Raw genomic sequence first — 56002 nt, 5'->3', positions numbered from 1 at the left:
TCGCGGGCTGGTGGGTGCGCTGCGTGAGGCGTTCTCCGAGCCGGGTCCGCACCTGATCGAGGCGGTGGTCTGATGGCTCTGCGGGTGATCGTGACGGGCGGTGCGTCGGGGATCGGCGCGGCAGTGGTCGCGAAGCTGCGGGAGCAGGGCGCGCGGGTGATCGTGTTCGACCGCGACGTGGTGGCGGGCTCCGATGCCATCCAGGTCGACGTGACGGACGCTTCTGGCGTGGCGGCGGCGGTCGCCGAGGCGGTGTCGCGGTTGGGCGGGCTCGACGTGCTCGTCAACAACGCGGGCATCGGCGCCGCGGGGACGGTCGAGGACAACTCCGACGAGGAGTGGCACCGGGTCTACGACGTCAACGTCGTGGGCATGGTGCGGATGGCGCGGGCCGCGCTTCCTGCTTTGCGCGCGTCGTCATGCGCCTCGATCGTCAACACCTGCTCGGTCGCCGCGACCGCCGGCCTCCCGCAACGCGCCTTGTACAGCGCTTCGAAGGGCGCCGTCCTGTCCCTGACCATGGCGATGGCCGCCGACCACGTGGGCGAGGGCATCCGCGTCAACTGCGTCTGCCCGGGCACCGCCGACACCCCCTGGATCGGCCGGCTGCTGGACGCCGCCGACGACCCGGACGCCGAACGCGCCGCCCTGAACGCCCGCCAGCCGATGGGCCGCCTGGTCTCAGCCCAGGAGGTCGCCGACGGCATCGTCTACCTCGCCACCGCAACCGCCTCCACCGGCACCGCGCTCTTCGTCGACGGAGGCATGCAGAACCTCCGCCTCCGCAAATAAAGAAGGCCTGGCCCGGTTTAACTAAACCCCACCTAAAGTGCCTGACCCCTTATCTCGGGTTTAGGTGAGCGATCGCGTCCCATCGCCGCGCAGCAGCGCTGAATCGCACCTAAAGACAACCTAAGGTGCCTGGCAATTTAGGTGTAGTTTAGAAAGCGTTGCGGGATTTGAGGTCCGCGATGACCTTGCGGCGGCGGAAGAGGCCGGCGTTGAGGAGGGTCGCGAGGGCCTCGCGGCGTTCGTGGGACTCGGCGCGGGCGCGGGTGAGCTCGAGGCGGAGCTCCTTCGCGTCCTCGCGGGCGGCTTCCAGTGAGGCGCGGAGCTCGATCGCGTCGGCGCGGGCGGAGTCGATCAGGCGGCGGCTGGCGTCCAGTTCGCTGCGCAGGCCGTCGGCCGTCGCGAGGGCCTCCTTGAGCTGCTTGAGCTCCCCGTCGTCGTGCTCGGTCACCAGTACCGGGTTGCGGCGGGTCTCCCCACGCGGGGTCAAGGCGGCGCGCAGCTCCTCCCCGGAGACGTGCGGCAGTTCGGTGCTGTTGTCCGTCTCGCTCATGAGGCGGGTTTCGCGGCGCGCGGGCCGCTTCCTTCACGCGACGGCGAGCACGAGCGCGGCGGTGACCGCAAGGAGCGAGAACGCCGCGGCGGGACGATCCTGCGTCGCCTGCACGAGCACGGCCACGACGATCCCGCCCGCGTTGCCGGCCAGCCAGATCAGCGCCGCGGCGGCGCTGGACTCGCTGCGCCGCTCGGTCAGCTCGAGGACCACCGGCAGGCTGCCGAGCAGCACCACGCCCAGCGGGATCACCACCACCGCGGCGGCGCCGGGCGCCAGCGCGAGGAACACGCAGCCGGCCGCGGCCACGACCGCCGCCACCCGCAGGAACGCCCGCTCCAAGCCGCGCCGGGCAATCGGCGCGGGCAACGTCGCGGACCCGACCACCCCCGCCAGGACCATGACGCCGAGGAGGATCCCGGCCGTCTCATCCGAGACCCCCGCGGGCTCGAGCAGGGCCTGCAGCCACGTCGTGAGCGCGACGAACACGCCGAACCCGAGGAACGCGACCGCGGAAAGCCGCCGGATGGTGCGGTCGGCCCACACGGCGCGCAGTTCGGCGCGGCCGGCGAACGCCGGCGTGGCCACGGGCGGCGAGGTGGCGCCGGGCGTGGGCGTGGCGTGGGCCGGCGAGGTGGCGCCGGGCGCGGGCGTGGCCACAGCCGGCGAGGTGGCGCCGGGCGTGGGCGTGGCCACGGGCGGCGAGGCGGCGGCCGGCGCCGGCGCGGGCGTGCGGGTCATCGCCGCGGTCAGCCACAGCGCTGCGGCGAGCGCGATGACGAGGTCGACGACGAGCAACGGGATCAGCGAGGACTCGTCGGCGAGGGCGGGGCCGAGCGGGAGCGCGAGCGCGGTGCCCGCGAAGATGCCCGCCGAGCCGAGCGAGATGCCCTGCGCCAAGGACTGCGGCGGCAACGACGTCGCCGCGACCTTGGTGACCGCGTTCAAGATCAGCGGTTGGGCGATCGCGATCAGGATCTGGCCCGCCAAAGCGAACGCGAAGGTGTCCGAGCCGAGGCGCACCGCGCCGCCGAAGGCCGTCAGCCAGGCCCCGAACAGCAGGGCGCCCCGGAAGCGGCGGTCCAAGGCCAGCCCAGCCGGGATCGCGAGCAGGACGTACACGAGCGGGAACACCTGGGAGAGCCAGCCGACCGCGCTCTCGGAGACGTCGAAGTGGCGCGCGACGTCGGTGGTGATCGGCGCGTACGTCAGCCACAGCAGCTGATTGGCGGCGGCGACCGCGGCGTACGCAGCCACCGTTCCCCAGCGCGCGGGCACGCGGCGGGACGATACAAGCGCCGACGATGAGTTTTCGATGATCGTGTAGTCATCACCCACATGCTGCTCAAAGGCAAGAACGCGGTCATCTACGGCGGAGGCGGGAACATCGGCGCGGCGGTCGCCCGCGAGTTCGCCGACCAGGGCGCGAAGGTCCACCTGGCCGGACGCACCCTCGACACCCTCAAGGCGGTCGGCGACGAGTTCGAGACGGCGGTCGTCGACGCCACCGACCCGCAGGCCGTCGAAGCGCACGCGCAACAGATCGGCCGCATCGACATCTCGTTCAACCTGATCGGCATCAACGACGTCCAGGGCACGCCGATGGCGGCGATGGACGTCGAGGACTTCCTCTCGCCGATCGTCACCGCCACCCGCTCGCACTTCCTCACCTTCAAGGCGGCGGCGAACCACGGCGCGGGCGTGATCCTGGTCTTCGGCGGCGAGGGCGACCCGATCCGCGGCTACAGCATCGGCGGCCTCCAGGTCGCCTTCCACGCCCTCGAGGCCATGCGCCGCCAGTTCGCGACGGAGAACCCCAAGGTCCGCGTGGTCACCCTCCGCACCGGCGGCATCACGGAATCGATCCCGACCGGCTTCGCCGGCCGCGACGAACTCGTCAAGAGCCTCGACGACGCCACCCTCACCGGAAAGGCGGCCACGCTCAAGGACGTCGCCCGCGTCGCCGCCTTCGTCGCCTCCGACCACGCGCGGACGATGACCGCCGCGACCGTGAACGTCAGCGCCGGCGCCCTACTCGACTAGGCCGTAGCCCCAGCTCGGACGTCTCGCCGAGATGTCCGAGCTTCTCCGGGTTGAGCATCGAGAAGATCGACTCCACGCGGCCGTCGACGATCTGCAACTGGACGACGTTGACGACCCGGCCCTGCGGATCGAACGTGCGGAAGCCCGGCTGACCGTTCACCCACACCGCCTCGAACCCGATCCCCAGCGCATCGACCTGGCCGTAGAAGGTGACCATGGCACGAGCGATCGCGGCCGCGCCATGCATCGGCGCCGGGATCGAGCGGGCGATCCCGCCGCCGTCGCCCACGAGCACGGCATCCGGGGCGAGCATCGCCACCAGCCCCGCGAGATCCCCCTCCCGCGCGGCGGCGATGAACCGGGAGGCCAGAGCGCGCCGCTCGGCCGGATCGGCGTCGAACCGCGGCCGCTCGTCGGCCACCCGTCTGCGAGCGCGGGAGAGGATCTGACGGCAGTTGTCCTCCGAGCGGTCGACGATCGCGGCGACCTGCGCAAAGTCGACATCGAAGGACTCGCGCAGCACGAACACCGCCCGCTCGACCGGGTTCAGCCGCTCCAACAACACCAGCATCGCCAACGAGATCGACTCGTCGGTCTCGACGACCGCCGGCGCCTCGGCCTCCACGAGCGGCTCCGGAAGCCACTCGCCCACGTAGCTCTCGCGCCGCACCCGCGCGGAACGCAGGACGTCGATCGCCAGTCGCGACGTGACCGTCGTCATGAACGCCCGCTCGTTCTCCACCGGCCCGGAGGACGCCCGCCGCACGTACGCCTCCTGGACCACGTCCTCGGCCTCGGCGACCGACCCGAGCATCCGGTAGGCGATCGAGAAGAGCAGCGGGCGAAGCTCGTCATCCACGTCTGTCACAGCTTTACAAACCATCTCGTCAACGGGCCATGCACATCCTCATCGCAGGCGCCACGGGCGCCGCCGGCCGTGCGCTCATCCCCCTCCTGATCGCGAACGGCCACACCGTCACGGGCACCACCCGCTCCGAGGCCAAGACCGCCGAGATCCGCAAGCTCGGCGCGAACGCGCAGATCATGGACGGCCTCGACGCAACGTCGGTCAAGGCCGCCGTCGACGCCGCCAACCCCGACGTGATCGTCCACCAGATGACGTCGCTGACGAACATCGACTTCCGCAAGTTCGACCAGTCCTTCCATGTCACCAACCGGCTGCGCACCGAGGGGACCCAGCACCTGCTCGCCGCGGCCGACGGGCGCCTGCTGGTCGCCCAGTCCTTCGCGGGCTGGCCGGCCGAGCGCACAGGCGGAAAGGTCAAGAGCGAGGCCGCCCCGTTCGACCCGAACCCGCCGAAGGGCATCCGCGAGAGCCTCGCCGCGATCCGGCGGCTCGAGCAGCTCGTCACCGAGGCCGGCGGGATCGTCCTGCGCTACGGCGGCTTCTACGGCCCCGGATCGGGGATGACGGCCGGCGGCGACCAGGTCGAGATGGTCCTCAAGCGCCAGTTCCCGCTCGTCGGCAACGGCGAGGGCATCTGGTCGTTCCTGCACACCGAGGACATCGCCACCGGGACGCTCGCCGCGATCGAGCGCGGCCGCCCTGGCGAGATCTACAACATCGTCGACGACGACCCCGCGCCGACGAAGGAATGGCTGCCCTACCTCGCGCAACAGGTCGGTGCGAAGCCGCCGCGACACGTCCCCACGTGGATGGCCAGGATGCTGGCCGGACGCGCTGCGGTGGTGATGATGACCGAGGCCCGCGGGGCCTCCAACGCCAAGGCGAAAGCCGAGTTGGGATGGGTCCCGAAGCACCCCAGCTGGCGTGAGGGGTTCCCCGCCTCCGTGTAAGGGATCCAGGGCCTTAGCGGGCACCTTACGTCCGATGTAAGGGGCCCGCCTCAGCACGAGAATTACCTGCATGGAACGGGAAAACACACGCAAGTGGTGGGCGCTGGCGCTGCTCGCCACGGCCCAGTTCGTCGTCGTGCTCGACGCGTCGGTCGTCAACGTCGCGTTGCCCTCGATCGGCAGGGATCTCGGCCTCAGCCAGGAGGGTCTGGCGTGGCTGGTGAACGCGTACGTGCTGGCGTTCGGCGGGTTCCTGCTGCTGGGTGGGCGGATGGCGGATCTGCTCGGCCGCCGCAAGGTGTTCATGGCCGGCTTCGCGATCTTCGCCCTGGCGAGCTTCGCGGGCGGGCTCGCGTCGAGCGGCGGGATGCTGATCGCCGCCCGCGCGCTGCAGGGCCTCGGCGCCGCGATCCTCTCCCCCGCGGCCCTCAGCCTGGTGACGACGACGTTCGCCGAGGGCGCGGAGCGCAACAAGGCGCTGGGCGTGTGGGGCGCGGTCGCGGCCGGCGGCGGCGCGGCGGGAAGCCTGCTCGGCGGCGTGATCACGCAGACGCTCGGGTGGGAGTGGGTGCTGTGGATCAACACGCCGATCGGGATCGCCGCGGCGGCGCTCGCCCCCGCGCTGCTGCACGAGTCCAAGAGCACGACCGCCACGCGTTCCTTCGACGCGCTCGGCGCCCTGACCGTCACCGGCGGCCTGGTCGCCCTCGTCTACGGCGTGATCGACGGTGTGCAGCCGGAGTTCGTCGCGCTGGCCGCGGGTCTGCTGGTCGCGTTCGTCATCACGGAGAGCCGCACCGCGAACCCGCTCGTCCCGCTCTCGGTCTTCCGCAGCCGCAGCCTGACCGGCGCGACGGCGACCGGCGTCCTGATGGGCGGCGCGCTGGTCGGCCTGTTCTTCTTCGCGACGCTGTACCTCCAGCAGGTCCTGCACTACGGCCCGCTGAAGGCCGGCCTCGCCTACCTGCCGCTCGCGCTGACGATCGGCGCCTCCGCGGGCATCGCGTCCAGCCTCGCGACGAAGCTCGGCCCGAAGCCGGTGCTCGTCTCCGGCCTCGTCGTCCAGGCCGCCGGCTTGTACTGGTTCAGCCACGTCTCGGCCGACGGCAGCTTCCTCGGCGACGTCCTGTTCCCCAGCCTCGTGGTCGCGCTCGGCATGGGTCTGGCGTTCGTGCCGCTGACGATCGCCGCGATGAGCGGCGTGAGCGAGAACGAGTCCGGCCTGGCGAGCGGTCTGATGTCGACCGCGCAGCAGATCGGCCAGGCCGTCGGTCTCGCGGTCCTGACCGGCGTCGCGACGACGACGTCGACCTCCGCCCAGGCGCTGACCGCCGGCTTCGAGGACGCGTTCCTGGTGGCTGCCGCGTTCGCCCTGATCGGCGCCCTCGCCGCCTTCACGATCATCACGAAGACCCGCGCGCCGAAGCCCGGCACCGCCGTCCCGGTCCCGGCCTAGTCTCCGGGCTTACCGACCGGTCAAGAAACCCGCCCGCCGTGCCGATTGCCGGACCATGAGCCTCCGTCGTGCTGTGCCCATGCTGGCTGCCTGCGCGGCGGTCGGGTTCGCCGGTTGCGGGAAGAAGGAGCACGCCGTCGACCCGCAGCTCAAGGCGGCCTCGTTCACCTTCGATCCTTCCGTCCCGCCGCAGGATCAGGAGTGGATCCTCGGAGCCGTCGCCAAGGTGCGGCCCGAGGCGCGGCAGCTGATCGACGACGTCGACGGAATGGTCAAGATCGGCGTCTACAACGAGCCGGGCGGCGACGCCGTGGGCGTCACCCGCCCGATCTCCCCTACGCGCTTCGACGTGAGCTTCAACCTCGCCTACCTCGACGGTGAGCGCAAGGCCGACCGCGACGTCACGGTCGTGCACGAGCTCGGCCACGTGATCGACTTCGCGCTGATGCCGGACGGGATGCGCGAGCAGCTCGCGGCCCAGCTGCCGAGCAGCGGAACGTGCTTCACCGCCGACACCGGCGACTGCACCGCACCGGAGGAGCGCTTCGCCGACACGTTCGCCAAGTGGGCGCTGCGCGGCGCGGTCTCAGCCGCCGGCGCGGGCTATTCGACGCTCTCGCCGACGTCGCTGGAGAGCTGGGGCACGCCGCTGGCGAACCTGGCGATTCAGGTCGACGTCGCCTCCCGGTAGACCGCCCGCTCGTCGCGCGGCGCCCCGGTGCCGCGCAGCTCGACCACCGTGAACGGGGTGCCGCGCCAGGAGCGGTCGAGCCGGACGACCTCGAAGCGCGGTGCCGCCACCGCCCGCAGCAGCGCCTGCTCCTCCGCGTTGCGCAGGCCCTCGGTGCGGTTGTGGGCGACGATCAGCACACGCTCGGCCACGACCGCCCGCACCACCTGGAACAGGCTGTAGATCAGGTCCGGGGCGAGGTTGACGACGACCGACTCCGCCGGGCGCGGCTCGTCGAGCAGCTCGCGCACGCTCCGTTTGAAGCCAGGCCCGTAGCCCACGCCCTCCAGCTCGCCGAGGAAGTCCGGCGCGGCCGAAGAGGACTCCACCGCCTGCCGCCCCCGCGTGTACAGCGCCTCCGCGTGCCGGTCACCCCTCCGCGCCGCGATCTTCCGCGACCGCTTCGTCGGCCGCAGCACGTACAGCGCCGCTCGCGAGCCCACGGCCAACGCCCCGGTGTAAGCGTTGAAGTCCGGCAGTACCGCCTCGTAGACCAGCTCCAGCGCGCTCAGCTCCTGCTGCACCTTCAAGCCCAATGCGGGCGACCCCTCCGGGTAGCCGTACGCGACGAGCAACCGCGACTCGCGCTTCATCGCTTCCAGCGCCCGCGCCGCGAACAGCCCGATCCCGGCGGGCGAGTACGGCGGGTCCGTCAGCACGATGTCGAAGCGCTCGCGCAGCGGCGCCGGCAGCCCCACGCGCAGGTCCGCGAACCACGTGTCGACGCCGTGCGAGGCCAGGTAGCGCAGCTGACGCTGGTCGACGTCGACGACCGCGAGCTCGCGCACGGACGCTCCGAGCGCTCCGAACGCGAGCGACGTCGCGTCGTGATCGCCGAGCAGCAGGACGCGGCAACGCTCGAGCTCGTAGTGCTCATGCAGGTACCGGACCCGGGCGAGCACGGTGTCGGCGGTCGCCGGGACGTGGTCGAGGTCCGTCAGCGGCTCGGGCACGCCGGCGAGCAGGTCGACGATCCCCGCGCCGTCAGCCAACGACGGACGCGGCGGCAACGAGCCGCCCGCGGCGAGCACCCGCTCGACCTCCCGCAACGTCACCCCCGTGCGGGCGACGATCTCCGCAGGCGCTAGCCCTGCGAGCGCGGCAACCGCCCGGATGCGGCGCCCGTCCAGCGGCGCCGCCTCCAACAGGGCGCTCAGCGCACCCGGATCTGCTTGGTCAGCGTGGTCTTCTGCTTGTTCTGAATGAGCGTGACGGTAGCCGTATAGCTCCCGGCGCGCAGGCGCGACACCGAAGCGAGCCCGAGCGCGACGCTCTTGCCGGGCAGGATCCGGGTGGCCTTGACGGTCCCGTTCGTGGTCGACAGGGCGCCCTTGATCTTCACCGTGCCGGTCACCGGGGCGACCGTGTTGCCGGTGTTGCGGACGCTCAGCGTCAGCGTCTTCTTCGAGCCCTTGCCGAGGATCTTCGCCGCGCCCGCCTTGAGACCGTAGGTCGGCGTCGCCGCCGTGTAGCGGATCGCGTCGACGAGCCGGTAGCCCGTGACGATGCCCTTGGCCTTGTCCGCGCCCGGCGGGAGGCCGACGACCTCGAGCGCGCCGTAGAGGTAGCCCGCGGCGGGAACGCTGTCGAGCGTGACCGTGATGTCCTTCTTCGCGCCCGGCGCGAGGGTGAAGGTCGGCTCGCTCACGCTGACGCCGCTGAGCGTGCCGCGGCGGTTCGGCGAGACGCTCCCGTCGCCCGACTGCGTCCAGGGCCGCGGCGTGATGGTGATCGACAGCGCCTTCGACCAACGGTTCTCGAGCGTGAACGTGTCCTTCACGCCCGCCTGGGCCGTGTGCTCGATGGGCAGCGCGTCGGTGACCCCCGGCTGCACCACGTTGAACATGGCGAGCCCGCCGTTGGCCGCCGCGGCGCGCGCGGGTGAGTCGTCGGCGCGCGCGATCACCGCGCCGCCCACGGCCATCGCCGCCACCCCTGTCGCAGCCACCATCTTGACCACCGTCAATCGCACTTCCAGACCCTCGCTTCTCGCGTGAACGCCACCAGACCTACCACGTGAGAACCCGAATGCGACGCGATCGGAGCGGTCATAGGCTGTCGGGCGTGACCCGACTCGAGATTCGCTCGTGGCTGATGGACATGGACGGCGTGCTTGTGCACGAGGAGCAGGCGATCCCGGGAGCCGACCGGTTCCTGGGCAACCTCCGCAAGCGCGACGCGCCGTTCCTGGTGTTGACCAACAACTCGATCTACACGCAGCGCGACCTCGCGGCGCGGCTGCGCGCCAGCGGCCTCGAGGTCCCCGAGCAACGGATCTGGACGTCGGCGCTGGCGACCGCGTCCTTCCTCCAGGACCAGCGCCCGAACGGCTCGGCGTTCGTGATCGGCGAGGCGGGGCTGACGACCGCGCTGCATGACGCCGGCTACACGCTGACGGAGCGCTCCCCGGACTACGTCGTGCTGGGCGAGACCCGCTCGTACTCGATCGAGCGGCTCACGCTCGCGATCCGCCTGATCGTCGAGGGCGCGCGCTTCATCGCCACCAACCCGGACGCGACCGGGCCGTCGCCGGACGGCCCGCTCCCGGCGACCGGCAGCGTCGCGGCCCTGCTCAGCCGCGCGACGGGCGTCGAGCCGTACTACGTCGGCAAGCCGAACCCGTTGATGATGCGCAGCGCGCTCAACGCCATCGACGCCCACTCAGAGACCACGGCGATGATCGGCGACCGGATGGACACCGACGTCGTCGCGGGGATCGAGGCCGGGCTGGAGACGATCCTCGTCCTGACCGGGATCTCCACCCGCGAGTCCGCCGAGCGCTACCCGTACCGCCCCGCGCGGATCGTCGAGTCCGTCGCGGACCTGGCCGCGGAGCTGGAGTAGAGCCTCCCCCACCCCCGGCGTCGTGGTGCCGGGGGTGTCCGGATGAGCGTCCGGTGCGAATACTCGGAGACGATGAAGCGCATCCTCTTCGCCACCGCCCTCGCCGTCACCGCACTGGCCCTGGTGGCGACGGGAACGGTCCAGCTGCCCGACCTCGAGCACGCGCTCACCGACCTCTCGGAGACGCTCGGCACGTGGACGTACGCGCTCGTGGGCGGGCTCGCGTTCCTGGAGACCGGGGCGTTCGTGGGGCTGATCGCGCCGGGCGAGACCGCGATCGTGCTCGGCGGCGTCGTCGCCGCGCAGGGCGAGATCAGCCTGCCGGTCGTGCTCGCGGTCGCGTGGGTGGCCGCGGCGCTCGGCGACATCGCGTCGTTCGCCCTCGGTGCGCGGTTGGGGCGCCGCTTCATCCACCGCCACGGCCCGCGCGTCGGCATGACCGCGCCGCGGGTGGACCGCGTCGAGCACTTCTACGCACGCCACGGGGCGAAGGCGATCCTCGTGGGGCGGTTCGTCGGGATCATCCGCGCCGTCTCGCCGTTCCTCGCGGGCTCGTCGGGGTTGAAGTTCCGCGCCTTCCTGCCATGGAGCCTGCTCGGCACGCTCGTGTGGGCGAGCGCCTTCACGCTCGTCGGCTACGCGTTCAGCGAGTCCTTCAGCCAGGCCGCCGGCGCGCTCACCCACGGCGCGTTCGCCCTGGCGCTGGTCGCGGCCGTGCTGCTCGCGGTGCGGGCGCACCGCAAGGCGGGGGTTCGTTGACGAATGGTCGGTCCGCCTGACGTGGTGCAGCCGTAGGGCCTCGGGCCGCCCGCGCTCGCGATGCGTGCCTCTGGCACGTGAGCAGCGTGGGTGGTTCGAGGCGCCGCGGATGTGCCGCGGGAGGTGCACCGTTATTCGTCAGCGGGCCCCTATTCGAACTGATCGAGCCCCTCGACCCCGATCTCCTCCGGGGTCAGCAGCGGGCTCTGGATCGCGCCGCCGAAGATCCACGCGGCGCCGTCCTTGTGCTTTGAGTCCTCCCACCACTTCTTGTCGGTGGAGCCGGGCGCGCCGCCCTCTGACGAGTACTTGAAGTTCTTCGACCCGGCCTGCGACTGGAGCGGGACGACGACCTGGTTGGTGGTCTCGTCGCGGCCGGCCTTGTGCTCGTTGGACTCGGCCAGCACGACGCTGACGTGGCCGGACTTGGACGCGACCTTGTTGGCGGCGAGCAGGATCACGATCTGGCCCTGGTTGGCGGCGGTCTGCGCGGCCTCCATGTCGGTCGCCTGGCTCCAGCCGAACTCGGCGCCGGTGCCGTGCATCCACTTCGTCAGCGCGTTGGCGTTCTGCTCGCCGACGGTCACGCCGTACTCGGGCGCGACGACGTTGGAGACGTCCTCCTTGTCCTTCTTCATGCGCTTGAGGTCGGCGAGGCTGACGATCTCCGAGCCGGCCTGGATCTTCCCCCACGTCGCGTCGGTCCACCACACGCGCGGCAGGTAGCCGCCCATCGCGGTGACGACGTCGTAGGCGTAGATGTTGCAGTAGGTCTTGCCCTCGCCGGGCTGGTAGCGCGCGGACTCGGTGACGTTGAGCGTCTCGACGATCGCGTACTGGTTGGCGCGGAAGAGCAGGTCGCGGATCTTTTCGGCCGCGGTCTTGTTGCCCGCGTACTCGGCGACCTCGGCCGCGGTCAGCACGAGGTCCAGGGACTGGACGCCGAAGATCTTCATCAGCTCGTTCGCGCGGTGCTGGTAGAAGATCTCGCGCAGCGTGCCGTAGCCGGGCTTCATCGGCTTGGCGGTCTTCGGGTCGGCGGGCGAGAGCTGGGTGTGGGTCTTGTCCCAGTCGAGGATCGCGGCGCGGCCGGAGCCTTGGGAGAAGTGCACGCGGCGCGCCTCGATCGGGTCGCGCTCGAGCGGCACGCAGACCATGAAGCGCTGCAGGCCCCAGGCCCCGACCTGGTTGAGCATGGCGTTCGCCTCGTCGGGCGTGAGGACGCCGGACGTGACGTAGAGCGCCTGGATCCACGGCGGGATGCCGGGCTTCAGCGGCTCGCTCTGCTCGGGGGCGGGCGGGTCGAGCGTGGCGGGCTGGCGCGCGAGGGCGCGCGCCAGCGCCTGGTTGCCCAGCATCGAGGCCAGCTCGAGCCGGGCGTCGACGAAGACCTCCTCTTCCTGGCGCTTGCGTTGGAGCCGCTTGCGTTCCTCAGGAGCGAGTGAGGACTTCATGAAGCCGAGACTACCGGCGGACTCCGATCAAGTCGACAACGAACACGAGCGTCTCGTTCGGCCCGATCACGCCGCCGGCGCCGCGGGCGCCGTACGCCATGTCCGGCGGGATCGTGATCCGGCGGCGCCCGCCGACCTTCATGCCCGCCACGCCCTCGTCCCAGCCCTTGATGACCTGGCCCTTGCCGAGGCCGAACTTGAACGTGTCGCCGCGGTCCCACGATGCGTCGAACTGGTTGCCGGTCTTCCACGACACGCCGACGTAGTGCACCTCGACGATGTCGCCGCTGGCGGCCTGGTCGCCGTCGCCGACGGTGATGTCCTCCAGCTCGAGCTGGTACGTGGGCGCGTGGTCGGGGATCTCGACCTCTGGCTTGGAACTCATGCCTTGGACGCTAGCTCCTTGACCTTCGCCTCGACATCGATCCCGTGCAGCCGCGCGAGGTTCCCGCCGAGGATCTTGCGCTTGGCCTGGTCGGTCAGCGGTGGGTAGCCGCGCTCGGACACGATGTCCTCGGGGAGCTCGAAGTTCCAGAACGCCTCGAGCGCCCACTGCGGGTGCCAGATCGGGGCCTCGCCGCCGTAGAGGATCTTGTCCTCCCCGCACCACCACAGCATCTTCCCGAGCATCTCGGCGAAGACCCGCGGCTGGCGCGAGATGAAGTTGACCGTGGCGGCGATCGACGCGTACAGGTTCGGGAACCGCACGATCTGCCAGAGGACCTCGTCCAGCCACGGCAGGCCGACGTGGAAGATCACGAAGTTGATGTCCGGGAAGTTCGCCGCGGCGCCGTCCATGTCGAACGTGCGGGTGTGCTCGATCGGCTGCGGGCCGAGCGGGACGCCCTTGTGCACGCCGATCAGGTTCACGCCCAGCTCCTGCGCCTTCTCGAAGACCGGGAAGGCGACGCGCGGGTCGTCCATGCGCCACGGGAACGGCTGCCCGTAGTCGTAGCGGACGTTGTAGAACTTGAACGCCTTCGCCCCGAACTCCTTGACCTGGATCTCCATCAGGTCCAGGGCCTTCTTGCCCTCGAGGGGGTTCACGCTGCCCCAGAAGACCGCGCGGTCGGGGTGCTTCTGAGCCATCTCCGCGCACTTCTTCCAGTCGGAGAGGCCGTCGTGGAAGAGGTCGGTCAGCGGGAGCGGCTGCGCCGCGATCATGTCGGTGTCCGAGCCCTCGATGACCATGTCGTAGATCTCGTCGACGCTCCACTCCTTCATGAACTGCTCGCGGTTGAGGATCGTCTCGCCCTCCGCGGTCAGCAGCTGGTGGAACGCGTACAGGTGCTCGTCGAACATCAGGCCTGGCCCGCCGAGCGCGTTGGCCGGGTCGAAGTTGAAGATGTGGCAGACGCAGTCGAAGACGAACGCGTCGACTTTGCGGGTCATGAGATCCTCGCCAGTCTGTAGGGCTCGAGCTCTTCCAACGGCATGTGCAGCTGCGCGCGGGCCGACTCCGAGAGCCGGTCCGGCGTCCAGGCGGGCTCCCAGACGACCTTGACCTCGACGGTCGTGACGCCGTCGAGTGCTTTGAGCGCCTCCGGGATCGCGGCGGACATGTTCGCGACGAACGGGCACCACCCCGTCGTCGGGATCAGGTCGACCTCGACGTGTGTGCCGAGGTGGCGGACGTCCTCCACCACGCCCATGTCGACGATCGAGACCCCGCGGTCCTGGCAGCACGGGTCGTATACGCCTCTGAGGGCGTCGATCAGGAGCTCCCGGTCCATCCACTCCTCCTCTCGTCGAAGACGACTCTGAAGCCCGTGGTGGCGGTGGCGCGCAGCGGGTCGGCGGAGAGCTCGCGCGCGGCGATCAGCCCGTGCTCGGTGTCGAGGTAGCAGCCGCCGCGCACGACGCCCCAGCCGTCCTCGCGCGTGTCCGCGACCCATTCCCAGACGTTGCCGGCGAGCTGCTCGGCGCCGCATGGCGAGGCGCCTTGCGGGTGCGCGCGGACCGGCACCGTCCAGCCGTACGCGGCCTCTTGGCAGTTGCAGCGTTCGGGGTCGAACGTGTCGCCCCAGGGCCAGATGGCCTCGCCCGCGGCCGCGCTCCACTCCTCGTTCGTCGGCAGCCGCGCGCCGATGCTCTCGGCGAACGCGATCGCGTCGGCGCGGGTGACGAGGACGACGGGGTGATCCGCGAGCTGTGGGTCGCCCACGCGGGTGTGGTCGGGGCGCAACGCGGCGAACGCGGCGTTGGTGACCGGGAAGCGGCCGATGAAGACGCCCGCGACGGCGACGACGTCGTCGACCGCGGGCGGGACGCGCGAAGGCGGTTCCGCGCGGCGCGGAGGAGGCGGCAGTGCGGGACCCGTGGCCGAGAGGCCGAGCCAGGCCGCCACCTCCTCACGCGCTTCGAGCACCTCGTGCCGAACGCTACAACCGCACGCAAGGGTGGCGAGCCGCGCCGCCGCGGGGGCGAGGCGCGCCGCCGCGGGGGCGAGGCGCGCCGCCGCGGGGGCGAGGCGCGCCGCCGCGGGGGGGCGCGACGCGGCGGCGCGCGCCTCGGGTGCGCCGGAATGGTCTGGCCTCGCCAGACCATTCCGGCGCACCTCGACCGGGCGTGGCTAGGTGCGGGCCGCCCAGGTCTGGGTTCCGCTGTCGCATGGGTACCAGCGGCTGCCGCCGCCGTGGCGGGTCGAGCGGGCGCGCAAGGTGCCGGAGACGCCGTCGGCACGGAACTGGCCTTTGAAGCTCACCCGGAAGCGTTCGCGGGAGCCGTCGGTCCAGCGGACCGTGTAGACCTCCGAGCGGCTGAAGGAGCCGTCGGGGTTGATCTTCGTGGTCGGGGTGTCGTTGATGATCGAGCTCGCGCCGCCGCGCGGGCCGCAGCGCATGTGCGCCTGCCAGGTCGCCCAGACGCGGCCCTTGGTCGTCACCCGCAGGCCGACGGCGAGCCGGAAGCCGCCGGTGGTCTGCCCGGTGAGGCCCGCGAAGAGCGTGGATGCCAACGGGATCGCCGGCGCGCCCACCGGCGCGCTCTCGCTGCGCAGGACGACGTCGCGGACGTACTTCGGGCAGTTCGGCGCGCTGGTCGTGACCTTCCCGGCCACGGAGTCGGGCGCGATCGTGCCGGCCATCGTGATCCGCAGGCGGCCGATCCCGGGCATCCGCGTCCGCCCGGAGGCGGTGAAGTTCACGCCGTCGGCCGTGCTGCCCTTGAGCCGGACGACGTAGTTGGAGAACGAGTGCTTCCGGCACCGGTACGCGACGCCGAGGCGAGCGGTGACGCGCCCGTCGTCGTGGCGGACGACCGAGATGAGGGGTCCGGAGGGCGCGTTGCGCAGCGCGGCGACGCCGCCGTAGTTCGTGTCGGCCTGAGCCGACGGAGCCGCGACGAGGAGCAGCGCGACGACCAGCAGGGCGCGTCTCACGGCCGCGCGCTCCAGGTCCGCGTCCCGCTGACGCAGTTGACCGACCGGCGGCGGCCCTCCTCCTTGTAGTAGACCCGCGCCCGCAGCGTCCCGGTCACGCCGTCGGCGCGGAACTGGCCCTTGAACGTCACGCGGTAGTGCTCGCTGTAGCCGCGGTAGCGCAGCACGTAGCTCTGCGAGCCGCCGAACGTCCCGTCGGGATGGACCTTGCGCGAGGGCGTGTAGTCACCGAGCGCGATCGCCGCCCGGCCGCACCGCATGACCGCCTGCCAGAGCGCGTACACGCGGCCGTTCTTGGCGACGCGCAACGACACCGGGAGCCGCAGTCCGGCCGCCGTCTGGCTCGTGAACCCCTGCATCAGCGTGCCGGGCGCCGGAATCGCGGGCGCTCCCGCGGGCGCGCTCTCGGTGCGCAGGACGAACGGCTGCGTGTAGCCCTTGCAGCCCGGGAACCGCACACGTGCGCTGCCGCTCACCGAGTCGGGCGCGAGCGTGCCGCTCAAGGTCACGCGGACCGAGCCGGGCCGGCCGAGCTTCGCCTTGCCGGCCGCCGTGAAGGACGCGCCGTCGGGCGTCGAGCCGGCCACCTTGATGACCATGTTGTAGTTCGCGTATCCGCGGCAGCGCGCGGAGAGCAGCACGCGCGCGGCGACCTGCCCGTTGTCCCGCCGAACCAGCGAGATCGAAGGAGCGGCCGGAATATTCCCCTTGTACAGCCCGGTACCGCCGTACTGCGTGTCCGCTTGCGCGGTCGGGGCGCTCAGGCCGAGCGTCGCCGTGGCGAAGACCAACAACCCGGTGTAATGGAGCCTCACGCCGAGCCGGGTACCCCGTGTTCTCATGAATGAGTCACCGGTGCACGTGCACGACGTGGTCGAAGGGCTGTGGTTCTGGCGAATGCCGCACCCTGACTGGAACGGCCAGTCAGATTGGGAACCACAGGTCACAAGCGTGGCGGTCGCCTCCGGCGGTCGGCGGATCCTGCTCGACCCGCTCGCCCCGCCACCGTCCGCCCGCGCCGTGTGGGAGCGCATCGAGGCCTTCGCGCCCGACACGGCGATCGTCTCAAGCCCGACCACGTCCGCGACATCGACCTGTTCGTGCGCTGGTACGGCGTCCGCGCGCTCGGGCCCGTGCTGTTCTGGCGCGACGACATCCCGAAGGCCGAGCTCGAGCAGATCCGCGCCGGCGACGAGCTCCCGGGCGGACTGCAGGCGTTCGACGACGGCCGCGGGATGATGGAGACGCCGGTCTACCTGCCCGAGCAGCGCGCGCTCGTGTTCGCCGATGCGCTGACCGCGCCGGACGGCGAGCTGCGCGTGTGGGACTCGGCGCTGCACGAGCGACGCGTCCTCCCCGCGCTGCGGGAGCTGCTCGCGCTGCCGTTCGAGCACGTGCTCCTCTCGCACGGCGCCCCGCTGCACACCCGCGCGGACTTCATCGCCGCCCTGGACCGTCCCGCGCACGGCAGACCTGAGGGCGATTGGTTCCCCGAGCACTCGTCGTCACACGGGCATGACCAAGATCATCAGCGGCGCCACCATGAGCCTCGACGGCTACATCGCGGGTCCGGAGGAGAGCGGCTTCGACCGCCTGTTCCAGTGGTACGGCAACGGCGACGTCGAGCTCCCCAGCGCCAATCCCGGCATCTCGTTCCGGCTGACCGAGGCCAGCGCGAAGCACTGGCGCGAGGTGCTGGAGACGACCGGCGCGCTCGTCGTCGGCCGGCACCTGTTCGACATCACGTCAGGCTGGGGCGGCCGGCACCCGATCGGCGTGCCGGTGGTCGTGCTGACCCACCGCGTGCCCGACGACTTCGAGAGCGAGAGCTTCGTCTTCGTCACCGAGGGCGGCATCGAGGCTGCGGTGGCCAAGGCGCGCGAGCTGGCCGGCGACAAGGACGTCGTCGTCAACGGCGGGCAGATGGCCGAGCAGGCGCTGCAGGCCGGCCTGCTGGACGAGATCGGCGTCGATCTCGTCCCGGTGCTGCTCGGCGGTGGCACGCCGTTCTTCGACGCGCTCGGCGCGCCGGTCGACCTCGAAGGGCCGATCTCAACGATTCAGGGCGACCGGGTCACCCACCTGCGCTACCGCGTCGTCGGCCAGTAGCGCGAGCGCGCGGGCGTCGTCGGAGCCCGGCGGCGCGGTGTAGACGACGAGGCGCAGGTCGGACCCCGCAACGGTCATGACGTCGCAGTCGACGGTGATCCGTCCGATCTCCGGGTGCTCGATCGTCTTGCGGTCGGAGACGTGCTGGGCGACCGGGCGCTGCTCCCACAGCTCCGCGAAGCGCGGGCTGATCCGCTGCAGGTCGGCGATCAGCGCGTGCAGCGGCCCGTCGTTGGGGTAGCGGCCGGCGGCGCGGTGCAGGTCGCCGACCCAGCCGGCCTCCATCGCCGCGATCTCCTCCGGCGTGCGGATGATCCTCGACGGCCGGCCGGAGAAGTGGCTGCGCAGGATGTTGTCGTGCTGGTCGCCGAGCAGCGCGATCGCGGGCGGGTTCATCGCGATCTTCTCCCACGCGGCGTCGGTCACCAGCACCGGGACGTCGGCGAGCCGGTCGAGCACGCGCTGGACGCCGGGCGTGATCCGGCGGTCGATCTCGCCCGCGCCCGGCGGCGCCTGGCCGGCGACGCGGAACAGGTGCGCGCGCTCGTCCTCGCTCAACCGCAGCGCGTTCGCCAGCGGGGCGAGGACGCTCGGCGAGGGCGCGCTCGCGCGGCCCTGCTCGAGGCGGGCGAGGTAGTCGACCGACAGGCCGGCGAGCCGCGCGACCTCCTCGCGGCGCAGGCCGGGGGCGCGCCGTCGGCCACGTCGCGCTCAGCCCGACGTCCGCGGGGTCGAGGCGGTCGCGCCAGGTCCGCAGGCAGGTCCCGAGCTCGTCCATCTCTTTAGGGTGGCACTGAGAGTCCTCTGGTGACGAGGGGTGCATAGCTCCACCCTGGATCCCATGACGACGACCTTGATCACCGGGGCGAACAAAGGCCTCGGGTACGAGACCGCGCGACGCCTGATCGCGGAGGGCCACGACGTGTGGGTGTGCGCGCGCGACGAGGCGCGCGGCCGCGCCGCGGCGGACGAGCTCGGCGCTCGGTTCGTGCAGCTCGACGTGACCGACGACGCCAGCGTCGCGGCCGCGGTCGACACCGTCGGCGAGCTCGACGTGCTGGTCAACAACGCGGGCATCTCCGGCGGGATGGTCCCTGTGCCGGAGGTCACGCCGGACCTCGTGGAGCGGGTGTTCGCCACCAACGTGGTGGGGCTCGTCCGGGTCACGCAGGCGTTCGTGCCCGCGCTGCAGCGTTCCGCGAACCCGGTGATCGTCAACGTGTCCTCCGGGATGGGCTCGATCGGCGTCACGAGCGACCCGGAGCGGCTCGAGTCGACGATCGTCGGCCTCCAGTACCCCGCCTCCAAGTCGGCGGTGAACATGCTCACGACCCAGTACGCGAAGGCGCTGCCGGGGATGCGCGTGAACTGCGTCGACCCGGGCTACACGGCGACCGACTTCAACCAGCACCGGGGCTACAAGACGGTCGAGCAGGGCGCCGACGCGATCGTCCGGATGGCGCTGCTCGACGGCTCCGGCCCGACCGGGACCTACGTGGACGACCAGGGCGTCGTCCCCTGGTAGGCGATCCTCGCGAGCGGACTGCGTCCGCTGCTTCGGTCGCTGGAGAATCGCTTCGCGGATTCTCGGCCGGGTACGTTTGGGGGCATGGACGAGCCTCGCCCCTATCTCGCCGAGTGGTGGCCGCGCGTTGGAGCGACCTTGCTGGACAGCGTGATCGTCACGTGCATGGCCATCGCCGTCGGGCTCGTCGTGGATGCCGTCGGCGGCTCCGATGACGCGGCCGGCGCCTCCGTCTGGCTCGGCTGGCTCGTGCTCTGGGCCGCCTACGCCGGGCTGCTGATGTCCCGCAAGGGCGCCCACAACGGCCAGACGCTCGGCAAGCAGGCGGCGAACATCCGGGTCGTGCGTGACGACGGCCGGCCGGTCCGGTTCGGGCTCGCGGTCCTGCGCGACGTCGGCCTCAAGTACTTCGTGGCGAACCTGCTGATCGGGATCGGCTGGATCATCGACTCGCTGTGGCCGCTGGGCGAGCGCGAGAACCGCACGCTGCACGACCTGATCGTGCACACCCACGTGGTCCAGACCAAGCCGCGCGCGGCGCCTCGGATCGAGCAGCCCCGGCCGGTCGCGCGCCGCCAGCAGTTGGCGCCGCCGATCGCCCGCCACGTCGACGCCGCCCACCGCACCCAGGCGGCCATCGCCGCCGCGGTCCAGCGCGCGGAGCTGCCGTACACGGCGGTCTCCACCGAGGTCACCTCGCTGGTCGGCGACATCGAGCGCTCGGCGATGCGCGCGCAGCTGCTCTACGAGGCGCTGTCCGAGACGCCGGTGGAGAGCGTCGAGCAGCGCCTCGCACGCGTGGGCGAGCTCGAGCAGCCGGAGCTCGCCCTCGCCCTGCGCGAGCAGCTCGTCGTCCAGCGCCGGATGCAGGAGCAGCTCCAGCGCTTCGACGGCGAGATGGAGCGGATGGTCGTCGAGCTCGACACCGTCCGCTCGAACCTCGTCAGCACCGCCGCCTCGGGCGACGCCGCCAACCAGGAGCGCCTCGCCGACCGCGTCCGCACCCTGCGCGACGAGATGAGCGCGGTCTCCGAGGGCATGGACGCGGGCTACGGCCAAACCTAAAGGGGCCAGGCCCCTTTAGGTAGGGTGCGGCGCGTGGGCGTCGACGAGGACGTGGTGGCGTGGCGGCGGCACCTCCACCGCCATCCCGAGATCAGCTTTCATGAGCACGAGACGTCGGCGTGGGTGGCCGAGCGGCTCGACGGCTTCGGCCTGACGGTCGAGCGGCCGACCGAGACGAGCGTCCTGGCGCGGCTGCGTACCGGCCGGCCGGGGCCGACGGTCGCGCTGCGGGCGGACATCGACGCGCTGCCGATCCAGGAGGAGAGCGGCGTCGAGTTCGCGTCCGAGCGGCCCGGCGCGATGCACGCGTGCGGGCATGACGGGCACACCGCGATGCTGCTCGGGGCCGCCTCGCGGCTGGCGGGCGCCGAGTTGCCCGGCGGCGAGGTGCGGTTCATCTTCCAGCACGCCGAGGAGCTCGCGCCCGGCGGGGCGCGGGAGCTGGTGGCCGCGGGCGTGATGGAGGGCGTGGACTTCATCTACGGCTGCCACCTCTGGACGCCGCTCGAATTCGGCAAGGTCGCCGCCGTGCCCGGGCCGTTCATGGCCGCGGCGGACTTCTTCGAGCTGCGGATCTCGGGCCGCGGCGGACACGCGGGCCTCCCCCACACCGCCGTCGACACGATCGCCTGCGCGGCCGAGCTGGTCGGTTCGCTGCAGCACATCGTCTCGCGCCGGATCGATCCGCTGCACGCGGCGGTCGTCACCGTCGGCTCGCTGCACGCGGGCGACGCGCCGAACGTGATCCCGGGCGAGGCCGTGCTGACGGGCACCACCCGGTCCTTCGATCCCGAGGTGCGTGAGCGCATCCCGGTGCTGATGGAGGAGATCGCCCGCGGGGTGTGCGCGGCGCACGGTGCCACCCACGAGCTCGACTTCCGGTTCGGCTACAAGCCCGTCGTCAACGAGGAGCGCGCGACCGCGCTGGTGCGCGAGGCGATCGGGGAGCCGCTGGTCGACATCGAGCCGATCATGGGCGGCGACGACTTCTCCGCGCTGGCCGCCGAGGCACCCGGCTGCTACGCGTTCATCGGCGCGGGTGGCGAGTTCCCCCACCACCACCCACGGTTCGTGATCGACGAGCGCGCGCTGGCGATCGGCACGCGGCTCCACGTCGACGTCGCGCAGCGCGTTTTACGTCAAGGAGCACGTGATGAAGCCGATCGATGACGCGGTGCTCGAGGACCTGCGGCGGCGCATCGACGCGGTGCGCTGGCCCGACGAGCCGCCGGACGCCGGGCCCGAGCACGGCCTCCGGCTGGCGCAGGCGCGCGAGCTGGCGCGCTACTGGCGGGAGTCCTATGACTGGCGGGCGGCCGAGGCGGTGCTGCACGGGTTCGAGTCGGACGTCGTCGAGGGCGTGCATTACCTGGCCGACGGCGAGGGCGCGCCGCTGGTGCTGCTGCACGGGTGGCCGTCGAGCGTGTGGGAGTTCACGCGGGTCATGCCGCTGCTGCGCTCGCACGCGCGGGTGATCGTGCCGTCGCTGCCCGGCTACACCTACTCGTTCCGCCCCGGCGACCGGCGGTACTCGATCGTCGACTGCGCCGACCGCATCCACGCGCTCCTGCGCGCCCTGGGCCATGAGCGCTACGTCGTCGCCGGCGGCGACTGGGGCGCGAGCATCGCCTGCCGGCTGGCCTTCGCGTACCCCGACGCCGTCCAGGCGCTGCACCTGTACATGATGCCGCTGCGGCGGCCGGAGACGTGGCCGGAGTCGGAGGCCGCGTCGCGTGCCGCGCTCGTGGCGTGGAGCGAGGAGGAAGGCGGCTACGTGCACATCCAGGGCACGCGGCCGCAGACCCTCGCGTACGGGTTGGCGGACTCCCCCATCGGCCTGATGAGCTGGCTCGCGGAGAAGTTCGACCGCTGGACCGACTCCCGCGGCCTGCCGCCCGACGACCTGCTCACGACCACGATGATCTACTGGACGACCGGGTGCATCGGCTCGTCGTTCTGGCCGTACTGGGCGCGGCGGCACGGCGACTGGGTGCTCGACGACGTGGCCGCGGCGGGCGGGCGGATCGCCGCCCCGCTCACGTTCCTGGACTTCCCGAAGGAGATCGTCCACGTGCCGCGCACGGTCGTCGAGCGCGTGTTCGCCGTCGAGCGCTGGGAAGCACCCTCGTACGGCGGGCACTTCCCAGCACTGGAGACGACTGACGTGCTCGCCGATAGCCTCGTGCGCTTCGTCAGCGTCTCACGGTGACCGTGCGGGCGGGCGCTGAGCGCGCCAGCAGGGAGCCGGTTGTGAGGAAGCGGGCCTTGACGGTCACCTTGCGGCCGGCGGCGCTCTTGGGCAGCGCGACGCTGACCGTGTAGCCGCAGCTCGAGTCGAGCTTGGCCGTCGCGCGCTTGACGACCTTCTTGCCGAGCGTGACCGAGACGCTGACGGTGCCGGCGCTCGGGCAGGCGAAGCCCTGCGGGAGCGTGAGCTTGCCGCTGACCTTCAGCTTGCGACCCTTCGCGGCGGTCGCGCTGAGCGTGACCTTGTCGGGCGCGGCGGACTCGACCGAGGCGGGCGTGACCGTCGGGGTCGGCGTCGCCGCGACGGGCGCGGCGGTCGGCTCGGGCGCCGGCGTCGTGGTCGGGGTGGCGGTCGCCGTCGCGGTCGCGGTGGGCGTCGGCGTCGCGGTCAGCTCCGGCTCCGGCGCCTTGACGGCGAGCGCGAGCGTCAGCGGGGTCTGCGTCGTCTGGCCGGCGGAGTCCGTGATCGTCACCGACAGCGTGACCGTCTTGCCGGCCAGCGCGGCCGCGGGCGTCCACTGCGTGGCGTACGGCGCGGTGGCGTCGGCCGCGAGCGGCGTCCCGTCGATCGCGAACTCGACCGAGCGCACGCCGAAGTCGTCGGCGGCGATCGCGCGCAGCGTGTAGGTCGTGCCCGGCACGACGGTGCCGGACGCGGTCGGCGGGTCGATCTCGCCCGTCGGGCGCGTGTCGGTGATCGCCGTCGGCACGGCCGGCGTGGCGATCGCGGTCGTGCGGAAGCCCGTGTAGGTGACCGCGGCGCCGTTGACCGGGTCGCCGACCGTCTTGGGCAGGCCGATCGACGGGCCCGCGACGTGGCCCCACCAGTTGCCGGTGGCGGTGAACGGCAGGGTCTGGTCGGCGCCGGCGCCGGTCTCGTTGACGACGCCATAGCCGTTGCCGACGATGTTGTTGCCGGTCGCGGTCAGCTTGGTGGTCGTGCCGCCGGTCGCGGGGACGAGGTCGAGGTCGACCGCGCGAACGCCGGCCGACGCGCGGTCGCCCGCGCCGAAATTGTTGACGATCGCGTTGGCGCTGATCGCGCCCTGCACGAGACCGGTGGCGAGGACGCCCTGCTGCGGCGTCTGCACCTGCGTGCCCGCACCCGTGATCGTGTTGTTGTTGATCGTCGCGGCGAGGATGCCGAGCGCGGGCGCGGCCTGGGTCGAGTCCAGGACGACGCCGGCCTTGGCGTACCCGGAGATCGCGTTGCCGGCGACGCGCACCGGGAGGCGGTCCGCGACGAGGTTGGAGGCGACCACGACGCCGTAGCCCTGCTGGGCGGCGTTCAGCGGCGCGACGTTGCGGACAACGCTCCCCGTGAGGCTGCCTTCGGCGTTGTAGAACTTCACCGCCGAGCCCACCGTCGTGACGCCGCCCTCAACGGTCACGCCGGAGATGTCGACGAGCGTGCGAACGCCGCTCCGGTACACGCCGATGACCGCGCCGGTCGTGTTCCGATAATTCGTCGTTGTACCCAACAAACTCGCGATGGTCGGCTTCGGCTTGATCGTCACCTTGCTCGCGCCGGCGCCCTTGATCGTGAGCATCTTGGCGATGCTGACCGCGTTGGCGCCGCCATTGGGCACCGTGTCCGGGCCTTCTTCATACGTCCCTGGGCAGATGGCGATGACGTCGCCCGGCGACGCATCGTTGACCGCCGCCTGCAAGGACGAATACCCCGCGCTGGGGCAGTCCAGCTTGTCATCGTCGACCGACAGCGTCGCCGCCTCGGCGGTCGCCGGGATGGCCATCGCCAATGCGAGCGCACCCGCGCCGAACCACCTGAGGCTCTTCATTGGCCGGACGCTAACCGAGCGAATTGGCAGCAAACATGACCGTTGGTCGAAAACTCATGAGCGCGTGTTCGACCGACGGTCGAGGTTCGGCCCCGGAGCCCACAAATAACGTCCCGACCCGTGGCCAAGCGGACGGAGGTAGCGGTGCTCAAGGGTGGTCTTCTCGCACTCGCGGGAGTGCTCGTCGCGCTCGCGATCGGTGCGGGCGCGGCCCAGGCGCAGGCGCCGGATCCGCTCGCGCCCGGCCCGTACGGCTACAAGAAGGTCGAGTACAACGCGGGCAGCCTGATGATCACGATCCCGCCCGCGAACGGGACCGCGTCGCAGACGTTCCCGCAGCCGCTCGAGGGCTCGATCATCTACCCGGACACGCCCGGGCCGTGGAAGGTGCTCGTGTTCCTGCACGGGCGTCACTCGACGTGCATCACGTCGGCCGGGGGCGAGAGCTCGCCGCCGATCACCTCGCCTGACGTCACCTGCCGGGACACCGACAACCCGGACGGGACCGAGAACACGACCAACATCCGGTCCTACCAGGGCTACGACTACCTGTCGACCAACCTCGCGTCGCACGGCTATGTCGTCATGAGCGTGTCGGCCAACACGGTCGTCTCGTTCGACAACACGTTCTCCTACGACGCGGGCGCGAACGCGCGCTCGCAGATCCTCGCCGCGTCGCTGGACCTGCTCTACCGCTGGAACAACGGCACCGGGCCCGTCGTCGCGGGCGACGACTACCACACGGTCGGCGACAAGCTGACGGGCAAGATGGAGATGCAGCGGGTCGGCCTGATGGGCCATTCGCGCGGCGGCGAGGGCGTGACGGACTTCATCCGCTTCAACCGCCTGCGGCCGTCGGGGCGGATCTACAACCTGCAGGCCGTGATGTCGCTGGCGCCGATCGACTCCCAGAAGCAGGTGCCGCTGGGGACGAACTTCGGCGTGCTGCTGCCCGCGTGCGACGGCGACGTGTCGACCTTGGCGGGCGCGAACGCCTACGAGCGGTCCAAGTACCCGAACGCGGCTGACAACTTCGCCAAGGTCCAGTTCTACGTCCAGGGCGCGGACCACAACTACTTCAACACGGTCTGGACCAACGACGACGGCGCGTCCTACTCGACCTCGAATCCCGACGTCGCGTGCGGCGAGAGCATGCCGAACTCGATCCGGCTGTTCCCGGTCGACCAGCGCAAGGTCGGGCTCGGGCTGATGGCCGCGTTCCTGCGCGACTACCTCGGCTACGAGAAGCAGTTCGAGCCGCTGATGACCGGCGGGTCGGGGCTGCCGGCGAGCATGTGCCCGACGCTGCGCGGCGTCCCCTGTGGCGAGCTCGTCAAGACGAGCTACATCGCCCCGGCCGCTGGGCGGCAGGACGTGATCCGGCCGGAGGCCGTGTCGCCCTTGGCGGTCGACGCGGCGGGCGGGGCGCTGACCGCGACCGGCTTCGCCACGTTCGACTGGTGCAACGAGGACCGCGACCAGATCACCGGCACCCAGATCAAGCCGTGCCCGCCGAACCCGTCGCCGAACTCGACGACCTCGACCAACCGCTCCTTCGGGCGTCAGCTGACGCTGGCGTGGGACGGGCCGGCGTCGCTGCGGGCGGGGCTGGCCGGGTCCGCACGCAACGCGGCGCGCTTCGGCACGTTGTCCTTGCGCACCGCGGTGAACTGGGCCGACCTGCGCAACCCGGTCTCGAACGGGACCGACCCGGCGAGCGCGATGCAGGACTTCGACGTCGTCCTGACCGATCGCGCCGGGAAGTCGGCTTCGGTCCGCGCGGCGCGGTTCGGCACCGCGTTGGAGCCGTCGCTGGGCTCCTTCCGCCGGCACATCGTCCTGAACGGGCTGCGGATTCCACTGAGCGCGTTCAAGGGCGTCGACCTGACCGATCTGGACGCGGTCGAGCTGCGCTTCGGCGCCGCGACCGCCCGCGGATCGATCCAGCTCGCCGACGTGGCCTTCCAGGAGCCGCCGGCAGCGGCCGCCGCGGAGCCCGCGCCTGCTTCGGTCGCGCCGCTGCCAGGGCCGAAGCGCGTCGACGGCATCGCGGTGTCCGGCGTCACGACGGTGCCGTCGAAGTCGGTGTGCGCCGACGTCGCCGCCCCGCGCTCGACCGTCGCGTCGCTGCGGTTGGCCGGCGGGCGCCTCGTCGCCTCAGGCACCGCGTCCGATGCGGGCTGTGCCGCGGTGAAGGGCCTGGCGGCGCGCGCCGGCAAGCTCGCCCGCGTGCAGGTGAGCGTCACCCGCACGGTCGCGGGCCGCTGCCAGTACTTGCGCGCGAACGGCAAGCTCACCGCCGCGTCGTCCTGCTCGGCGCCGCTCGCGCTGATCGCGAAGGGCGCCAAGCGCTGGAGCCTGCGGGCGGCGGCGAAGCTCCCGCGCGGCACCTACACCGTCCGCGTCCAGGCGATCGACGCCCGCGGCAACCTCGAGCGCGCGAAGACCCGCACCCTCCGCGCCCACTAACCGCACCCCGCGCGCGGCTCCTGGCCGCGCGCGTCCACGGCGCCCGACCGCGCGCCTCTTGCCGCGCCGCCTACGGTGCCCCACTGCGCGCCTCTTGCCGCGCCGCCTACGGCGCCCGACCGCGCGCCTCTTGCCGCGCCGCCTACGGCGCCCCACCGCGCACACCTTGCCGCGCCGCCTACGGCGCCCCACCGCGCACACCGTGCCGCGCCGCCGCGTCGCGGGGGGGTGGGCGACGTGAAGGTCCGTGGTGGACGCTCGCGTCGCCCACCCCCCACCCGCAGGCTTGTCGCGGCGCCGCGACCCAGCCGCTCAGGTGGTGATCTTGAGGACCTTCAGCTCGCGGCTGCCGCGAGGGGTCTCGAACTTGGCGACGCCGCCGACCTTCGTCCCGACCAGGGCCTTGCCCATCGGGGAGTCGATCGAGAGGCTGCCCTGCGTGGGGTCGGCCTCGTGGGCGGAGACCAGCGTGTAGGTCTGGGTCTTGCCGGACTTCGCGTCCTCGAACTCGACGCAGCTGCCGAAGCCGACGACGTCGCTGGAGGTCTCGACCTCGCGAACCTCGGCGGCGAGCAACTGCTCGCGCAGGCGGAGGATCTTGGTCTCGAGGTGCGCCTGGTCGTTCTTGGCGTCGTGGTACTCCGAGTTCTCCTTGAGATCGCCCCATTCGCGCGCCGTCTTGATGCGGTCGGCGATCTCTCGCCGGGCGACGGTCTCGAGCTGCTCGAGCTCGGCTTGGAGGGCCTTCAGACCCTCGGCGGTCATGACAACGGGATCGCTCAAGCCCGCCATTTTAGTCCTCCGGGGCGAAGCTGCGACGCCACTCGCCGTGATCGCACACCGTCATCAGCGCGTCGGCGACCCGCGCGCGCAGCATGAAATCGCCCGTGTCGCACGTGAACGTCAGGGTTTCGGCCGATCGCGTCATGGCGATCGGCGGACTTCCTCCCGCGGCCAGGATCGTCTCCAGGCGGCTCCAGATGGTGGGCGGTTGCGGTGCGAGGATCGTGATGTGATGTACGGCGGGCTCCATGGGCGCCAGCCTACACGAACATATGTTCGCTTTCTACGGTCGGGCGCCGATGGCCGACACCCCGCCTGACGCCACGTCGTAGGTGTGCGTCCAGCGGACGCCGCCTTTGAAGCGGTCGCCCTGCGCCATCAGCCTTCCGGTGCGGGGGTCGTAGCCGATCGTCTGCAGATCGAGCTGGATGCCGGGCCACTCGCGGCCCACGGCGTCGCGCACCGACGTGAGCTTGCGTGCACCGTCGAGCGACGAGAGGACGCCGATCAACGCCAGCCGCTGCTCCTGGGTCGCGAGCGGGTGCAGCAGCAGCGCCACCGCGTTGTTGCCCACCGTCATCCGGAGGATGCGCTGCGGCGCGCCCGGGTGCTGCTTGGCCGCGGCGGCGTGGAGCCACGCGGCCAGCGCCTGCGGCTCGCGCGGCGCCGCCGCGAGTGGGTCGCGCCCAGGGAACGCGTCCATCTCGAGGCCGGCGCTGAGCATCAGCGCCGGGTCGAGCTCGCCCGGTCCGTAGTTCGTCACCTTCGGATCCACGGTCTCGCCCAACTTCTCCTTGAGGTCGGGCGAGCCCGCCGCGCGCCAGGCACGTTCGTCGGCGGCGCTCGGCAGGTAGGGCGCGCTCTCGTCGCCATACGCGACCCGGCCGGAGCCATCGGCCGCGCGCCAGATCTCTTGAGGCATGCTCCACGCGATCGCGTACGCGGCGTTGCCGGGATTGCCGTTCGGGCTCCCGTCCGCGGTGATGTAGCGGAAGCCTGACGCGACCGTGTTGCGCTCGTAGGAGACCGGCCCCGGGGCGGCCGGCTGCGGAGCCTCGCGCTCGATGTCCTCGCCGCCGCCAGTCAGCACGACGACGGCCACGACGGCCGCGGCGAGGGCGAGCGCGGGCACCAGGAACGTGAACCGGCGGCGGCGACGACGGCGCGCGGGCGCGGGCGCGGGCGCCTCGTCGAGCGCGGCGATGAGGCGCGCGCGGGCGCGTGCGACCGTCGCCGGGTCCGGGTCCGGCACGCCCGCGTGTGCCTCGCGAAGACGCTCGTCGACGGTCATGTCTGGCTCCTCTCGGGCGCGAGCTCGGCGGTCAGGTGCGCACGCGCACGAGCCAGCCGCGACCGCACCGTCCCGACCGCGACGCCGGTGACGGTCGCGATCTCGTCGTAGGACAGCTCGGCCCAGGCATAGAGCAGAAGCACCTCGCGCTCCTCGGTGCGCAACGCGGCGAGCGCGAGCGCGAGTTGGGGGTCGGGCAGCTCGAACTCGGGCTCCACCGCCATGTCGGTCTGGCTCGCCAGCCGCGCGTGGGCGGCAGCGCGCCGTCCGGCCCCGCGGGCGTGATCGCGCAACAGGTTGGTCGCGATCGTGAACACCCACGCGCGCGGACTGCCGTCGACGAAGCTCGCCCGCGAAGCGTACGCACGGAGAAACGTCTCCGCGGCGAGATCCTCGGCCGCGACCCGGTCGCCGAGCCGGTGCGCGAGGTAGCGGTGCACTGGCACGTAGTGCGCGTCGAAGAGGGCGGGAAAGTCCATCTTCACGGGCTGAAACGCCGCAGGGTCCCGGCGAGTTCCCGCGAAGCGTCCCGCACCGCGCGGCGGGACGCGCCACGCGGCGGCGCGGCGCGGCGCGGCGAATGGCGGCGGCGCGCGGGCGCGGCGCGGCGGGACGCGCCACGCGGCAGCGAGGCGCGGCGAATGGCGGCGGTGCGCGGCGCGGCGCGGCGCGGCGCGGCGCGGCAGGGCGGGGCGGGGCGGTGGGGCGCGGCGGGACGCGACCGGCGGGCGCGGGCGGCTCGGCGAGCGCGGGCGGCGGGGCGGGACGCGCCACGCGGCCGGGCGGCGGGGCGCGAGTGTCGAGTTTCTCGCGCAGAGCGCGACAAAGTCGACGCTCGTGGTCAGGCGACGAGGGCCGCCGGGGGGTCGAGCGGGAGCGGGGCCGAGTCGGAGACCGCGCGCCAGGCGACGGCCAGCCGCGACGCGGCGTCCTCCAGCACCGGTGACGGGAGGCTGAACGGGAGGCGGACGAAGCGCTCGAAGGCGCCGTCGACGCCGAAGCGCGGGCCCGCCGCCAACCGCACGCCGTGGCGGTCGGCGATCGCGGCCAGGGCGGTCGAGCGCGGGGCGTCGAGCTCCACCCACAGGGACAACCCACCCGCCGGGACGCGAACGCGCCACTCGGGCAACTGGGAACGCAAGGCCCGGACGAACGTGTCGCGCCGCTCGCGGGCGGCGGCGCGCTGGCGGGCGAGCACCTCGTCCTCGCGCGCGAGCAACTCGACCGCGACGAGCTGCTCCAGCACCGGGCTGCAGATGTCCAGAGCAGCCCGGGCGGCCGACAACCGGCGGACGAGTGCGGGCGTCGCCCGGATCCAGCCGATCCGCATCCCCGCCCAGTACGCCTTGCTCATCGAGCCGATCGTGATCGCGGTCTCGCCGTCGACATCCAGCGCGGCGACGGGCAGCTCGCCCGGCTGGCCGTCGAGCTCCAGCCCCGCGATCGTCTCGTCGACGACGAGCGGCGTGCGCGAGGCGCGGGTCAAGGCGACGAGGCGCGAGCGATCCTCAGCCGACATCGTCAGCCCGGTCGGGTTCTGGTGGTCCGGGATCACGTACGCGAGCCGCGGCGCGGCCTGGCGCAACGTCGCCTCGAGCATGTCGAGGTCCCAGCCGTCGGCCAGCATCGGCACCGGCACGGGGCGCGCACCCACCGCCCGCACCGCGTCCAGGGCGGCCGCGTACGTCGGGTGCTCGGTCAGCACGCGGTCGCCGGGCCCGGCCAGGACACGCAACAACAGCGTGAACGCGTGCAGCGCACCGGCGGTCACGAAGATCTGGTCGGGCGTCGTGGGCACGCCGCGGCGGGTGAACTGCTCGGCCAGAGCACGCCGCAAGGACACCAGCCCCGCCGCGTCGTAGCCGGGCCCCGGCAGGTGCCGCGGCAACTCGGCCGACGCCGCCACCAGCGCCGAGTGCAGCGCGCCCTCCGGCGCCGCGCAGGCCGCACAGCTGAGGTCGATCACGTCCTCGCCGGACGGACCCGCGACCGGCGCCGCACCCGCATCGGCGGGAAGCTGCGTCCAGCTCCCCGACCCGCGCCGCGACGCCAGGAAGCCCTCGTCGCGCAGCGCGGCATACGCGCCCGCTGTGGTCGTGCGCGAGACGCCAAGCGCCTCGGCCAGCTCGCGCTCGCCGGGGAGCCGCGTGCGCAAGGGCAGCCGCCCGTCCAGGACCAGCAGCCGCAACGCGCGGGCCAACGACGCATACGCCGGGCCACTCGAACGCCACGCGCCCAACAGGCGGGCCAAATGGGGTCCACTCAGTCCACGATCAGGAAGCACGAAGGCCACTTTCTCAGAATTGGCTATAGAAATCAATGCCACTGTCACGCCACCATGATCGCTATGACCCGACGACTTCTGCAGCTCTACGCCGGCCTGATCCTCTATGGCGTGAGCCTGGCGCTGCAGATCCGCGCCGGCCTCGGCCTCGACCCGTGGGACGTGTTCCACCAGGGCGTCTCCGACAAGACCGGGCTGAGCTTCGGCACGATCGTGATCATCACCGGCGCGCTCGTCCTGCTCGCCTGGATCCCGATCCGGCAGAAGCCCGGGATCGGCACGGTGAGCAACGTGATCGTCCTCGGCATCGTCGTCGACATCACGCTCTCGATCCTCGGCGACGTGCACGGCCTGCCGCTGCAGCTCGCGCTGCTCACCTCGGGCGTGGTGCTCAACGCGGTCGCCGGCGCGGCCTACATCGGCGCCGGGCTCGGCCCCGGCCCGCGCGACGGCCTGATGACCGGCCTCGTCAAGAAGACCGGCAAGAGCGTGGGCGTGATCCGCACGAGCATCGAGGTCAGCGTGCTCGTCGTCGGCTTCTTCCTCGGCGGGACCGTCGGCCTCGGCACGGTCGTCTACGCGCTGTCGATCGGCCCGCTGCTGCAGGTCTTCATGCCCGCCTTCGCGATCAAGCCCCAGCCGGTTCCGGCGCCGGCGTAGCGACCTCCAGGAACCGCGCGAGGACTGGCGAGTCGTCGTCCTCGCGCCAGATCACGTCGACGGGCATGACGACCTCGGGGACGAGCCGCGCCACGGCCATGTGCGCCGGGGCCCGCCGCGCGACCGCGCCGGTCGCCAGCGTGAGCAGGTCGTCGCCCGGCGGCCACTCGGCGTCCTCCCAGATCGCCGAGACCACGACCGGCTCGAACGCGCCGCGCATCCGCAGGCGCCGGTTGAACCCCGAGTTGAGGTCGTCGGCGGGAATCACGACCCGCGCGCCGCGCAGCACCTCGACCGACAGCTCCTCCGCGCCCGCCAGCGGATGCGTCCGGCGCATGTAGACGTGCATGCGCTCGCGCGACAACACGCGCCGCGCCAACCCCGGGACGGGCTCGGTGCAGAACCCGAGCGCGACGTCGATCCGGTGCGACAGCAGCTCGCGGCAGAGGTTCCCGGTCGTCGCCTCGGAGGCGTCGACCGCGATCCCGGGGTGGGCCTCGCGCAGCCGTCCGAGCAATGCGGGGCGGATCTCGTGCCGCGCCGCGGGCGAGGAGCCGAGGCGCAGCGTCCCCAGCACCCCGCGGCCGGCCCGCGCCGCGTTCGCGAACGCGGCGTCGACCGCCTGCAGCGCCGCGACGCCCTCGGCGAGCAGCCGCTCTCCCGCGGCGGTCAGCGTCACGGTGCGGGTCGTGCGCACGAACAGCTCGACGCCGAGCTCGGCCTCGAGCTGCCGGATCGCCTGGCTCAGCGGCGACGCGGCCATGTGCAGCCGGTCGGCCGCGCGCGAGAAGCTCAGCTCCTCCGCGACCGCGACGAAGTAGCGCAGATGACGCAGTTCGGCCACGACGGACGGATCATGACGCCTAGCGTCCGAATCCGCCGGGATCGCGTCTTTCTCCGTCACGGTCGCGGCCGTACCGTCCCGACCATGCCCGACATCGACCAACGCCCTGAGGTCACGATCCCCGAGTGGCTGCTCCGCGAAGCGGAGGCGCTGCGCCGGATCGGCGCGCAGCCATCGCCCTGCACCACCGCCCAGATCGTCGCGCTGCTCAAGACATGGAACTACTCGTACTGAACCGCGCCGAGGTCGAGGAGCTGCTCGACCTCCGCGCTCTGCTCGACGCCCTCCGCGACGGCTTCACCGCACTCACCCGCGGCGAGGTCACCGCCCCCGGCCGCAACGAGCTGACGATGCCCGACGAGGCGTTCCTGCTCGGCATGCCGGGCCGGCTGCGCGACGGGCTGATGACGGTGAAGGTCGTGACGGTCTTCGAGAGCCATGACCCGAGCCACCTGGCGACGATCGGCCTCTACGACCAGCACACCGGCGCCTGCAAGGCGTTTATCGACGGGACCTTCATCACCGCGATCCGAACGTCCGCGGCCGCCGCGGTCGCGACCGACCTGCTGGCGAGAGAGGACGCCCGCACGCTGGCGATCATCGGTGCCGGCGTGCAGGGCGAGCACCACCTCAAGACGCTCCCGCTCGTCCGCGACTTCGACGAGATCCGCGTCAGCTCGCTCTACCGCGCCGACGCCGAGCGGATCGTCGAGCTGCATCCACGCGCGCACGTGGTCGACGACCCCGAGGAGGCCGTGCGCGGAGCGGACGTCGTCGCGCTCGCCACGCACGCCGCGCAGCCGGTCGTGGCCAAGGAGTGGCTCGCGCCCGGCACGCACGTCAGCTCGGTCGGCTATCGCCCGCCGGATGGCGAGCTCCCCCGCGAGTTGCTCGACCACCGACTGTTCGTCGAGACCCGCGAGGCGTTCGAGCCCACGCCGGTCGGCTGCGCCGAGTTGCAGGGCGTCGACCCGAGCACCGCGACCGAGCTCGGTGAGGTGCTCCTCAACATCAGGCCAGGCCGCCGCACCGCCGACGAGATCACCGTCTACAAGGCGATGGGCCACGTCGTGGAGGACATCGTGGCCGCGGAGCTCGTCTACGCCGCCGCCGGCGACCGGGGCACCACGATCACGCTCTAGAGCGCTCCTTGGCGATGAACTTGTCGAGGCCGGCCTTGGCCGTGCCGCCCACCTTGCGGCGCAGGAACGGGGTCCAGCCGAGCAGCAGGCCCTTCGTTCCGAGCGCCTGGCGCGACCACTTCCAGAAGCTGAAGGAGTCGACATGGTCGGTGATCAGCCCGTCCGTCACCACGATCCGCGCGCGGACGTCGTTGACCACCGGCCGGCCGGTGGCGGAGAACGTGTAGTGGGCGATCCAGTGCGCCGACTGCGCATCGTGCTCGGCGAGCTCGACCGTCAGGTCGCGCGCGGTGCGGGTGAGCATGCGCCACATTGCTCCGGCCTCGGCACCCGTCAGGTCGCCGAACACCGGGTCGCGGAAATGGCCGTCCGGCGCGTACAGGGCGGCCATCGCGTCCCCGTCGCGCCGGTTGAACGCGGCGTACAGCGACTCCACCGTCTGGGTACTCATGGCTTGAGCCTTCCAGATCCGCGGGCACAGTGTGTGCATGCGTCTCGCCCTCGCACTTCTCGCGCTGCTGGTCCTCGCCGCCCCGGCACAGGCCCAGGAGGTCCCCGCGCGCGTGCAGGGCGACAAGATCGTGCTCACGCAGGGCAAGACGCCGAGCTTCTGGGCGGGCGTGAACCTGGGCGCGACACTCCCCGGCCACGCGCCCGGTGAGCTCGCCCCCTCGCGCGCCGACTACGACCGCTGGCTCACCGGCATCGGCGACCTCGACGCCAAGGTCGTGCGCGTCTACACGATCCTGCGCCCGGCCTTCTACGACGCCCTCGCCGCGTACAACCAGCGTCACCCGAACGCCCCGCTGCACTTCATCCAGGGCGTGTGGATCCCCGAGGAGGAGTTCCTCGCCACCCAGAACGCCTACGACCCGTCGGTCACCAACGGCTTCGACGCCGAGATCGAGGACGCGGTCAAGGTCGTCCACGGCGGCGTGACGCTGCCGAAGCGACCCGGCCACGCGAGCGGGACGTATCGCTCAGACGTCTCGAAGTGGCTGCTCGCCTGGTCACCAGGGATCGAGTGGGACCCGGCCGCGGCGAGCGCCACCGACGCGAAGAACGCCGGCACGCCGCCCTATGCGGGCCGCTACGTCACGGCGACGCCGGACGCGACCCCGATGGAGAGCTGGCTCGCCGCCCGCCTCGACCACCTCGCGACGCTCGAGGCCGCCCGCGGATGGAGCCGCCCGCTGACGTTCACGAACTGGATCACCGCCGACCCGCTCCCCCACCCGCTCGAGCCATTCGGAGACGAGGACCGGGTCTCGATCGACGCGATGCACCTGCAGGCCACCGCCGCGTGGGCGGGCGGCTTCTTCGCCTCCTACCACGCGTACCCGTACTACCCGGACTTCCTGCGCCTCGAGTACCGGGGCGCGGCCGACCCCTATGCCGCCTACCTGCAGCAGCTGCGCGCCCACCACGCCGGGCAGGCGGTGATGGTGACCGAGTTCGGCGTCCCGAGCGGGATCGGCGTCGCGCACCGCGGTCCGCTCGGACGCGACCAGGGCGATCACTCCGAGCAGCAGGCGGGCAAGATCGACGCCTCGATGCTGCGCGTGATCGAGTCCAACGGCTTCGCGGGCGGGCTGCTGTTCGAGTACACGGATGAGTGGTTCAAGCGCTCGTGGAACACGCAGGACCTCGCGATCCCGATCGACAGACGGCCGCTCTGGCACAACGTGCTGACCAACGAGACCCAGTTCGGGCTCGTCGCCACGGAGCCCGGCAAGCAGGAGCTGGTGACGCTCGACGGCAGGACGAAGGAGTGGCGCGGCAAGACGATCCAGCACGACGCCGCCTACCTGTACCTGCGGGCTCCGGGAGCCAAGGAGGTCACCATCGACGGCGACGTCACGCTCACGCTCGGCCGCAAGCCGCAGCTGCGCTGGGCGACGAAGATGGACCCGATGCCGAGCGTGTTCGGTCTGCCCGCGGGCACCGGCGCGTGGGTGTCGCCGCGCTTCATCCTGTCGCGCCCGTTCACCGCCGGCGGGGTCGATCACCCGGTCGACTTCCTCGACCTCGGCACGCTGCGCCGCGGCTCCGAACGCGCCGACGCCCGCAACCTCGTCGACGGCGCGGAGATCCGGCTCCCGTGGATGCTGCTCGGCTATGCCGACCCGTCCGCGCACCTGAAGTTCGTCGCGCAGGCCGACGGCACGGTCAAGACCCGCACCGCCGGCCCGCTGAAGATCACGATCGACGGCAAGCGCTACAGCTACCGCTTCCCGAAGTGGAACAGCGTCCAGTGGCATGAGCGCCGCAAGGCGGGCTGGAACACGGTCCGCGCGGCCTTCCGGGCCGCATCACGCTAGGCCGGCCAGCCGGTAGGCCACGAGGCTGCCGGCGACGGCCACGTTGAGGCTCATGCCGACGCCGAGCATCGGGATCTCGACGCACGTGTCGGCGAGGGCCACGACCTCCTCGGGCACGCCGTGGTGCTCGTGGCCGAGCAGGACGATCGTGCGCTCGCGCGCGGGCTCCAGGCGCGGCAGGGCGACCGCTCCCTCGGCGAGCTCGACGGCCACGATCCGCGTGCCGGTCGCCTGCTGGGCCTCGACCCAGTGCCGCTGGCCGCGGTCGACCCAGTGGATGCACGGGCGACGTAGCAACGTGTCGCCCCTGGCGAGCGCGTCGTGGTAGTGCGGGGTGTTCGGCACCGCCATGCACGCGCCGACCGCATCGCACGTTCGCAGCAGGGTCCCGAGGTTGGCTCCATACGCGACCCAGAGGGGCGCGAGGATGAGGTGGTCCCAGCAGCTGTGGCTGCTGGTGCGGCGCACGCGGCGCCGTGACTTGACGGCGCTCAACGCGCCGGGGCGTCAGCCCTTTCTTCGGTCTGCATCTCTTCCGAGGATACGGTGCCGGCGAAGCCCTCGCGCGTCATCACGCCCCACTCGCGGCTCCCGCGCGTGTACTTCAGCAGGCCCTTGAAGCGCCACACCGCGGTCAGCTGGCGGTAGCCGAGCCCTTCGAAGAGCGAGATGCCGAGCAGCCAGAGCCGGTCGCCGAGCCGGCCGTAGCCGCGGTACGTCCACTGCTCGAGCGCGAGCGTGAACGCGGTCAACGCCACGCTGAACCCGTAGGCGAGGATCACGAAGAGGATCGCGAACTCGACGTTGACCACGCCGAGGAGCAGGCCGAGGACCACGGCGATCACGCCGACGAGCTCGACGACCGGCGCGAGCAGCTCGACGAGCAGGAAGTACGGGAACGCGACGAGGCCGAGCGCGCCGTAGCGCGGGTTGAAGGTGAGCTTGAGGTGGCGCCGCAGCACGTCCGCGAGGCCGCGATGCCAGCGGTCGCGCTGGCGGGCGAGGATCTTCAGCTTCGACGGGACCTCGGTCCACGCCACCGGGTCCGGGACGAACAGCACGCGGTCGCCTCGCTTCTCCTCTCGCGCCTGTCGCCGCATCCGCACGACGACCTCCATGTCCTCGCCCACGGTCTCGTGGAGGTAGCCGCCTGACGCGATCATCGGCTCGCGCCGGAAAAGGCCGAACGCGCCGGAGATGACGAGGTTGCCGCCGAGCCGGTTCCAGCCCAGGCGCCCGGCGATGAACGCCCGCAGGTACTCGACCGCCTGCATCGCCTCCAGCGGCTTGCGCGGCGCCCGCTCGTGGATCACGCGGCCCGAGCGGACCTCGCAGCCGTTGACCGCGCGGATCGTCCCACCGACGGCGAGCACGTCGTCGTCGACGAGGAACGGCCGGATCATCCGCTGCAGGGCGTCGGCCTCGACGAGCGTGTCGGAGTCGATCGCGCACACGAGCTCGCCGCCCGCGACGTCGAGCCCGACGTTCAACGCATCCGCCTTGCCGCCGTTCTCCTTGTCGACGACCACCAATGCGGGCGTTCGCCGCGATCTGTACACGCCACGGATCGGCGCGGCCTCGAGGCGGCGCTGGACCGGCGCGGCGTGCACGGGGACGAGGTCGAAGTCGCGCTTGAGGACCTCCAGCGTCGCGTCGCTGGAGCCGTCGTTGATCAGCACGATCTCCAGGCTCGGGTAGCGCAGCGTCAGCAGCGAGCGCACCGACTCGGACACCGTGCGCGCCTCGTTGTAGGCCGGCGCGAGCATCGAGATCGTCGGGGTGACCTCCGAGGAGAGCACGCGCCAGCGGTTCTCGCGCCAGACGTTGAGGCGATGCGCGCGCATCTCGATCGCCGCGGACACCAGCAGCGCGGCGAGCACGCCGTTGACGAGGAAGAAGTACCCGAGGATCACCCAGTTGAGCGTGCTGAGGACGAACTCGACGGCGTCGCCGATCACCGCGGCTCACCTCGCCAGGTGAGCCGGTTTCGTCTGGCCTCGCCAGACCAAACCGGCTCACCTCGCGTCGCGGGGCGGGTGTGGACGCGCGTCATCGCGGGAGCACCGCCTCCGGGAGGTCGAGCGTCTGTTGGGCCATGTCGCGGGCGAACGCGTCTTCGTCGCGCAGCGCGCGACGGAGCAGCAGCTCGCCGGCCGGGCCGAGCGCGCGCAGCGCCAACGCGGCGGAGCGGCGGACGTTCCAGTCGCGGTCGGTGAGCAGCGCCGCGACCGCCGGCGCCGACGGCCAGTGGCCGAGGCGCCCGAGCGCCACCGCCGCGGCCGCGCGGACCTCGGCGTCCTCGTCGGCGAGCCGCTCGACGACCGCCGCCGCGTGCTCGTCGCCGCCGAGCCCGCCGAGCACGCGCGCCGCCCACGAGCGCACGACGGCGTCGGGGTCGTCCAGCCGGGCCTGGGCGGGGCCGGCCAGGCGAGGATCGCCGATCCGCGCGGCGACCTCGAGGGGGGCGCGTGGCCGCGGCGAGGTCTCGATGGCGGCCGACAACGGCTCGACCGCCGCGGCGCGCAGGCGGATCAGGGAGTCCATCGCCGTGTAGCGCACGAACCGCCCGGGGTCGTCGAGCATCGCGACGATCTTCGGCGCCGACTCCGGATGCCCGGCCGCCCACTCGGCCGCCTGCGCGCGCACCTCAGGCCGTTCGTCGTCGAGCAGCCGCGGCACGGTCGCCTCTCCCCCGCCGAGCAGCGCCAACACACGCACGGCGTGCAACCGCGTCCGCCAGCGGCGGCTCGCGCACTCGCGCTCGGCGTCGGCGATCAGTCCACGCTGGCGCGCGATCGCGCTGAGCGCCTCGAGCTCCGGGCCGGCGAGGCTCGGCGCGAGCTCCTCGAGCAGCTCCAGCGCACGCTCGTGCGGGATCGCCCGCAGCGCACTCCCGGCGGCGTCGTCGGGCTCGCCGCGACGGGCCGCGGCGAGCAGGGCGTCCCGCGCGGCGGCGATCCGCCGCCCCCGCAGCCTCGCGACCACGGAGCGCACGATGCCGTGCACGACCAGCAGCGCCAGCCCGATCAGGATGAGGACGATCAGGACGACGATCGCGACCAGCAGGACCGACGTATTGATCAATGCGCGAGCACCCGCTCCACCCGTTGCAGCAGCACGGCGAGGCTGAAGGGCTTGGCGATGTGGTCGGACGCGCCGAGCTCGAGCGCGGTGAGGATCTCGCGCTGCGACGCGCGCGCGGTGAGCATCACCACGCGGCTCGCCGCCAAGGTCCCGTCGGCCGCGAGCCCGCGCAGCACCGTCAGACCGTCGACCGAGGGCAGATCCCAATCGAGCAGGATCAACCCCGCGCGCACGCCGGGGGACGCGCCGCCCAGCTCGCTCGCGGCCTCCTCGCCGTCGCGCAGCCAGCGGGTCCGGTAGCCGCGCGTCCCGAGCCCGTCGAGGATCAGCCGCGCGAGCACCTCGTCGTCCTCCACGAGCGCGACGTCGACCCGCTTGGCGCCCTCGGGCCGCCCGCCCGCGACCGCGACGCGGTTCCCGCCGTCGCGCTCGGCACCACGCCGCGTGGCGGACGCCGCCGCCACCAACGACACGAGGTCGTCGCCGTCGCGGGGGTACTCCGCGACGCCGGCCGAGCCGGTCAGCTCGGGGTCGGCCACCGAGCCGATCGCGTCCCCCAGCAGCCGCCGCACGTCGGTCTCGTCGGAGCCGACCATCCCCAGCACGAGCTCGCCCGAGCCCCAGACCGCGCCCACGTCGCCCATCCGGAGCACGAGCCGCGCGACGGTGCCGGCGAGCATCATCCCGCGCTCGCGCGTGGCGTCGTCGAGGGCGTCGAAGCCGTCGACCGCGAGCGCGGCGACGGTGTACTTCAGCCGCATCCGGACGGCCAGGTCGAGCAGCCGCTCCAGCAGCGGCTCCGCCGCCTCGCGGCGCAGCAGCCCGGTGGCGACGTCGCGCTGCGCGCCCGCGCGCGCCTGCCCCATGCGTTCGAGCCGGCCGGACACGCGCGCCACCAGTTCGTCCGGGTGCACCGGCTTGGGCACGTAGTCGTCGGCGCCGGCGGCGAACAACTCGGCCACGGCACCCGAGGACGTCGTCGCCGTCAGGAAGAGCACCGGCGTGCCGCGCCAGAGCGGGTCGGCACGCAACGCGCGGCAGAGCTCGATGCCGTCGGCGCCGGGCATCTGCACGTCGAGCACGACGAGGTCCGGACGCGAGCGCTCGAGCGCGTTCCAGAACTCCAGCGGGTCCGACAGCGTGGTGACCACATGGCCCGCGCTCCGCAGCGCGACCGCGATGATCTCGAGCGAGATCGGATCGTCGTCGACGGCCAGCACCGAGGTCTCGTTGCGCCCGCGATCGCGCGCCAGCGCCCCCAGTTCGGCGACGATCGCCTCGGGCCGCAACTCGGCGCCGATCACGCGCCGTGCGCCCGAGCGCACCAGCTCGAGCCGGTCGGTCGACGGCTCGACGAGGACCGCGACCGCGACGCCGTCGCGGGACAGGCGCGCAATCGTGCCGGGCACGTCGCCGACGCCCGGGCCGAGCAGGACCACGTCGGCCTCGTCGGAGCTCACCGCGCGTGCCGCGGTCACCCGCCAGCCGCGCCCGTCGGCGGCCGCCAGCAGCGGGCCGGAGACCGAGCCCGCCAAGCCCGCGAACACCACGCGCGGCCCGGCGTCATCCGTCTCCGTCGATGCGGGCGGGCCCGCCTCGACCGCGCGACGCAGCGAGAGCACCCGCTCGGCCAACAGCGGCGCGTCGGCGATCTGGACGTCCCCGCCGAGCGCGTTCTCGAGGTCGCGCGCGAGCACCGACCCGGCCGCGACCCCGAACGCGCCGAGCGAGCCCGCCAGCCGGTGCGCCTCACGCCGCGCGGTCTCGCGCGCGTCTTCGCCGAGGTCGCCCGCGAGCAAGCCGGCGACCGCGTCCTCGAGCACCGTGACCCGGTCGAGCAGCGTTTGAACCGCTCCCGGCCACGCCGCCGCCACGGCGTCTTCCGCCGAAGCCGTGGACGCCGACACCGCGGCCCAATCGCCCATCCCCGCCATCGTAGGCCGTAATGTTGCCTCGGTGAACGAGCCGCTACGCCTGTTGATCGCGGACGACGACCCCGTGATGCGGATGCTCCTCGGCGCGATGGTGGGCGCCGACCCCGAGATCGAACTGGTCGGTCAGGCCGAGGATGCCGAAGAGGCGATCGCCCTCGCGGACCAGCACGAACCCGACATCGCCTTGTTGGACATTGAAATGCCGAAAGGCGGTGGATTGCACGCGGCACGTGAGATCCATGCCCGGCACCCCGCGATCCGGCTGTTCGCGCTCAGTGCCCACGAGTCCGGAGACGCGCGCGAGGCGATGGCGCAAGCTGGCGCAACCGGCTACGTCGTGAAAGGCGCCGCCCCGGCTGAGGTGCTCGCCGCTTTGAAGGCCTAGCCGGCGAGGAGGGCCCGGGCGCGCCCTGCGCCCTTGGCCTCATAGAGCGCGGCGTCGGCGCGCGCGAGCAACTCGGTGGCGCTCTCCTTGCCGTCCCACACCGCCACGCCGGCGGACGCGGTCTGGCCGAGCGGCACGACCTCGAGCAGCCGACCCACGACCGTCATCGCGCCCTCCTCGTCGGAGTGCGGCAGCAGCACCGCGAACTCCTCGCCGCCGTAGCGGGCGAGCGTGTCCGTCGCGCGCAGCACGGGGCGCCAGGCGGTCGCGGTCGCCGCGAGCAGCTGGTCGCCGCCCTGGTGGCCGTGGTTGTCGTTGAAGGCCTTGAAGCGGTCGAGGTCGAGCATCGCCAGGCAGAGGTTCCCGCCGTGGCGGCGAGCGCGCGCGATCTCGCGCTCGAGGTCCTCGTCCCACACGCGCCGGTTCGGCAGCCCGGTCAGCGGGTCGGTGCGCGCCGAGGACTGCAGCTGCGCCAGCAGATCGGTGCGCTGGATCGTGATCGCGGCCTCCGCGGCGAGCAGCTGCAGCAGCCCGATCTCGCGCTCGGAGAGCTCACTGCGCGGCGCGTTCCAGCTCACCGCGAGCACCGCCACGACGCGCCCGTCCTGGACGGCCGGCACCCACGCGCCGGAGCGCGCTGAGGTCAGCTCGTTCCAGCGGAACTTGACGCGGGGGTCGGTGATCACGTCGGCGGCGAACGCGAACTCGCCCGTCTGGAACGCGGTCCTGAGCCCGGAGTCGATGCCGAGCGAGGCGGTCATCCCGCGCAGCGCGGCGCCGGAGGACGCGGTGACCTCGAGCTCGTCACCGGCGGCCGTCGGCTCCCACAGGTTCACGCCCGACGCCGCGGCCACGTCACGCACCGCCCGGGTCAGCGTCATCCGCGCCCCGTAGTGGTCGGACTGGCCCGCGAGGTCATGGGCGATCGCCGAGAGCTTCTTGAGATCCTCGGCCTGCTCGGCCGCGCGGCCCTCCGCCTCGCGGCGCTGGAGGAACTGGGTCACGTGGCCGCTGATCGCATCGAGCAGGCGCACGAGCCCCGGCTCGGCCTCGCGCGGCGTGCGCGAGAGCAGGATCACGACGCCGACCGGCGCGCCGCCGGCGCGCAGCGGGAGGGCGACCGTCGAGCGGATGCCGTCCTCGAGCCCCTCGTGCAGGCGCACGAGGGCGCTGTCGCCCTCGATGTCGGAGCGCCACTGGGGCACGCGCGACATCCACGCCATGCCGGGGTAGCCGTCGCCGACCTCGAACCCGAGCCGTGCGCCGGCGTCCATGAAGCGGTCCAACCGCACGCCGGGCGCGGTCCAGTCGGCGGTGCGGCGCAGCCGCTCGTCGCCGGCCATCTGCCACAGCTCCGCGCCGTCCCACCCGAGTTCGGACGCGAGCGCCTCGATCAGCCCCGCGCCCATGTCGACGAGCCCGTGCGCGCCGGACAGCAGCCGCATGACCGCGCTCTCGGCGGCCGCGTGCTGCTGCGCGCGCATCACGTCGGTGATGTCGCGCATGACGCCGACGAAACCGGTGGGGAGCCCGTCCCAGCCTGAGACCGCGCGCACCTGGACCTCGCCCCAGCGCTCGGCGCCCGAGGTGGTCAGGAAGCGGTGCTGGAAGCGGGCGTCGGCGCGCTCGCCCGCGAGCAGCGGGGCGAAGGCGTGGGCGTGGGCGGCGCGGTCGTCCGGGTGCACGTAGGCCCAGGACGGGCGGCCCAGCGTGTCCTGGACGCTGTGCCCGGTGGCGGCGGTCCAGTTCTCGGAGAGATGCGTCCAGCGCCCCTGCTCGTCGGTCTCGAAGACGCAGTCGACCATGCTCTCGACGACGCGGCGGTGGCGCTCCTCGCTGCGGCGGAGGCGGCCTTCGGCGTCGCGGAACGCGGTCAGGTCGGCGTTGACGACGACCGCGCCGAGCTTGCGCCCGTCGTCGGTCAGCACCGGGCCGCCGCTGGCCAGCAGCGCGAGGGTGCCGACCGGGGTCTCGACACGCAGCTCGACGTCGCGGACCTCGTCCCCGCGCAACGCGCGCAGGAGCGGTACCTCGTGCGGGCCGAGCGCCTGGCCGTCCGGGTGCTTGAGCCCGAACGCGTCCGCCCACTCGAGCGGGTGCAGCCCGGCCTTGCCCGCCGTGTGGCGGCCGCCGAAGTGCACGATGTTGCCGTCGGCGTCGGAGACGATCACACGCTCGCCCAGCTGCTCGAGGACGGCGGTGAGAAAGCCCTTCTGCTCGGAGAGCGACTGCTGGAGCGCCTTCTCCTGGTGGATATTGCGGATCGCGAGCATCGCATGCGTGATCTCGTGGCCGTTCTCGCGGAACGGGACGACGTCGACCCGGAACGTGGCGCCGGAGCGCACGCCCGCCCACTCGAGCGTGGAGCGCTTGCCCGCGAGCGCGGCCTCGATGGTCGGCAGTGCCTCGTCGACCCGATCCTCGGCCATCGCCTCGGCGACATGGCGGCCGACGACCTCCTCGGCCGTCCAGTAGGGCGCGAACGCGTCGCCCTCGAAGAGCGTGAAGCACAGGTCGTGGTCGATCAGCGCGATCGCCGAGTCCGGCCACTGCGCGGCGAGCTCGCGGTAGCGGCGCTCGGACACGGCGGCACGCGCGGCGGCGCGGCGCGCGAGCGCGGCGGTCAATAGTGCGATGGCCGCGAGGGCGAGCAGGACGCGGTCCATCAGGCGTCGCCCTCCAGCAGCGCCGAGCGCAGCGCGTCGCGCGTGTCCTCGAAGACGCGCTCGAGCCCGTCGAGCTGGCTGGGAGCGGCGGTGGCGGCGCTCTCGATGTCGGCGGCGAGCCGCGCCATGAAGCCGGCGCCGATGTTCTGGCAGGAGCCCTTGAGCTTGTGCGCGGCACGGCGGACGGTCTCCCCGTCGCCGCGGGCCACGCCGGCGCGCAGCTCGTCGAGCAGCGGCGGCGTGCTGTCGACGAACAGCTCGATCAACTGCGGGACGATCTCGGGGTAGTCGACCCGGAAGATCCGCATGCGGGCGTCGTCGAGCAGGGCTTCGAAGGGGTCGCCACCCGGCGCGGAGTCGGCTGCGGAGCGGACGGGAACCGGCGTCGCCGGGGCGCCGAGCCAGCGCTCGAGGGCGGCGTCGAGCTCCTCGGGCCGGAGCGGCTTGGACAGGTAGTCGTCCATGCCGGCGGACAGGCAGCGCTCGCGGTCGCCCTTCATGGCGTGCGCGGTCATCGCCACGATCGGCAGTCGCGCGCCGCCGTACTCGCGGCCGCGGATCGCGGCGGTCGCGGCGTAGCCGTCCATCTCGGGCATCTGGCAGTCCATGAAGACCAGGGCGTACGAGTGCATCGAGAGCAGCGTCAGCGCTTCGCGGCCGTTGGCGGCGAGCTCGACCCCGTATCCCCGCTTGGTCAGCATCGCCTCGATCACGCGCTGGTTGACCACGTTGTCCTCGACCACGAGGATCGTGTCGCGGGTCGTGCGCGGGCCGCGGCGCGCCGGCATGGCGACGACCGGCTTCGTGTCCTCGACGGTGCCCATGACCTCGGCGATCGTCTCCAGCAGCCGTGCGCGGCGCACCGGCTTCTGCAGGTAGTGGTCGATGCCGGCGTCGCGGGCGGCCAGGCGCCGGTCGTTCGTCGAGGTCAGCATGATCAGCCGCGCGCTGCGCAGGGAGGGCGCGAGCGCGATCGCCTGCGCGAGCTCGATCCCGTCCATCTCGGGCATCTGCCCGTCGAGCACCACGAGCTCGAACGGCTCGCCGGCGCGCGCCGCGGCGTGCATCAGCGTCAGCGCCTGCGTCGCGGACGCCGCGGTGGCGCTGCTCAGCCCGGGCGTCTGCAGGTAGGCCTCGACGATCTCGCGGTTGGTCGCGTTGTCGTCGACGACGAGCACCCGCAGCGACGCCGGCAGCGCCTGGCGCACGCGGCGCGCGACGTGCGGCGAGGCGGGGGTGCCGAGCCGCACCGTGAACGAGAACGTGCTGCCCTCGCCCGGCGTCGAGGTGACGCTGATCTCGCCGCCCATCAGCTCGACGAGCTGGCGGGAGATCGTCAGGCCCAGGCCGGTGCCGCCATAGCGGCGCGTGGTCGACGTGTCGGCCTGCGCGAAGGAGTCGAACAGGCGGGCGATCGCCTGGCGGCCGATGCCGATCCCGGTGTCGGAGACGTCGATGCGCACGTCGGGGCCGTCGTTGCGCACGCGGACCGTGACGTCGCCGGCCTCGGTGAACTTGACCGCGTTGGAGAGCAGGTTCGTCAGCACCTGACGCAGGCGCCCGCGGTCGCCGTTGACCATCGTGGCGACGTCGTCGTCGATCCACGCCATCAGCTCCAGGCCCTTCCCGTGGGCCTGCGGCGCGAGCATCTCGCAGGTGTCTTCCACCGCCTCGCGAAGATCGAAGTCGTGGTGGTCGAGCTCCAGCTTCCCAGCCTCGATCTTGGAGAAGTCGAGGATGTCGTTGATGACGTCGAGCAGGGCCTCCGACGAGTTCGCGGCGGTCAGCGCGTACTCGCGCTGCTGCGGCGTCAGCTCGCTGCCGAGCAGCAGCTCCGTCATCCCGATCACGCCGTTGAGCGGCGTGCGGATCTCGTGGCTCATGTTGGCCAGGAACTCGGACTTCGAGCGCGACGCGTCGACGGCCTCGGCGAGCGCGCGCTTGCGCTCGCTGACGTCGGTGCCCATCGTCCCGGTGGCGTAGACGTGGCCGGCGGCGTCCTTGAGCGGGAACTTCACGAGCTGGTACGCGCGCCCCTGGGTGGCGGCGTCGCGCTCGTACTCGGCGGCCTCGCCGCTGCGCAGGATGTCGAGGTCGGTGACGCGGATCGCGGCGGCGATCTGGGGCTCGAAGAGGTCGTCGTCGGTGTGCCCGATGACGTCGGCCCCGACCTGCCCCATCGCGCGGCGCCACTCGTCGTTGACCAGCAGGTAGCGGCCGTCGCGGTCCTTCACCGAGATCGTCGTCGTCGTGTAGTCGAGGATCGCCTGCAGGCGGTCGGTCTGCACGCTGAGGTCGCGCTCGCGGTTGCTGAGTGCCTCGGCCATCGTGTTGAACGAGGCGCCGAGCTGGCCGATCTCGCCGTAGCCGTTGGCGGGGACGCGGGTGTCGAGCTTGCCGCGCGAGAGCCGCTCGGCGGCGCGGGCGACGCGGCGCACCGGGAGCAGCACCATGCGACGCAGCCCGAGCCCGAGCGCGATCAGCAGCAGCGCGGACATCGTGGCGCCGGCGGCCGCCAGCACGAGCATGCGGTGGCGCAGCGCCTGGGCCTTGTCGCGGCGGGCGCCGGTGATCGCGGCCTGCGCGCTGCTGAGCGCTGCGAACTGGGCGCGCAGGTTGTCGAGCCGGCGCTTGCCCTCTGCCGTGGCCTCGAGCGCGTCGGCGTCGTGATCGCGGATCAGCGGCTCGGTGTAGTCGTCGACGTAGCTGTGGATGTCCTCGGCGATGCGGGCGATGCGCGGCCGTACGAGCGGCGGAGCCGCGGCCTCGAGGCCGGCGAGCCGCGGATCGAGCTCCTGGCGGGCGCGCTCGTACGGCTCGAGGAATTGCCGGTCGTCCGTGAGCATGTACCCGCGCAGACCGGTCTCGAGGTCGACGACGAGGCGCTCGAGCGCCAGCGCATCCTGGGTCATCTGGCTCGTCGAGCGCTGTGCGCGGGAGGTCGCGTCGAGCGACCGGACCGTGACGACCATGATCGCGAACATCCCGCCGACGACGATCGCGATCAGACTCAACGCCACGGCCATCGGCAGCCCGAGTCCTCCCAAACGGGTACGGAAACTGGTTGTCGCGAACCGAGGGGACATCGCTCAGTACCATCCATCGGCCGAAAGGGGCCCGGACTGCAATCCGCATGCGAGGTGCCTGGTCAGCACACGGACTGGAGCACCGCCTCATGAAGATCCTCATCGTCGATGACGACCCGGGCACGCGGCTGACCGTCGCCGCGACCGTCGAGCACCTCGGACACAGCGCGCTGCACGCGTCGGACGGCGCGGAGGCGTTCAACGCCTTCCAGATGTTCAAGCCCGAGGTCGTGATCACCGACTGGGAGATGCCGGGCATCAGCGGGTCGGAGCTGGCGGCGCGGATCCGCACGTCCGAGGCCGGGTACACGTACATCATGCTGCTCACCGGGCGGGCGGATGAGACCGCGTCGCGCGAGGCCGTGCAGCTAGGCGCCGACGACGTGCTGTCCAAGCCGCCGGACGCCGCGGAGATCGAGCGCGGACTGATCGCGGCCGAGCGGATCACGTCGGTGCACCGCCAGATGTACGCCGACGCCCGCTTCGACGGCATGACCGGCGCCGGATCGCGTTCGCGGCTGGACGAGGACCTCGCGGCGCTCTGCGCCCGAGTCGTGCGCTACGGGCACGCGTACTGCGTGGCGATGATCGGCCTGGACCCCGCGAGCGCGGACATCATGCGCCGCGCCGGCCGCGCCCTGCTGGCCGAGATCCGCTCCGGCGACGCGGTCTATCGCTCCGGGCCGAAGACGTTCGTGCTGCTGCTGCCCGAGCAGGCGCTCGACACCGCCAACCTCGCGGCCGCGCGGCTCCGGCGCGCGGTCGAGGCCTCCGTCGAGCACGGAACGTCGGTCAGCGTCGGAATCGTGACCACGGCGGGCGGCACGCCCGACCCGGCGGGGCTGCTCGACCTCGCGGAGGCGGCGCGGCAGCGCTCCGAGCAGACCGGCGGTGTCGAGGACCTCCAGTCCGGGGAGGCGGGGAACGCGCTGCGGCTGATGATCGCCGACGACGATCCAGTCTCGCGGCTGATGCTCGGCGCGATCATCAAGCGCGAGCCGGGCTTCGAGATCGTGGGCGAGGCGGTCGACGCCGGCCAGGCGGTCGAGCTCGCGCTGCGGCGGCGGCCGGACGTCGTGCTGCTCGACGTCGACATGCCCGGAGGCGGCGGCGCGCGGGCCGCGGTTCAGATCCGCGAAGGCCTGCCCGAGGCGCGCATCGTCGCCATCAGCGCCGATGACTCACCGAACTCGCAGTACGACATGATGCGCGCCGGCGCGGTGGGTTTTGTCATCAAGGGTTCCCCTGACGACGAGATCCTGCGGGTCATCCGCTCCTCCGCAAGGTGGTGATTGAAGGTCGGATGATCGGGGTGGGGCGGAGGGGCCGCCCCGGCTTCAACCTCTCCGCGCGTTGGTAGCGCGGAGCCGCGTCACTCGACGGAAGCGAAGGGCGGGAAGTCGCCCGTGATCCTCGCGCGTCTGCGGTCGCGGATCTCCCGCTGGCCGCCACCCGTGGACCCCGGCAGGCGACGCTCCTTCTTGCGGCGGTCGACGATGACCGTCACGTTGGGATCGTCTTCGTAGTAGTCGGCGAGCTTGGGGTAGAGCTCGTCCGCCAACGGCTCCGGTACGACGCAATAGATCACGAGCGCGATCCTAGCCCCTTGACCGGTGGAAACCGATCGGTCATGTGTTGACTTGCAGGTGAAGTGCGCCACGCTCGTCGGCTGCGGCGTTCACCACCTGCTCCTCCGGTATCAGCTCGGACAATTCGTCGCCCTGCGCATCGCGTCGCACGCCGCCCGCCTCGTCGGAGAGGTCGACCTCGAAGCGGTACCAGGACAGCTCCCACATCACGGTGATCGAGACGACCGCCGGACGCTCCGGCCGCGGGCGCACGCACACGCCCGGCGCGCCGAGCGAGCGGGCGACGCCGCCGACCGTGCGCGTGTGGTCGGACGAGTTGAAGACGTCGATCGCGCGCTGCATCTTCAGCTCGGCGTTGGTCGGCACCGCGCGGATGTGACTGCGCGACTCGCGCCGGGGCGGGAGCGTCGCCTCGGGCAGCGGCGTCACCGGCTCTGACACCTCGACCTCGTCGTGCTGGGCCTCACGGGCGCGCTCGCGCCGGGTGGCCCGCAGGCGCTCCATGAACGGCCGGCGCTCGTGGCGCGGGTGGCGCATCTCGAGGTCGTCGGCGCCCGACTCGCGGATCCAGCCCTCGTGCTGCGCGCGGGCCGTGCACAGGTCGCAGACCATCCGCCGCTCGCCGCCCGCCAGGTAGTGCTCGGCGTGCTCGCCGCGCAGCAGCGTGCGCCCGCAGACGTCGCAGGCGATGTCGAGCTGGTTGGTGCGGATGTCGCGGGTCCTGGCCATTGCTTGGAGGGCGAGGGTAGCAACGAGCATCCCTCGCCCCCGCAGGCCTTTATGCGACCGCTTCCGCCTCTTCCTTGGCCTTGTCGGCGACCTTCTGCGCGAGGTGTGCCGGGATCTCCTCGTAGCGCAGGAACTCGAGCGTGTACTCGCCCTGGCCGCCGGTGATCGCGCGCAGATCCGGAGCGTAAGTGAGCATCTCGCTCATCGGGACCTCGGCCTTGACGTCGGTCATGCCGCCCACGCCCTCGGTGCCCAGCGGGCGCCCGCGCCGAGAGCTCAGGTCACCCATCACGTCACCGACGTTCTCCTCGGGGACGGACGCGGTGACGAGCATGATCGGCTCCAGCAGCACCGGCGAGCACTGGGCCATGGCCTCCTTCATCGCGAGGCTGCCCGCGAGCTTGAATGCCATCTCGGAGGAGTCGACCGTGTGGTAGCTGCCGTCGAAGAGCGTCACCCGCACGCCCTTGACCGGATACCCCGCCACGCTGCCGGACTGCATCGCTTCCAGGACGCCTTTCTCGACCGCCGGGATGAAGCCCTGCGGGATCACGCCGCCCTTGATCGCGTTGACGAACTCGAACTCGCCGCCGGGGAGCGGCTCGACCGTGATGTGGCAGTCGCCGAACTGGCCGCGGCCGCCGGTCTGCTTCTTATGCCGGCCGTGGGCCTTGGCGGTGCCGCGGATCGTCTCCTGATAGGGCACCCGCGGCGGCTTGAGCGTGACCTCGGCGCCGAACCGCGACTTCATCCGGTCGATGATCACCTCGACGTGGATCTGGCTCAGGCCGGCGACGATCTGCTCGCCGGTCTGGTCGTCGCGGTGCAGGTCGATCGTCGGGTCCTCCTCCTGCAGCCGGCGCAGGGCGGTGTACACCTTGTCCTCGTCGCCCTTGTTCCTGGGCTCCATGGCGAACGCCATGACCGGGGCCGGAAGCTTGATGCGCGGCATGTGGATCGGCTGGTCGCGCGCCGCCAGCCAGTCGCCCGCGTGGGTCTCCTTGAGCTTGGCCACCGCACCGATGTCGCCGGGGCCGAACGCGTCGGCGTGGCTGACGTCCTTGCCGCGCGGGACCAGGAGCTGGCCTATGCGCTCCTTGTGGTGGGTGCGGGTGTTCATCACCTGCGTGTCGTGCGTCACCGTGCCCTGGTAGACGCGGAAGAGGTTGATCCGGCCGGCGAACGGGTCGGCGCGGGTCTTGAACACGTAGGCGAACATCTCGCCCTCGGGGTCGGGCTCGAGGTGGAAGCCCTCCTCGACCTGGACGCGCTCGTGCTGGGCCGGCGACGGCAGGTCGTCGATGATCGCCTCCAGCAGCCGGTTCGCGCCCAGCCGCGTCGTGGCGACGCCGCAGGTGACCGGGAAGATGTGGCCGGTGTCGGTGCCCTCCTCGAGCGCGTGGACGATCTCGTCGTGGGAGATCTCCTCGCCCTCCAGGTAGCGCTCCATCAGCGCCTCGGAGTTCTCGGCGACCTCGTCCATCAGCTTCTCGCGGTACTCCTGGGCCTGCGCCTGCAGGTCGTCAGGAATCGGGATCTCGGTCGCCGTCCCGTCCGCGTACGTGTAGGCCTTCATGTCCACGAGGTCGATCAGGCCGTTGAGCTCGTGCTCCGCGCCGATCGGGATCTCGGTGGCGACCACGTGCGGCCCGAAGGCCTCCTTGAGCGAATCGAGCGTCCGGAAGTAGTCGGCCCGTTCGCGGTCGAGCATGTTCACGTAGACCAGGCGTGCGACGTGGAGCTCCTGCGCGCGCTCCCACAGGCGCCGCGTGGAGACCTCGACGCCCATCACGCCGTTGACGACGAAGATCGCCGACTCGCACACGCGCAGCGCGCCCAAGGCGTCCGCGATGAAACTCGGCTCGCCCGGCGTGTCGATCAGGTTGACCTTCGTGTCGCGCCACTCGAACGAGGCGAGCGACGCGGAGATGGACATGCCCCGCGACTTCTCGTCCTCGTCGGAATCCGAGATCGTCGTCCCGTCAGCCACCGAGCCGAGCCTCGTCGTCGCTCCCGCCTCAAACAGCAGCGCCTCGTGCAACGACGTCTTCCCGCTCCCTCGGTGGCCCACTAGGGCCACGTTGCGGATCCTGTCTGCGGCGTGCGGCATTGCCTATACCTCTCTCTCCCTCGGAGATATGTCCGAGGGGTGAACGCTACCGCCAGCCGCTGAAGTTTGTGCCCTTAGTCGCGAAGATTGTCGGCCTGGAGGCGCGACTTCAGGCGCAGGACGGCCTTGGTGTGCAGCTGGGAGATACGCGACTCGGTCACGCCGAGGACCTCGCCGATCTCTCGGAGGGTGAGGTTCTCGTAGTAGTAGAGGGCGATCACGAGCTTCTCGCGCTCGGGCAAGGCCGCGATCGCGTCCGCCAGGCGGTCCTTGACCTCGGACTGCGCGAGCAGCGCCTCAGGGTCCGGCGCGTCCGGGTCCTGCAGCGTGTCGAGCAGGCTGACGGCGTCGCCGGAGGAGTCCGAGACCGCCCACAGCTCGTCGAGCGCGACGACCGTCGACGTCGAGATCTTGACCAGCGCGTCCTGGAACTCCGCGGTGGAGATGTCCAGCGCCCGCGCCATCTCCTCGTCCGTCGGCGTCCGGTGCAGCTGGTGCTCGAGCTTGGCGTGGACCTTCTCGATCTCGCGGGCGCGGGCACGGACGGAGCGCGGCACCCAGTCCAGGGCGCGCAGCTCGTCGATGATCGCACCCTTGATGCGGGTGATCGCGTAGGTCTCGAACTTGATCTCGCGGGTGAGGTCGAAACGCTCGATCGCGTTGATCAGGCCGAGCAGGCCATAGGAGATGAGATCGGCCTCTTCCACATGCGCCGGCAATCCGGACGACATGCGTCCGGCCACGTACTTGACGAGTGGTGAGTAGGCGACGACGAGCTGTTCGCGGGCCTTATCGCTGCCGTCGGTCTTATACCGGCGCCACAGGTCCTTCAGCTCGATCGCTTTGACGTTGGTCTCCAGAGCGGCCTCTTTTATGCCCGCGGGTGGCTCTTAGCGTATGCCGCCCGAAGCCGGGCGGACTCTACCCGAGTGTAGACCTGGGTCGTCGAGATGCTGGCGTGACCCAGCATCTCCTGGATCGCCCGCAGGTCCGCGCCGCCCTCGAGAAGATGGGTGGCGAAGGAGTGACGCAGGGCGTGCGGGTGCACGCCGGTCTGCGTGGCGGCGTGCCGGGCCCACACCCGCAGGCGCCGCCGGACGTCGCTGGTGGACAAGCGTTTGCCGCTCTTCGAGAGGAAGAGCGCGGGCTCGGGATCGGCGCCGGACAACGCCGGACGGGCGCGTTCCAGATAGGTCGCGATGCTGCGCAACGCCGGCTCACCAGTGGGCACGAACCTGGTCTTAGCACCCTTTCCCTCGACACGGACCTGCTCTTGGTCGAAGTTGATGCTGTTGACATCGAGATCGACGAGCTCCTCGGCCCGCAGACCGCTCGAGTACGCGAGCTCGAACAGGGCGCGGTCGCGCTGCTCGAGTGGCGTGGATGCAGGGATCTTCTCCAGCAGGCGGGCGACGTCGTCGGGCTTGAGGGTCTTGGGCAGTGTCTGTGGCAGCCGCGGTGCAGGCAGTAGGTCAGCAGGATTACTGGTGACCTCGCCGTGCTCGAGCAGGCTGCGGAACAAGCCGCGGGTCGACGCCAGCTTGCGCGCCATCGTGCGCGGCGCCGCGCCGCGCTGGCTCAGCCGCGCCGCCCAGCGCCTGAGGACCTTGTAGTCGACCTGCTGGGGCGTCAGTCCGTTGGCGGTCGCCCAGGCCGCCAGCTCGGCGGCGTCGGTTCCGTACGCGCGGCGGGTGCGGTCGGCCGCGCCCCGCCGTTGCAGGTCGGCGTCGAACGTCCGCAGCGCGGCGCGCCAGGGCTCGGAGACCGCCGTCGTAGTGTTGGGGGGCGTGAGCGCCTTCTTCATCGACACGTCCACCGGTCAGGTCGCCACCCTCGAGCAGCTCATCGAGCGGGGCCTCGCCGTGCCGGAGAAGCCGCCGGCGCTCCCGTGGCACGCGGTCCGCGGCGATCGCGACGCGAGCACGCTGTGGTACGCGGTGATGCGCAAGGAGACCAAGGGCGTGTTCATCGGCACCCTCGTCATTCGCCACTCCGATCACCATGCCTCCCTGCTGCAGCAGGGCTGGCAGGAAGTCGACCCCGCCGAGATCGGCGAGGTCTCTCCGTCGATCTGGACGAACTAGGCGATGTAGATGGGCGCTCCGACCGGGACCTGGTCGTAGAGCTCCTCGACGTCCGGTACGTGCATCCGGATGCAGCCGTGTGAGGCCGCTGAGCCGATCGACGAGTCGTCGGACGTGCCGTGGACGCCGACGCCGTCATAGATGCCCAGCCAGCGGGCCTTGATCGGGTTCGACGGGTCATCGCCAGGGATCACCTTGCCCGCCAGATCACCCGCCCATGCGGAGTTCGGCACGTGCCACGCCGGGTTGACCGCCTTGTTCTGGATCGAATACAGGCCGGCGGGCGTCTCGAGCCCGACCTGGCCGACGGCGATCCCGTAGGTCTTGGCCTTCTTGAGGTTCTTGTAGAGCGTGAGCTTGAACGAGTTCCGGTCGACGATCAGCACGGCTGGATACTTCTTGGCCAGCTGCGCGGTCGAGACCTTCGGCTGCACGACCGTCGTCCTGATCGCCACGTCGTCGGTCTTGCCGGGGCTGAGCAGCGTCGACTCGAGCTCCTTGGCCAGCGTGTTGTACTTGACGCGCAGGCCCGTGCTCGAGCCGTGCTCGTCGATGAAGCCCTTCGTCAGATCGACCTTCGCGTCCACCGGCTTCTTCTCGAGCGACTTGCGCACCCGCTTGACGAGCTTGTCGATCGCCGGCTTGTTGTAGGAGACCTCCGCCGCCAGCTCCTGGTTGAGCGACTGGTTGCGGACGTTGCGCCACGAGCGGGAGAACATGTTGCCCTCCTGCGAGCGCGCGAGCGCCTTGTCCACCGAGCCGCGGATGTCGATCCCGATCGCCGCCGCCTTCTGCGTCAGCGTGTAGGTGTGGTCCTTGTACGTCGCCTTCACCGGCCGGTCGAGCGGGGCGAGCAGCGTCGCGGAGAGCTTCTTCTCCGCCTGAGCTCGCGACATGCCCCCGATCGGTACTCCGTTGACCTTCACGCCCTCGGCGATCAGGTCCTTCTTGGAGTTGTCGTATAGATACGCCCCGGCCACCACACCGATGCCGAGGAATGCCACGAAGGCAACGAGAACGATGAGACGAGTACGCATTGGGTCCGCAGATGGTAGGCGTCTCAGCGGCGGGACGGGAAGTCCTGCAAGCCGCTCTTCGCGTCAGCTGCCTGACTCGTCTCTATGAACGCTGGGTGACCAGCGGAGGAATTCCTCCACTTCGCGTTCGTAGCGATATGGCGCTTCTCCGCTCTCGCGCAGCGGTTTCAGGCGCAGAGCCGCTGCAAACGCTTGCACCGTTTCCCGGGTCGTCAGGTCGAAACGGAACCCCGTCTGCTTGATCCGGCGGTTGTCGAGCCCGCGGCCGTAGCGCAGCTGCCGGCGCACCTCATCGGGAATGCGCACGCCGATCCGATTGGTAAGTCCGGTCGCCAGCGCAGTACCGATCGGCGGCAGCAGCGGCGCGTACGGCTTCCCCAGCAGGCTCGCGACCTCGCTCAGCGCGAGCACCCCGTCGGGCGCCACGTTGTGGACACCCGGGATGTCGTTCGCGACGGCGTGGTGCAGCGCGCCGACCATGTCGTCCTCGTGCACGAACTGGTAGCGCGGGTCGAACCCGAGGATGCCGGGCACGACCGGCAGGCTGAGCAGCGCCGAGTGGCTCGTGTGCACGTCCGGACCGAGGCCGTTGCAGAAGCGCAGCGTCGTGACCGTGGCCTTGGGGTTGCGCGCGGCGAACTCCTGGACCGCGTCGTCGGCCTCGACGATGTCGGCCTCGATCTTCGTGTTGGGCGGGTGCGGGCGTCGCATCTCCTCGGTGAAGAAGCTGGGGTCGTCGCGCTCGCATCCGTAGTAGTGCGCCGAGGACTTGAAGACGACCTTCGTCACCGGCGAGTCCGGCCCGCCGCAGGCCGCGAGCACGTTCATCGTGCCGAGCACGTTCATCTCGTGCGCGACCCGCGCCGACGCGGTCGTCGAGTCCACGATCAGGCGGGTGTCCACGACCGTGTCGATGTTCGCGGCGTGGACGATC

At 71.7% G+C, this 56002-nt stretch carries 55 protein-coding genes and 1 pseudogene (2 of these 56 cut by a window edge); 21 read left to right on the top strand and 35 right to left on the bottom strand.

Going from position 1 to position 56002, the window contains the following annotated elements:
* Both G569_RS0141770 and G569_RS0141765 read left to right on the top strand, forming a co-directional pair.
* Positions 1-73: the final stretch of an acetolactate synthase large subunit gene (locus G569_RS0141770; RefSeq protein WP_028067816.1), read on the top strand. The gene continues 1463 nt to the left of window position 1, outside the view; the window shows 73 of its 1536 coding nt (coding positions 1464-1536); its start codon lies beyond the left edge, outside the window; it ends in the stop codon at positions 71-73.
* Positions 73-792: an SDR family NAD(P)-dependent oxidoreductase gene (locus G569_RS0141765; protein ID WP_037503023.1), complete on the top strand. Its 720-nt coding sequence runs from the start codon at positions 73-75 to the stop codon at positions 790-792. The genes G569_RS0141770 and G569_RS0141765 overlap by 1 nt, the downstream gene beginning before the upstream one ends.
* Before the next feature lie 148 nt (positions 793-940).
* On the opposite strand, the gene G569_RS0141760 is transcribed toward G569_RS0141765, so the two are convergent.
* Together G569_RS0141760 and G569_RS56160 are read right to left on the bottom strand one after the other, a co-directional pair.
* Entirely contained in the window at positions 941-1342 is a 402-nt protein-coding gene (locus G569_RS0141760; protein ID WP_028067814.1) for a hypothetical protein, read from the bottom strand.
* 33 nt (positions 1343-1375) lie between these two features.
* Positions 1376-2620, bottom strand: a complete 1245-nt coding sequence (locus G569_RS56160) for an MFS transporter (RefSeq protein WP_064750577.1) — start codon at positions 2618-2620, stop codon at positions 1376-1378.
* A 60-nt stretch (positions 2621-2680) separates the two neighbouring features.
* Here G569_RS56160 and G569_RS0141750 point away from each other — a divergent pair, with 60 nt between their 5' ends.
* Positions 2681-3385: an SDR family NAD(P)-dependent oxidoreductase gene (locus tag G569_RS0141750; protein WP_028067813.1), complete on the top strand. Its 705-nt coding sequence runs from the start codon at positions 2681-2683 to the stop codon at positions 3383-3385.
* Here the strand turns inward: G569_RS0141750 and G569_RS0141745 are convergent.
* Positions 3360-4244, bottom strand: a complete 885-nt coding sequence (locus tag G569_RS0141745) for an RNA polymerase sigma-70 factor (RefSeq protein WP_245602733.1) — start codon at positions 4242-4244, stop codon at positions 3360-3362. The two genes, G569_RS0141750 and G569_RS0141745, sit on opposite strands and share 26 nt — an antisense overlap.
* A gap of 38 nt (positions 4245-4282) precedes the next feature.
* Between G569_RS0141745 and G569_RS0141740 the strand changes: the two genes are divergently transcribed.
* The 3 genes from G569_RS0141740 to G569_RS0141730 all read left to right on the top strand — a co-directional run bounded on the left by G569_RS0141740 (position 4283) and on the right by G569_RS0141730 (position 7350).
* Positions 4283-5203, top strand: a complete 921-nt coding sequence (locus tag G569_RS0141740) for an NAD-dependent epimerase/dehydratase family protein (protein WP_028067811.1) — start codon at positions 4283-4285, stop codon at positions 5201-5203.
* A gap of 70 nt (positions 5204-5273) precedes the next feature.
* Entirely contained in the window at positions 5274-6659 is a 1386-nt protein-coding gene (locus G569_RS0141735) for an MFS transporter (RefSeq protein WP_028067810.1), read from the top strand.
* A 73-nt stretch (positions 6660-6732) separates the two neighbouring features.
* A complete protein-coding gene (locus tag G569_RS0141730) occupies positions 6733-7350 on the top strand; it encodes a hypothetical protein (RefSeq protein ID WP_157592672.1) in 618 nt (205 codons plus the stop codon).
* On the opposite strand, the gene G569_RS62075 is transcribed toward G569_RS0141730, so the two are convergent.
* Positions 7326-8534 carry a bis-aminopropyl spermidine synthase family protein gene (locus G569_RS62075; protein ID WP_169542371.1) on the bottom strand — a complete coding sequence of 403 codons (1209 nt, stop codon included), beginning with the start codon at positions 8532-8534 and terminating at the stop codon, positions 7326-7328. The two genes, G569_RS0141730 and G569_RS62075, sit on opposite strands and share 25 nt — an antisense overlap.
* A gap of 8 nt (positions 8535-8542) precedes the next feature.
* A complete protein-coding gene (locus G569_RS64345; RefSeq protein WP_169542370.1) occupies positions 8543-9340 on the bottom strand; it encodes a hypothetical protein in 798 nt (265 codons plus the stop codon).
* 143 nt (positions 9341-9483) lie between these two features.
* Between G569_RS64345 and G569_RS0141715 the strand changes: the two genes are divergently transcribed.
* Positions 9484-10233, top strand: coding sequence for an HAD-IIA family hydrolase (locus tag G569_RS0141715; RefSeq protein ID WP_037503206.1), 750 nt, complete (start codon positions 9484-9486; stop codon positions 10231-10233).
* 72 nt (positions 10234-10305) lie between these two features.
* Positions 10306-10992: a DedA family protein gene (locus G569_RS56150; protein WP_169542369.1), complete on the top strand. Its 687-nt coding sequence runs from the start codon at positions 10306-10308 to the stop codon at positions 10990-10992.
* A gap of 149 nt (positions 10993-11141) precedes the next feature.
* Here G569_RS56150 and G569_RS0141705 read toward each other — a convergent pair whose 3' ends face one another.
* The 7 genes from G569_RS0141705 to G569_RS0141675 all read right to left on the bottom strand — a co-directional run bounded on the left by G569_RS0141705 (position 11142) and on the right by G569_RS0141675 (position 17234).
* Positions 11142-12446, bottom strand: coding sequence for a hypothetical protein (locus tag G569_RS0141705; RefSeq protein ID WP_028067806.1), 1305 nt, complete (start codon positions 12444-12446; stop codon positions 11142-11144).
* Between the two features lie 10 nt (positions 12447-12456).
* Positions 12457-12831 (bottom strand): FKBP-type peptidyl-prolyl cis-trans isomerase, encoded by a 375-nt coding sequence (locus G569_RS0141700; protein WP_028067805.1) that lies wholly within the window; start codon positions 12829-12831, stop codon positions 12457-12459.
* Positions 12828-13838: an amidohydrolase family protein gene (locus G569_RS0141695; protein ID WP_028067804.1), complete on the bottom strand. Its 1011-nt coding sequence runs from the start codon at positions 13836-13838 to the stop codon at positions 12828-12830. Before G569_RS0141695 ends, G569_RS0141700 begins: the two co-directional genes overlap by 4 nt.
* Complete coding sequence (locus G569_RS0141690; protein WP_028067803.1) at positions 13835-14179, bottom strand: metal-sulfur cluster assembly factor; 345 nt, start codon at positions 14177-14179, stop codon at positions 13835-13837. Before G569_RS0141690 ends, G569_RS0141695 begins: the two co-directional genes overlap by 4 nt.
* Positions 14161-14814, bottom strand: coding sequence for a formylglycine-generating enzyme family protein (locus G569_RS60190; protein ID WP_028067802.1), 654 nt, complete (start codon positions 14812-14814; stop codon positions 14161-14163). Before G569_RS60190 ends, G569_RS0141690 begins: the two co-directional genes overlap by 19 nt.
* 204 nt (positions 14815-15018) lie before the next feature.
* Positions 15019-15825 carry a hypothetical protein gene (locus tag G569_RS0141680; RefSeq protein ID WP_028067801.1) on the bottom strand — a complete coding sequence of 269 codons (807 nt, stop codon included), beginning with the start codon at positions 15823-15825 and terminating at the stop codon, positions 15019-15021.
* On the bottom strand, positions 15822-17234 hold the full coding sequence (locus G569_RS0141675) for a hypothetical protein (RefSeq protein ID WP_157592669.1): 1413 nt from the start codon (positions 17232-17234) through the stop codon (positions 15822-15824). The genes G569_RS0141680 and G569_RS0141675 overlap by 4 nt, the downstream gene beginning before the upstream one ends.
* Positions 17235-17340: 106 nt before the next feature.
* Between G569_RS0141675 and G569_RS0141670 the strand changes: the two genes are divergently transcribed.
* Positions 17341-17934: a dihydrofolate reductase family protein gene (locus G569_RS0141670; protein ID WP_028067799.1), complete on the top strand. Its 594-nt coding sequence runs from the start codon at positions 17341-17343 to the stop codon at positions 17932-17934.
* Here the strand turns inward: G569_RS0141670 and G569_RS56140 are convergent.
* Both G569_RS56140 and G569_RS66630 read right to left on the bottom strand, forming a co-directional pair.
* The gene (locus G569_RS56140) at positions 17878-18492 is read right to left on the bottom strand and encodes an MmyB family transcriptional regulator (protein ID WP_211233231.1); all 615 of its coding nucleotides are present in this window, start codon (positions 18490-18492) and stop codon (positions 17878-17880) included. The genes G569_RS0141670 and G569_RS56140 overlap by 57 nt on opposite strands.
* A 33-nt stretch (positions 18493-18525) precedes the next feature.
* Positions 18526-18582: pseudogene (locus G569_RS66630) on the bottom strand (hypothetical protein); the annotation flags it as partial.
* A gap of 193 nt (positions 18583-18775) precedes the next feature.
* On the opposite strand from G569_RS66630, the gene G569_RS0141660 reads away from it, so the two are divergent.
* The 4 genes from G569_RS0141660 to G569_RS56135 all read left to right on the top strand — a co-directional run bounded on the left by G569_RS0141660 (position 18776) and on the right by G569_RS56135 (position 22733).
* The gene (locus G569_RS0141660; RefSeq protein WP_028067798.1) at positions 18776-19459 is read left to right on the top strand and encodes an SDR family oxidoreductase; all 684 of its coding nucleotides are present in this window, start codon (positions 18776-18778) and stop codon (positions 19457-19459) included.
* An 84-nt stretch (positions 19460-19543) separates the two neighbouring features.
* Entirely contained in the window at positions 19544-20524 is a 981-nt protein-coding gene (locus G569_RS0141655) for an RDD family protein (RefSeq protein ID WP_028067797.1), read from the top strand.
* A 33-nt stretch (positions 20525-20557) separates the two neighbouring features.
* Positions 20558-21694, top strand: coding sequence for an amidohydrolase (locus G569_RS0141650; protein ID WP_245602732.1), 1137 nt, complete (start codon positions 20558-20560; stop codon positions 21692-21694).
* Complete coding sequence (locus G569_RS56135; RefSeq protein WP_053227788.1) at positions 21678-22733, top strand: epoxide hydrolase family protein; 1056 nt, start codon at positions 21678-21680, stop codon at positions 22731-22733. The genes G569_RS0141650 and G569_RS56135 overlap by 17 nt, the downstream gene beginning before the upstream one ends.
* On the opposite strand, the gene G569_RS0141640 is transcribed toward G569_RS56135, so the two are convergent.
* On the bottom strand, positions 22717-24570 hold the full coding sequence (locus G569_RS0141640) for an Ig-like domain-containing protein (protein WP_028067794.1): 1854 nt from the start codon (positions 24568-24570) through the stop codon (positions 22717-22719). The two genes, G569_RS56135 and G569_RS0141640, sit on opposite strands and share 17 nt — an antisense overlap.
* Positions 24571-24690: 120 nt before the next feature.
* Here G569_RS0141640 and G569_RS0141635 point away from each other — a divergent pair, with 120 nt between their 5' ends.
* Entirely contained in the window at positions 24691-27039 is a 2349-nt protein-coding gene (locus tag G569_RS0141635; protein WP_157592668.1) for an alpha/beta hydrolase, read from the top strand.
* 312 nt (positions 27040-27351) lie between these two features.
* Here G569_RS0141635 and greA read toward each other — a convergent pair whose 3' ends face one another.
* The 5 genes from greA to yczR form a co-directional block, all read right to left on the bottom strand.
* Positions 27352-27822, bottom strand: a complete 471-nt coding sequence (gene greA, locus G569_RS0141630; RefSeq protein ID WP_064750588.1) for a transcription elongation factor GreA — start codon at positions 27820-27822, stop codon at positions 27352-27354.
* A 10-nt stretch (positions 27823-27832) separates the two neighbouring features.
* On the bottom strand, positions 27833-28072 hold the full coding sequence (locus G569_RS0141625) for a hypothetical protein (protein ID WP_028067791.1): 240 nt from the start codon (positions 28070-28072) through the stop codon (positions 27833-27835).
* 33 nt (positions 28073-28105) lie between these two features.
* Positions 28106-29113: a hypothetical protein gene (locus G569_RS0141620; RefSeq protein WP_028067790.1), complete on the bottom strand. Its 1008-nt coding sequence runs from the start codon at positions 29111-29113 to the stop codon at positions 28106-28108.
* On the bottom strand, positions 29110-29592 hold the full coding sequence (locus G569_RS56130; protein WP_053227827.1) for an RNA polymerase sigma factor: 483 nt from the start codon (positions 29590-29592) through the stop codon (positions 29110-29112). The genes G569_RS0141620 and G569_RS56130 overlap by 4 nt, the downstream gene beginning before the upstream one ends.
* Before the next feature lie 362 nt (positions 29593-29954).
* A complete protein-coding gene (gene yczR / locus G569_RS56125) occupies positions 29955-31364 on the bottom strand; it encodes a MocR-like transcription factor YczR (protein WP_211233230.1) in 1410 nt (469 codons plus the stop codon).
* Positions 31365-31460: 96 nt separating this feature from the next.
* On the opposite strand from yczR, the gene yczE reads away from it, so the two are divergent.
* Positions 31461-32057: a membrane protein YczE gene (gene yczE / locus G569_RS0141605; RefSeq protein WP_157592667.1), complete on the top strand. Its 597-nt coding sequence runs from the start codon at positions 31461-31463 to the stop codon at positions 32055-32057.
* Here yczE and G569_RS56120 read toward each other — a convergent pair.
* Positions 32026-32901, bottom strand: coding sequence for a LysR family transcriptional regulator (locus G569_RS56120; RefSeq protein WP_053227786.1), 876 nt, complete (start codon positions 32899-32901; stop codon positions 32026-32028). The genes yczE and G569_RS56120 overlap by 32 nt on opposite strands.
* 84 nt (positions 32902-32985) lie before the next feature.
* On the opposite strand from G569_RS56120, the gene G569_RS63495 reads away from it, so the two are divergent.
* Both G569_RS63495 and G569_RS0141590 read left to right on the top strand, forming a co-directional pair.
* Positions 32986-33135, top strand: a complete 150-nt coding sequence (locus G569_RS63495) for a hypothetical protein (protein WP_157592666.1) — start codon at positions 32986-32988, stop codon at positions 33133-33135.
* On the top strand, positions 33117-34043 hold the full coding sequence (locus G569_RS0141590; RefSeq protein ID WP_028067788.1) for an ornithine cyclodeaminase family protein: 927 nt from the start codon (positions 33117-33119) through the stop codon (positions 34041-34043). Before G569_RS63495 ends, G569_RS0141590 begins: the two co-directional genes overlap by 19 nt.
* Here G569_RS0141590 and G569_RS0141585 read toward each other — a convergent pair.
* Positions 34033-34494, bottom strand: a complete 462-nt coding sequence (locus G569_RS0141585) for a nuclear transport factor 2 family protein (protein WP_028067787.1) — start codon at positions 34492-34494, stop codon at positions 34033-34035. The two genes, G569_RS0141590 and G569_RS0141585, sit on opposite strands and share 11 nt — an antisense overlap.
* A 37-nt stretch (positions 34495-34531) precedes the next feature.
* Here G569_RS0141585 and G569_RS56115 point away from each other — a divergent pair, with 37 nt between their 5' ends.
* On the top strand, positions 34532-36364 hold the full coding sequence (locus tag G569_RS56115; RefSeq protein ID WP_053227785.1) for a hypothetical protein: 1833 nt from the start codon (positions 34532-34534) through the stop codon (positions 36362-36364).
* On the opposite strand, the gene G569_RS0141575 is transcribed toward G569_RS56115, so the two are convergent.
* From G569_RS0141575 to G569_RS0141560, 4 genes are all read right to left on the bottom strand, one after another.
* On the bottom strand, positions 36356-36832 hold the full coding sequence (locus G569_RS0141575) for a TrmH family RNA methyltransferase (RefSeq protein WP_211233229.1): 477 nt from the start codon (positions 36830-36832) through the stop codon (positions 36356-36358). The genes G569_RS56115 and G569_RS0141575 overlap by 9 nt on opposite strands.
* A 23-nt stretch (positions 36833-36855) precedes the next feature.
* On the bottom strand, positions 36856-38322 hold the full coding sequence (locus G569_RS56110) for a glycosyltransferase family 2 protein (RefSeq protein WP_053227784.1): 1467 nt from the start codon (positions 38320-38322) through the stop codon (positions 36856-36858).
* Positions 38323-38413: 91 nt separating this feature from the next.
* Positions 38414-39448, bottom strand: a complete 1035-nt coding sequence (locus G569_RS0141565) for a HEAT repeat domain-containing protein (RefSeq protein WP_028067785.1) — start codon at positions 39446-39448, stop codon at positions 38414-38416.
* Positions 39445-41373, bottom strand: coding sequence for a response regulator (locus G569_RS0141560; RefSeq protein WP_028067784.1), 1929 nt, complete (start codon positions 41371-41373; stop codon positions 39445-39447). Before G569_RS0141560 ends, G569_RS0141565 begins: the two co-directional genes overlap by 4 nt.
* 31 nt (positions 41374-41404) lie before the next feature.
* Here G569_RS0141560 and G569_RS56105 point away from each other — a divergent pair, with 31 nt between their 5' ends.
* The gene (locus G569_RS56105; protein WP_053227783.1) at positions 41405-41767 is read left to right on the top strand and encodes a response regulator; all 363 of its coding nucleotides are present in this window, start codon (positions 41405-41407) and stop codon (positions 41765-41767) included.
* Here the strand turns inward: G569_RS56105 and G569_RS60185 are convergent.
* The gene (locus tag G569_RS60185; RefSeq protein WP_053227782.1) at positions 41764-44433 is read right to left on the bottom strand and encodes a diguanylate cyclase domain-containing protein; all 2670 of its coding nucleotides are present in this window, start codon (positions 44431-44433) and stop codon (positions 41764-41766) included. The two genes, G569_RS56105 and G569_RS60185, sit on opposite strands and share 4 nt — an antisense overlap.
* Positions 44433-47480 (bottom strand): hybrid sensor histidine kinase/response regulator, encoded by a 3048-nt coding sequence (locus G569_RS60180; RefSeq protein WP_053227781.1) that lies wholly within the window; start codon positions 47478-47480, stop codon positions 44433-44435. The genes G569_RS60185 and G569_RS60180 overlap by 1 nt, the downstream gene beginning before the upstream one ends.
* 128 nt (positions 47481-47608) lie before the next feature.
* Here G569_RS60180 and G569_RS0141540 point away from each other — a divergent pair, with 128 nt between their 5' ends.
* Positions 47609-48811: a response regulator gene (locus tag G569_RS0141540; RefSeq protein WP_028067783.1), complete on the top strand. Its 1203-nt coding sequence runs from the start codon at positions 47609-47611 to the stop codon at positions 48809-48811.
* Between the two features lie 80 nt (positions 48812-48891).
* Here G569_RS0141540 and G569_RS0141535 read toward each other — a convergent pair whose 3' ends face one another.
* The 5 genes from G569_RS0141535 to G569_RS0141515 all read right to left on the bottom strand — a co-directional run bounded on the left by G569_RS0141535 (position 48892) and on the right by G569_RS0141515 (position 53751).
* A complete protein-coding gene (locus G569_RS0141535; protein ID WP_028067782.1) occupies positions 48892-49107 on the bottom strand; it encodes a hypothetical protein in 216 nt (71 codons plus the stop codon).
* Between the two features lie 40 nt (positions 49108-49147).
* Entirely contained in the window at positions 49148-49837 is a 690-nt protein-coding gene (locus G569_RS0141530) for a hypothetical protein (RefSeq protein WP_028067781.1), read from the bottom strand.
* Between the two features lie 49 nt (positions 49838-49886).
* Positions 49887-51947, bottom strand: a complete 2061-nt coding sequence (gene fusA / locus G569_RS0141525; RefSeq protein WP_028067780.1) for an elongation factor G — start codon at positions 51945-51947, stop codon at positions 49887-49889.
* A 74-nt stretch (positions 51948-52021) separates the two neighbouring features.
* Positions 52022-52807 carry an RNA polymerase sigma factor WhiG gene (gene whiG, locus G569_RS0141520; RefSeq protein ID WP_084286297.1) on the bottom strand — a complete coding sequence of 262 codons (786 nt, stop codon included), beginning with the start codon at positions 52805-52807 and terminating at the stop codon, positions 52022-52024.
* An 11-nt stretch (positions 52808-52818) separates the two neighbouring features.
* Positions 52819-53751, bottom strand: coding sequence for a tyrosine recombinase (locus tag G569_RS0141515; RefSeq protein WP_028067778.1), 933 nt, complete (start codon positions 53749-53751; stop codon positions 52819-52821).
* Here G569_RS0141515 and G569_RS0141510 point away from each other — a divergent pair.
* Entirely contained in the window at positions 53735-54031 is a 297-nt protein-coding gene (locus G569_RS0141510) for a hypothetical protein (RefSeq protein ID WP_157592665.1), read from the top strand. The genes G569_RS0141515 and G569_RS0141510 overlap by 17 nt on opposite strands.
* Here the strand turns inward: G569_RS0141510 and G569_RS60175 are convergent.
* Positions 54028-55068, bottom strand: a complete 1041-nt coding sequence (locus tag G569_RS60175; protein ID WP_084286296.1) for a L,D-transpeptidase family protein — start codon at positions 55066-55068, stop codon at positions 54028-54030. The two genes, G569_RS0141510 and G569_RS60175, sit on opposite strands and share 4 nt — an antisense overlap.
* Positions 55069-55131: 63 nt before the next feature.
* On the bottom strand, positions 55132-56002 hold the 3' portion of the coding sequence (locus tag G569_RS56085) for an NAD-dependent epimerase/dehydratase family protein (protein WP_053227779.1). The gene runs 179 nt beyond the window's last position; 871 of the gene's 1050 nt are visible here — the last part of the coding sequence; its start codon lies beyond the right edge, outside the window; the stop codon is at positions 55132-55134.

Source organism: Solirubrobacter soli DSM 22325, from assembly GCF_000423665.1.
In the GTDB taxonomy this organism is placed as follows: domain Bacteria; phylum Actinomycetota; class Thermoleophilia; order Solirubrobacterales; family Solirubrobacteraceae; genus Solirubrobacter; species Solirubrobacter soli.
This window is presented reverse-complemented; position numbering and strand designations above follow the sequence as displayed.

Bases quoted from the DNA above. Each gene is read 5' to 3' on its own strand.
- G569_RS0141765 (WP_037503023.1), top strand. From the start codon at position 73: ATGGCTCTGCGGGTGATCGTGACGGGCGGTGCGTCGGGGATCGGCGCG.
- G569_RS0141760 (WP_028067814.1), bottom strand. From the start codon at position 1,342: ATGAGCGAGACGGACAACAGCACCGAACTGCCGCACGTCTCCGGGGAG.
- G569_RS0141750 (WP_028067813.1), top strand. From the start codon at position 2,681: ATGCTGCTCAAAGGCAAGAACGCGGTCATCTACGGCGGAGGCGGGAAC.
- G569_RS0141740 (WP_028067811.1), top strand. From the start codon at position 4,283: ATGCACATCCTCATCGCAGGCGCCACGGGCGCCGCCGGCCGTGCGCTC.
- G569_RS0141735 (WP_028067810.1), top strand. From the start codon at position 5,274: ATGGAACGGGAAAACACACGCAAGTGGTGGGCGCTGGCGCTGCTCGCC.
- G569_RS64345 (WP_169542370.1), bottom strand. From the start codon at position 9,340: ATGGTGGCTGCGACAGGGGTGGCGGCGATGGCCGTGGGCGGCGCGGTG.
- G569_RS0141715 (WP_037503206.1), top strand. From the start codon at position 9,484: ATGGACATGGACGGCGTGCTTGTGCACGAGGAGCAGGCGATCCCGGGA.
- G569_RS56150 (WP_169542369.1), top strand. From the start codon at position 10,306: ATGAAGCGCATCCTCTTCGCCACCGCCCTCGCCGTCACCGCACTGGCC.
- G569_RS0141705 (WP_028067806.1), bottom strand. From the start codon at position 12,446: ATGAAGTCCTCACTCGCTCCTGAGGAACGCAAGCGGCTCCAACGCAAG.
- G569_RS0141700 (WP_028067805.1), bottom strand. From the start codon at position 12,831: ATGAGTTCCAAGCCAGAGGTCGAGATCCCCGACCACGCGCCCACGTAC.
- G569_RS0141695 (WP_028067804.1), bottom strand. From the start codon at position 13,838: ATGACCCGCAAAGTCGACGCGTTCGTCTTCGACTGCGTCTGCCACATC.
- G569_RS0141690 (WP_028067803.1), bottom strand. From the start codon at position 14,179: ATGGACCGGGAGCTCCTGATCGACGCCCTCAGAGGCGTATACGACCCG.
- G569_RS0141670 (WP_028067799.1), top strand. From the start codon at position 17,341: ATGACCAAGATCATCAGCGGCGCCACCATGAGCCTCGACGGCTACATC.
- G569_RS0141660 (WP_028067798.1), top strand. From the start codon at position 18,776: ATGACGACGACCTTGATCACCGGGGCGAACAAAGGCCTCGGGTACGAG.
- G569_RS0141655 (WP_028067797.1), top strand. From the start codon at position 19,544: ATGGACGAGCCTCGCCCCTATCTCGCCGAGTGGTGGCCGCGCGTTGGA.
- G569_RS56135 (WP_053227788.1), top strand. From the start codon at position 21,678: ATGAAGCCGATCGATGACGCGGTGCTCGAGGACCTGCGGCGGCGCATC.
- G569_RS0141640 (WP_028067794.1), bottom strand. From the start codon at position 24,570: ATGAAGAGCCTCAGGTGGTTCGGCGCGGGTGCGCTCGCATTGGCGATG.
- G569_RS0141625 (WP_028067791.1), bottom strand. From the start codon at position 28,072: ATGGAGCCCGCCGTACATCACATCACGATCCTCGCACCGCAACCGCCC.
- G569_RS0141620 (WP_028067790.1), bottom strand. From the start codon at position 29,113: ATGACCGTCGACGAGCGTCTTCGCGAGGCACACGCGGGCGTGCCGGAC.
- G569_RS56130 (WP_053227827.1), bottom strand. From the start codon at position 29,592: ATGGACTTTCCCGCCCTCTTCGACGCGCACTACGTGCCAGTGCACCGC.
- yczE (WP_157592667.1), top strand. From the start codon at position 31,461: ATGACCCGACGACTTCTGCAGCTCTACGCCGGCCTGATCCTCTATGGC.
- G569_RS63495 (WP_157592666.1), top strand. From the start codon at position 32,986: ATGCCCGACATCGACCAACGCCCTGAGGTCACGATCCCCGAGTGGCTG.
- G569_RS0141590 (WP_028067788.1), top strand. From the start codon at position 33,117: ATGGAACTACTCGTACTGAACCGCGCCGAGGTCGAGGAGCTGCTCGAC.
- G569_RS0141585 (WP_028067787.1), bottom strand. From the start codon at position 34,494: ATGAGTACCCAGACGGTGGAGTCGCTGTACGCCGCGTTCAACCGGCGC.
- G569_RS56115 (WP_053227785.1), top strand. From the start codon at position 34,532: ATGCGTCTCGCCCTCGCACTTCTCGCGCTGCTGGTCCTCGCCGCCCCG.
- G569_RS0141560 (WP_028067784.1), bottom strand. From the start codon at position 41,373: ATGGGCGATTGGGCCGCGGTGTCGGCGTCCACGGCTTCGGCGGAAGAC.
- G569_RS60185 (WP_053227782.1), bottom strand. From the start codon at position 44,433: ATGGACCGCGTCCTGCTCGCCCTCGCGGCCATCGCACTATTGACCGCC.
- G569_RS0141540 (WP_028067783.1), top strand. From the start codon at position 47,609: ATGAAGATCCTCATCGTCGATGACGACCCGGGCACGCGGCTGACCGTC.
- G569_RS0141530 (WP_028067781.1), bottom strand. From the start codon at position 49,837: ATGGCCAGGACCCGCGACATCCGCACCAACCAGCTCGACATCGCCTGC.
- fusA (WP_028067780.1), bottom strand. From the start codon at position 51,947: ATGCCGCACGCCGCAGACAGGATCCGCAACGTGGCCCTAGTGGGCCAC.
- G569_RS0141515 (WP_028067778.1), bottom strand. From the start codon at position 53,751: ATGAAGAAGGCGCTCACGCCCCCCAACACTACGACGGCGGTCTCCGAG.
- G569_RS60175 (WP_084286296.1), bottom strand. From the start codon at position 55,068: ATGCGTACTCGTCTCATCGTTCTCGTTGCCTTCGTGGCATTCCTCGGC.